Below are 57,671 nucleotides of genomic sequence, written 5' to 3'. Positions count from 1 at the left end.
AATCAACATTGCGGCACGCTGAGTCTGTATGGGTAGAGAGCTCAGATCCAGCGTTTCCTGAGCTGAGTGAGCCCCAACACCCAATGGGCCCAGCCCGGCCAGGGAGGCCGATACCATGGATGCCACATAAGAGACATCGCCAGCGCCCCTCAGGCCTGGTGTTAAAGGCTTGACCGGACCATAACCCAAACGGACACTGGCCCTGCTGTATTCATTCAGCAGATTTAAATTGGCTCGCGTTGGCGCCATGCCAGGGATGCCGTCCTGATACGTTATACTGGCGGTGGTTCCTGGCAGATTTTGTTTAACAATCGCATTAAAGCGCTTCTCGGCGCGCAGTTTCTGTTCGTTGCTCAGATAGCGTAAATCCCCTTTGGCCAGCGCCGTTTTGGCAATAATGTTTTCCTTGCCAAACACCGCACCTTTCGCTTTTGAAGGCTCAAAATTCACATTTGTGCCTCCCATGATGATACCAGGATTGAATGACAGATAGCGTTCACGCGCCAGTTCAACGCGCATGGTATCCAGAATACGTGCCAGCTCATATATCGCACCGTAGCCCGCAACTTTTTTGAAGACGAGAGAAGAATGCGATTCCTGCCCCTGTGTTTTGATGGTCCAGTCGGTGATGCCGCGACGCGCGATTGTCGCCGTGTCCATCGTGATGGCACATTCAAAATCAAGTGCAACATCGCTGTGAGCCGCCGCGTCAAACAGGGGTTTACGTGAAATACTGGCTGGTTTGCCTGAGTCTTCCTCATCACCCGTCAAGACAACGGTTATTGATGCACCATCAAGCGCATGAGCAGCCTGCAAGGCTTTCAATGCATAAAGAATAACGACATCGCCTCCTTTATCGTCAATAACGCCCGGACCTTTTGCCATGTTACCGGCTTTACGTTCAAAACGCTGGAAGGGGCTGGCTGCAGGAAATACCGTGTCGAGATGGCCTATCAACAACACCCGCTTACCGTGGTTACCCTTGCGCTCGGCCACCAGAGTACCCGCGCGATGAAACTGTGGCGGCTCCTCTACCCACCAGGTTTTGAAACCAAGCGATTCAAACTGAGGACGCAGGAGGTTACCGACCTGATGAATACCCGCTATATTTTCAGTGCCAGAATTTATGTTGACCAGTTTTTCAAGCAGAGCAATCTGTTCCTGCAGTGTTGACTGGGTGTAATGAACAAGCTGTTGTTCTATTGATGCTGCAGATACAGACTGATTCAACACGAGAAGCAGGAAAATAAAAGGGCAAACCCATTTTTTCATGTTTTTTCCGTTCAGGTTGCAGCCCGTATCAGCGATAGCACAATACGGACATTAAGTGAGGTGTAATATTTTTTGTGGTTTCTGTTATTTTCTACCCGGCAACATGCGACGAAGCACATCATCCTTGTCGATAAAGTGATGTTTCAATGCCCCGGCAAGGTGCAGCACCAGCAGACCAATAATGATAAACGCAATGATTTCATGCGACTCTGCAAGCGTCTTTGCCAGCCCTTTGTCTGGATGCAGCCCTGGAAACGGCACATCAAACAAGCCAAAATAGCTGGGAATCCACCCACCTGCAACGGACATGGTCCATCCGGACAGCGCCATTAAAATAACGAAAAGGTAAAGCGCATATTGAACCAGATGCGCCAGAGCCTTCTGCCAGACGGGAACCGTTGCAGGCAGCGCTGGTTTGCCTGTACGAACAATCCAGAACATGCGCAGGAGCATCAGAACAAGAATGGTCAGACCAGTTGATTTATGCATCAAAAAAGCGATTGAAGCATATTGTTCAGGAATAGAATCAAGGAAAAATCCAAAAATAAGCATTACAACGACCAGTAATGCGACAAGCCAATGAAAAAATTTAGACCCGCTTGAATAACGGGCAACCTCTTTAGTCCCTGACATCATGCCTCCTGTATGTGTCTGATTTATTAAAACATAATAGCCAAACTGCCTATAATAGACCAGATATTTTTAAGTAATCATCTTATCTTCCAGCCCCTTTCTGGCATCTCGCGACAATATGACTTTATTTTGTTACCATTGCCCCATCACGCCGCACCCAGGAGCTTAACCATGACACATCGCGCTCATCTATTTTCATTGCAGGTTGGTAATGCCCTGCGGGAAAGCTGTATTGATGAACCCTATACACCAGCCAGATTGTGGAAGGACTTACTGGCGGGGCTAACCGTCGGCATCATAGCCATACCGCTGGCCATGGCCCTTGCCATAGCCAGCGGCGTAGCGCCGCAATATGGTCTTTATACCGCCATTATCGCCGGCTTCGTTATTGCCCTGACCGGAGGCTCACGCTACAGCATTTCAGGCCCTACGGCGGCATTTGTGGTTATCCTGTACCCCATTGCCATGAAGTATGGCTTTGGAGGTCTGCTGGTTGCCAGTCTGCTATCGGGTTTCATATTGGTTTTGATGGCTTTACTGCGCCTGGGGCGATTAATTGAATATATTCCAGAATCCGTAACCCTGGGATTTACGGGCGGCATTGCCATCGTGATTGCAACGCTGCAGATAAAGGATTTTTTTGGTTTGTCGATCAGCCATATGCCTGAAAGCTACATTGCCAAAGTGAATGTACTGCTGCATACCCTGCCGCAGGCACACATGCCAAGCGTGCTGGTTGCGGTGATTAGTCTGGCGATCATGCTGTTGTGGCCTAAGCTGAAAACACCTGTGCCACCCCATTTGCCTGCTGTTATCATTGGAACGCTGGCTGCCTTCATGCTTAATCGAGCGGGGATGGGCGTCGAAACCATTGGCTCACGTTTTCATTACATGCTGGCCGACGGTTCAGCTGGTAATGGTATTCCCCCGTTTTTACCTCATTTTTTACTTCCCTGGACACAGGCTGGTGCGGATGGTGCTGCCATGGTCTGGAGCTGGGACAGTATTCAAAACATTCTGCCGGCCGCCTTTGCCATTGCCATGCTGGGAGCCATTGAATCCCTGTTGTGTGCGGTCGTTCTTGATGGGATGAGTGGCAAGCGTCACAGCGCCAACAGTGAGCTGCTTGGACAGGGCATTGGTAACATCATAACGCCTTTTTTTGGGGGCATCACCGCCACTGCCGCAATTGCACGCTCCGCAGCTAATTTTAAAGCTGGAGCTCAGTCACCGATTGCGGCAGCCATTCACGCTCTGGTTGTTCTGGCGGCTCTGGTCGGCTTATCGCCTCTGCTGGCCTACCTTCCCATGCCCAGCATGGCAGCCCTGCTGATAATGGTTGCATGGAACATGAGCGAGGCACACAAGGCCAGGCATATGCTGAGCCGCTCGCCCTATAGTGACATTCTGGTCTTTTTTACCTGTTTTTCCCTCACGATTTTGTTCGACATGGTCCTGGCCATTACAACAGGAATTGTACTGGCTGCCTTATTATTCATGAAAGAAATGGCCGAGATGACTCGACTGGTTGATATACGCACAAATAAACGGCTGGTCGCAAACAGGATTCCAGAGGATTGTCTTGTTTATAAAATTACAGGGCCTCTGTTTTTTGCCGCTGCGGATAAAATATTTGCGGAATTGACCCTGCTCGGCGGGAAAGCCAGGCAGGTGATCCTGTGCCTGGACTCAGTATCCATTCTGGATGCCGGTGGTTTATCCGCCCTGACGCGCTATGCTCATCACTGCGAGTCGCAGGGTACAGAGCTCATCCTGACGGATCTGAATTTTCAGCCTTTGAAAACCCTGGCCAAGGCCGGGATAAAACAGAAGAACGGTGTTTTAAGTTTCTTTCCTACCCTGCATGACGCCCTGCTTCAATTTGAAGAGACGGGGACGCGTTCCAACGTGCTCAATCCGGTTATCTGAGTATCAATAACCTGTCTGGCTTTCCCGGCTACCGGGGTCGGGGTAGCCACAGGCCCTTTTTCCAGTTCCAATGCCTTAGCCTGACTAATGAACTCCGGCATTTTACCGCCAAGCCAGTCAACCAGCGGATCAAATTTCGCGTACAAACGCGACTCTCTGGCGTATTCTTCATAGGGAAGCGAGGTTAATTTCACCGCCACCATGATAAGGCCTATGATAAAGACACCGCGCACGAGGCCAAAGCCCATGCCAAGCAGGCGATCCGTACCGCTCAGGCCTGTTTTTTTTAACAACAGGCCGAGCAAGGCATTCACCAGCCCACCGATAACGAGACACGACAACAGTATCAGGATAAAAGAAGCAACCATTCTTGCAGTCTTATCCTGTATCCAGTTTTGTAACCAGGGATCGAGCACGCTGGAATAATGCCAGGCAACCCAGATGGCGATAGCCCAGACACAGATAGCGACCAGTTCCTTGACAAAACCTCGAATCAATCCTGTCAGAACAGACAGCGCAATAACGCCCAGAATTAATAAATCAACCCAGTACCATTGCATAATTAACCCAGTCCATTTGTTGGTACAACAAATCCTTTAACCTGTTCAACCCGTGCCAGCTTTTGCTGTAAGACACTTGCCTCTTTACGCTCGTTGGCCTGCCCAACCAGCACTCGATACACGGTGCCTTTTGCAGTACTGGATTTAACCATAAAACTACGGTATCCCTTGCTCTTCAATCTGGCAACGAGGGTAACCGCGTTTTTCTGTTGAGAAAAGGTGCCTAACTGAACCGCATAGGATTTTTTGTTATTATTAACGGGGGCTTTTTTAACGGATGCCACAGCCCTGGCTGGTGCCTTTTTAGCAACAGCTGAAACAACCGCTGCTTTTTTGACTATAACCGGTGCGATTACAGCCCGCTTGGGCTCAAGCACTGGCTCTTCTTTTTTTTCTGCGACGCTCAGGCTTACTACAGCCGGCTCTTTCACGGTTTCAGCCAGCATTGGCTTCAATTCGTCATCCATCTGCGACAAGGGCTCCGCTCTTGCAAGACTTGTCGTTGGCTTCGGCTCATCCTTTACCGAAGGCAGCTCAACATGCGCAACCGTCATTCGCTTAAACAGAGCCGCTTCATTTTTGCTTACAACTTTGGGCGCCTCGGGGCGGGATGGCAGCTTGACTGAAAGCGCGCGTTTGTCGTCGAAGCGCTGATTGGACTGCTTCAGGATAGCCGGCGCAAATATTGCCCCAAGCGAAATAACCACAGCAAGACCAACAAGCCGGTGTTTGAGGCGCTCATCCATTACCAATTTCATAGTAACTCCTGGTTAGACAGGTCGTCAGACCGAAAATTTATTGACTCCAAAACCGCTGCAACCGTCAGAAATGACCCGTAAACCAGGACTAAATCCCCGGTTCGGGCCGTCTTGCATGCAGCCTGATAAGCCAAAACTGGGTCATTATAACACAAGGAAACATCAAGTTCATGAATGTTAAGTGCGTTAAGCAGGTCAGCAGATGACGCTGCACGCCGGGCCTGGAGCATGGCTGGATACCAGATGTCGACATGCGGTAGCAGTGGTGCAACAATTCCGGCTATATCCTTATCCGCCAGAGCCGAAAATACGGCATGAACCTTTCTACCTGAATGATGCCGTTTTAACCAGGCGGCAAGGTATTCAGCGGATTGCGGATTGTGGGCCACATCCACAACAGTGAGCACCTCTCCTTCGATTATCTGCGTACGCCCGGTAATATGAGCAGCCGCAACGCCCTCCTGTATCTGCGCGGGCGAAACGGGTAATTTGTCCTGCAGACAGAAGCAGGCTTTCACGGCAGCTGATATTGCATGCGCATGAAACGAAGATTCAGGAAGACTGATGGTATGCTGGCCATCATGGAAAACCATGCGTTGCGTGTTTTCATGCAGCTCAGAACGCAGCTCATAATCTCTCGCATTGATAAACAGGCTGCAGTTCAGTGCATCGGCCCGTTCAAGAATAGCCTGGGGTGGGTTGGTATCAGCATAAACAACAGTCTGGTTATGACGCAGAATACCCGCCTTTTCGCGGGCTATTTCTTCACGGGTATTGCCAAGCCATGCCTGATGATCCAGATCGATGGTGGTAATAATGGCCAAATCTGTATCGAGAATATTTGTAGCATCCAGCCTGCCGCCAAGCCCTGTTTCCAGAATAATGACGTCTGGCCTGCATTCTTTAAAATAGCTCAGGGCAGCCAGGGTGGTCATCTCAAAATAGGTAAGATGGGTCTCGCCTCTCGCCTTCTCAACCTGCTTAAAGGCAGTGACAAGATCCTTATCCGTAATGGCCTGTTTATTAAATCGAATACGTTCGTTGAAGGTCAGCAGATGTGGAGAGGTATAGGCAGCGACTGAATAAGACGCTGCATGATAAATGGATTCGAGCATGGCAACGGTTGAGCCCTTGCCATTGGTTCCGGCCAGGTGTATCAGCACTGCTCCGGGATTAAGCAGGTCCATGGTCTCAGCGACCCTGGCGACGCGCTCCAGGCCGAGCTGAATTTCCTCTTTGTGTCTGTTTTCCAGCAACGAAAGCCAGTCATCCAGATTATCCATTATCTAGGCAGTTCCCGGTGAGATAATTTAGCGATTAGCTCGGCAATGGCCGGTCTAAGCATCCTGCGCTCAAGGATCATATCGATATGACCATGCTCGAGAAGAAATTCGCTGCGCTGGAAGCCTTCTGGCAGAGTTTGACGCACGGTCTGCTCGATAACCCGGGGGCCGGCAAAACCAATCAGTGCATTGGGTTCGGCAATGATAATGTCGCCGAGGCTGGCAAAACTGGCCGATACACCACCCATGGTGGGATCCGTCAGCACAACCAGGAAGGGCAATCCGGTTTCAGCAAACCTGGCGAGGGCAGCCGATGTTTTAGCCATCTGCATGAGAGAAAAGAGGCCTTCCTGCATTCGTGCGCCACCACTGGCTGTAAAGCAGATGTAAGGACGCTTTTCCTGAGTTGCAAGCGTCACAGCACGAACAAACTTCTCACCGACCGTAGCGCCCATGGAGCCGCCCATGAAGTCAAACTCAAATGCGCTGACAACCACTGGCTGCGTCATTAATTTACCTTTCATCACAATGAGTGCTTCTTTTTCGCCACTCGCTTTCTGTGCCTGAAGGATTCGGTCTTTGTATTTTTTGGAGTCCTTGAATTTTAATCGGTCGACCGGCTCGAGATGTGCCGCAATCTCTTCCATGGATCCCTCATCGAGGAACTGATGAAGTCTGGTACGTGCGCCCACACGATGATGGTGATTGCAGTTGGAACATACCGACAGGTTTTTCTCCAGCTCGGTGCTGTAAATAACGGTTCCACATCCAGCACATTTTACCCACAGGCCTTCTGGAACGCGCTTTTGGGTCGCATCCGTTTTAATAATGGAGGGAAGTAATTTTTTTAACCAACTCATAAACAAAAAGTCCGTTGTCAACGTGATGGCCAAGTATATCGTGTCATACCTGGATACGCAATTAAGGGTCAGAAACTGAGAACGGATTACCTCTCTACCGGGCAAGTTTTTAAACTTTATATAATTTGCCCTTTTGCCTGTCTTTTGTCCGGGGATCCATGGTCAAATCAGGCTCGGAGCCAGCTCGAAGATAGTTTCCCGCCTGCGCGGCAATCACAGACCGGAGTTTTGTATGGATTATTTTAATTTACTGGCATAGCTGATACCGATTATCAACACGGGCCCATTCAAATCTGCGGCAAGCGTAAAGATCGGTCCGCCTCATTTCCGACAAGCGCCTGATTTGTCGCTTTTTTAGCAACAATCAGCTGCATTGCCTGGATGTCCATGCAGCGAAACACGACAGCCGAAGAACCGATTCGGCAGGAAAATGAAAGCGTTCTCAAGTCAGCCAGATGGTTCAGGGCGCTTGTAACCTGTTTGATCAGTTCTGGATTATTTTTGCTTACAGCCAGCTCAAAATTCAGCCCATAACTGTTTCTCGATTTTTTGCGCCAGTGAGCCGCACCTGTGTGCGCTGCCAATGCCTGAACGATTTTAACCTCCTCGTTCGCGAGGCGCTGGAAAAAAGGCGAGTGATCACCTGTTGGTATCACCTCAATCTGCGAAGACGATCCGGCAGAATAAGTGCGTTGTGGAGGATTAATACGGCCATCATATATGGCGCTATCCAGGGTACGAATAACTCCATCCGAATTTTTACTGTCTAAGCGGCTGAATACTTTATGAAGCCACCTGAGCTCGCTGTCTTCGGGAGGCACGCAGTTTTGAAACAGGGATTCGAGTATTTCATTAGCCGCCTCGGTGCGCCCCAGATACATCGCTCTCACCAGCCCCGGTAACAGCACGGCTTTTCGCTGTTCAAAACTCAAGCCTCTGATGGCATCTAAAATCTTTGGCAGATAATCGAGAAAATGACTGTCAACAACTTCGTTTTTCCTGTTGGTTAAAACCGGAATATCCAGCGCCCAGCTTTTAATATAATAGCGTTCTCCCATGGCATGAATCAGAGCGCACTGCAGCAGGCCAATTCTTTCTTCCGGATGAAGTTTCTGAATCTCTTCAAAAACCTTGTCAACGTGTTGTGGTTTATGCTCCATTGCCAGAGTCAGTATATTGATTTTATGATGGGTTTTTATCTCATCAGTGGGCCTGAGCGTGGTTCCGTGCAGCAAAAACAACTCCGGACTGCTGAGGACGCGCATCCAGATTCGTTCGATATACCTTGCCAGTGTACCACGCCTGTTGAATTGGGGTCTTAGTGACGTTCTATGTAATCGACCTAATAAATCGATGCTGTTTTCTATAGGATAGGTCCATGAAGAGCGCATATACTCATCGCTATCGGAGCGCTTCTCTGCGCCAGGCATTGTACTTAGAATCTGACCTACATCATAAAGATTTTTACGATTCCATTTGCCAGTAAAAAGACGACGCCACCAGGAGAGTTTTCCGGCGTAATTATTCAACAGAGTGCGCGCAAAATTGAGTACGCCAGTATCAGCATCATTCGATGTTAGTTTTCCTGACATAGGCCTCTCGATTCGGTTAAATTCATTCCTTACTATTATATAGAACGTATATTATGGCAATATTAACCGAATTTTTTGTTAGAAAATTGAAGATAAGACCCGTTAATTATCAGGCCTGCTGACAATTCAACCCTGCCACCAGGGAGCATTTATGAGTTTTTGTCCAGCACAGGGAAGGTAATCAGCTGTCACATAGAAAGTACATTTCCCTGATCCAAATCGATATCCTTTGCGGGTGCCTCCACATGAACCTCCTTCTCCAGTTTATCCAGCGCGCTGAGAGCCTGTTTAACAGAGCTTTTAGATTTACTGAAGAACATGGAAAAATGTCCATCGCTTTTCATGTCGGAGAGTTTAGATTGAATGTTACTTTTGGCCGCCTGAATATCTTCTTTACTGCTTGCATCAGTAATCAGATTCAATATGTCAAATACTGTTTTTAGTCGCTCACTTTTGTCGCGTAATAATTCATATTTTATGACGTTGCGAGTGCTCAGCATTTGCATGCCTACAGCTGACATACGCTTCCGGATAGACTCCTTCGCAACAGCGATATCGATGCCAGCCGAGGTTTGAACCAAAGGGGGTACGTTCAACATGTTTTTGAATTCTTCCAGTGTCGGAACTTTCGGACGCTGAGCAGCCGGAACATCAGCCAGCATCAGTCTCAGACTGTCCCATTGCTCATAGACGCGTTTGGAAACGAGTATGGCTCCAGGATCACCCTGCTCAGCATCCACCCAGATATCAGGCCTATTCCAGGCCGGTTTTTTCAGCAGCAGGTCATTAGTAATGATCATGCTCAGGTTTTCCCGGCGATGTTTCCTGCAATACGCTACAAACCACTTTTCAGCCAGTTGTGATCCATACTCGCCAAATTTAAATCCCTGCGCTCCATAGGCCTTAGACTCTGGAATTTCGGCGCCGTTCATCGTGAGAGGTGTAGCATTGAACTCCGTTGTTTTCCATGCTCGTCTTGACCCCATGAAAGCCACAACTTTTTGGAAAAGAGAAGGATTATCACCTTTGACGCGACAAAAAACAGCCTTTGTAGATTCCAGATTAAGCAGGCGCTTCAGCATCCTGCGTGAGGAATCCATCACACTCATGAAGCCTGAAAAGGTTTCAGGAATCACAATACCCAAAGCAGGCGTTGCAATAGCCGTCTCCAGTATCCGGTTTTTCACACCTTCAAGGATCTTGCTATTCTCGTGTAAATCCTTAATGCCGGTGTATCCTTTGCTCATGGCAAGAGAAGCGGCCAGGGCACGCATCTGAGAAACCTGACGCGCTACGCCACCATCAACTGAAACAACATCATTTCCCGAATTGTCGTCACCATCTACTTTGGGAAGAAACTCACAGGCTTTTTCAACAGCGCGCTGCGCTGCGAAAGACTTTCCACAGCCAGATGGACCCGATACTACGACTGCCGGCCTTTGCAGCCAGCGCTTGCCTTCAAAATGTTGTGTCGAGGAACGAAATACGGCGTTCATATATTCTTTGCTTTGCATTTCTTCTTCGAGTGCAAGCTTATACAAACGGACCCCCTCTGATCCCAGTAAATCTACCATCTTAATATTGCATCGTTCAGGATGCGTTTGTCTCAATCGCTCATTGCCAGAAAATCGTCCCTCATTTGAGCTCGCTTTTTCTGCGACAAGCCGGATAAATGCTTCTCTAAAAAACCTACGATTATTCAAATCAGAGTCATTAACAGGTATTTCGTTTTTATCGGCGTAGTTACGGGTGAGGCTTTCATAACTCATTTGATATGCTTCACTGCCTCTGTAGAGTTCGACAGCACCGGCATCGCTCAGGCGTTCAGCGACAAAAGAGGCGTCATATGCGACAGGATCTACTTCAGGGTTATTGTCAGAGCCTGAGTACACACCAAGTGTGTCCAGCAATGTAGATTCAATGATGTCAGCCCCGTTTGGTATCTTGGCAGGCTCTGGCATAATGGCATCTCCAAAATTACAAAATTAGACCTATATGAATAATTATCGATCATAAAGTCTTTTTTTACAATATCCAGTCTTCTACCTAAAGTTTATTACGATCGTGACGATATCTTAGTCATCACCACCACAATTGGGGTCATCATGAATCGATTGTTGCTAATAATTATAATGATTGTGGCGCAAATCCCGACCGTATGGTCAGAAACCCGCTTTGGCGAAACCTTGTGCCATCAAAGCGACTATTTTTGTATCAAAACCAAATCCGGTGACAGCTGGAACAGCCTTTTTCCTAATCCCGAGGCAGAAGATATCGTTCGAAGAATTAACCGGATGAACATTCCTCTTAAGCCGGGTATGACGATTGCCATACCCAAAAATCTTGACCGGGTAACGATCTATGATGTATCGCCTTTTCCACGCTATATCGAAGCAGAAGGTGAAAAAACAATCTATGTCAGTCAGAGCAAACTGGCCTGGGGCGCTTACGATGAAGCCGGTGAGTTAATCTGGTGGGGACCTATTTCGTCGGGCTCGTCGAGTTGTCGAGGTGTATATGGCGGATGCGCCACACCGTCCGGATCGTTTCGAATCATCCGCAAACAGGATGTAGATTGTATATCAACAGCCTTTCCACGCCGTGCCGATGGCAATAATGGTGGCGCGGAAATGCCCTATTGCATGCACTTTTTCCGTGGTTATGCATTACACGGCAGCGATGTTGTACCTGGTTATCGCGCAAGCCATGGCTGTGTTCGTATGTTCACTGAAGATGCGCGCTGGCTGAACGAGGATTTCGTTACCGTTCCCGGCGACGGTGATCGAGGAACACGCGTTATAATCGACGATCCCAGCTAGTGCCTTATCAATATTCAATCTTGAGGCAGGGTGGGCAAAGGAGCGACAGCGACGTGCCCACCCTACCCCTGTATTTAATCTTGACAAATCCACACTGAATCGCACGCCTGTTTACTGTAACAGGGTGAAAGCCCCGCGGATTCCTTGCCTGGACAATTGATTTTTATAGCGGTCACTCATCTGCCTGCTGGAAAATGGCCCCACTTTCACAATATAACGGTTTTGATGCGTTTCGACTGTGACACGGGCTGATCCCGCCTTTTTCAAACGGCTTTGCAGACTTTGAGCGAGCTGACGGGTACCAAAAGCACCAGCCTGAATATAGTACTGCGCTACATGAGGCCGCCCTCCCAGTCCCACATTAACTGCTTCAATTTCAACTGGCGCGGTTCCATTGGGTAAAACTCCCAGTTTGGTTGCCGCAGCATAAGACAGGTCAATAATCCGGTCGGAGTGAAATGGTCCTCTGTCATTAATTTTAACAATAGCTTCGCGTCCGTTTTTAAGATTTCTAACCCGGACATAAGATGGCAAAGGCAGTGTTTTATGTGCCGCCGTCATGGCATACATATCATATTTTTCGCCACTGGACGTGCGCTGACTGTGAAATTTAGTGCCGTACCAGGATGCCAGTCCACGTTTTTTGTAACCCTGAGTGGATCGCATGATACGGTAGGTACGGCCATCTACGGCATAAGACTCTGGATTGCCATAGCGACTGTAGGGTTCGTATTTCGGCTTAACCGGCTTAATCTGACTGGGCAGTGGGCCTTTTGGTGCGCTGTCCTTGCTTTGTGGGTATACACGTTGTCCATTATGGTACCTTACAGCCTGCCCGGAGGTGCTGCGTGACTTTCCATGCTTTGAGGTATTTTGAACTGGCGTTGTAGCGCATGCTGAGAGAAAAACAAATAAAATCAATGTAGTAAATCGTAAAAAGGGACAATGCATACTCTTACCTGTAATAAACCATTTCAGACGATTTTAGGCAAAAAAAAAAATCATACAAGTTATTTCCGATTAATCAGGACAGTTTGCCTGAACCGTGACCGTCAGTGAGCGGAAGTCAACAAAGCTATTTGGATGCATCAAACAGCTGTGTTACCATCCCATTATTTTGTAATTACGAGTGTAAAATCATGAGCTTTCTTAGAAACACGATAAAAACAGCGCTGATAGCAGGCATGATGATTAATTCATCATCTATTGGAGCAGAGTCTGCCCTGCCCGTCTCCCACGGGCCCAGAGCAGCTGTAATCAGCAAACCACTGGTTACCCCTTCTGCCCCTGCACTCAGCGCCAAAGCTTATATTCTGATTGACGTGGACAGTGGAAAAATTCTGGCAGAAAAGAACAGCGAGGAAAAACTGCCACCGGCCAGCCTGACCAAAATGATGACCCTCTATGTCATTTCCAATGCCTTACATAACGAGCAGTTAAGCCTGAACAGCATGGTCCGCATCAGTCGCGACGCATGGAAAATCGGTGGCTCCAGAATGTTTGTAAAGGAAGGTCAGGAGGTCAGTGTTGAAGATCTGCTGAAAGGCATTATCGTTGACTCAGGTAATGACGCCTGCGTCGCCATGGCCGAGCATTTGGGTGGCAGTGAACCCGGGTTTGCTGAAATCATGAATCAGCAGGCCAAAGAGCTGGGCATGGACGACAGCCACTTCACCGACAGCACCGGTCTGCCGGATGAAAAGCTGTATACTACCGCACGGGATCTGGCCATTCTGGGCCGCTCGCTGATTAACGATTTTCCCCAGTATTACCACTGGTATAAGCAAAAATGGTTTACCTTTAACGGTATTCGCCAACCTAACCGTAACCGTCTCCTGTGGCGCAACAGTCAGGTCGATGGCCTGAAAACCGGTCATACCAGCGAAGCCGGCTTTTGCCTTGTATCTTCGGCAAAACGCGAAAACATGCGCCTTCTCGCTGTCGTACTGGGCGAACCTAACGACTCCGTTCGCGCCGATGACAGTGAACGCCTGCTGAATTACGGATTCCGCTTTTTTGAAACGCATGAACTGTATAAGGCAGAAAAAGCCATCACACAGATTTCCCTGTACAAGGGGCAGGCAGACAAGTTAAACATCGGTTTGCTGCAGGATCAGTTCATTACGATTCCGACTGGCCAGTACCAGCGCCTGAGCATCAGTACCAAAGCACCAGACGACCTGGTTGCTCCAATAGCCAAAGGAGATAAGGTTGGTGAAGTGCAGGTACAGTTTGATGACAAAATCATTGAAACCTATCCGGTTTATGCCCTGGAAGACGTACCAGAAGGCGGTTTTTTCAAACGTTTCAAAGACAGTATCCGTTTAATGTTCAAACGATGGTTCAGCTGACATGAGTGATAAGACAAGCCTGCTCGCGTTTCCCTGTGATTTCCCGATAAAAATTATCGGGGATAACACCAGCGAATTTGTTAATGGTGTCAAAACGATCATCCGACACTATTATCCTGAAACAACAGACGACCGAATCAGTCAAAAAGACAGTGACAAAGGGAACTACGTGTCCATTACCGCAACGTTGCACTGCCATGATAAAGAAACGCTGGATGCTCTGTATACCGAGCTTACCCGATACCCGGGCATGAAAATGGTGCTATGATGATTATTACCCGCGAGCTGGGCCTGCAACCCTATACGACCATATGGGATAAAATGAAGGATTTTACCGTATCAAGGACTGACGATACTCCTGACGAGCTTTGGTTGCTTGAGCATCCCTCCGTCTATACTCAGGGGCAGGCAGGCAAAGCGGAGCATATCCTCAATCCAGGCGCCATTCCACTTGTAAACTCTGATCGTGGCGGCCAGGTTACTTATCATGGACCAGGCCAGCTGGTAGGCTATGTCTTAATGGATATACGCCGGCGTAATATCGGAATCAGAACGCTTGTCAGCAAGCTGGAGCAAAGTCTGATTGCCCTGCTGGCTGAATACGGTATCGCTGCCACCATCCTCTGCGGGGCCCCTGGCGTGTACGTCGACGAAATGAAAATCGCCTCCATTGGTCTGCGCGTTAAAAATGGTTGTACCTACCATGGCATTGCTCTTAATGTGGACATGGATTTAACGCCTTTTGACGGCATTAACCCCTGCGGGTTCGCAAAGCTTCAAATGACTCAAATCAGTCATTATAATGACAAGGTAAGCGTTTCCAGTGTGGCGCCTCAATTCCGTGCCATGATGCTAAAACATTTTGAAAGCTGACTATGCACTTATTCGCTGATTACATTCAACCCATTACGGTCTGGCTCGAAACCCATCCTCACTGGGCTTTGTTTTTCTGCTTTGTTATTTCTTTTTCTGAGTCCGTAGCCATCATTGGCAGTATTATTCCGGGCTCCATTACCATGACCGCTCTGGGGATACTGGCTGGTTCAGGCATTATGCGCATTGATCTCACCCTGATTGCCGCTACGCTGGGCGCCATTGCCGGGGATGGCCTGAGTTATTTTATTGGCTATGTCTACAGCGATCGTATGGGCTCCATCTGGCCCTTCAGCCGTTATCCTTTGTGGCTTGAATATGGCAAGGATTTCTTTTCTCGTCATGGCGGAAAAAGTGTCCTGATTGGGCGATTTGTTGGACCGCTACGCTCCATTATCCCGGTTATTGCCGGCATGATGCATATGAGCCATCTGCGTTTCTTTGTTGCAAATGTCATATCAGGCATCGGCTGGGCCTGTCTGTATGTGTTACCTGGTGTTGCCATTGGCGCAGCCAGTGCCGAACTTTCACCTGAAAGTGCCACTCGCCTCTTTTTATTTGTCATGGTATTTCTTGGTGGAATCTGGCTGCTGAGCACGGGCATTAAGCACCTTGCAATCATGATCAACCGACGTCTGCGCATGCAGCTTCACGATGCATGGGCGTGGTCCATCGCTCATCCCAGACTGACCAGACTCATTCGAAGTATGACACCTGCAGGAGAGGACAATTATTACCACACCGCCCTCGTCAGCATGGGTGCTGTGCTGTTGACCATACTCTTTATTGTCCTGACCTGCTTTGTTTTAAGCGCTTATGATTCTGCCGTTAATCAACCTGTCTGGCTTTTTTTACAAAGCCTGCGCACAACAGCCTTTGACGTGTTTTTTATTGTCATATCAGAATTGAGCGCGACGCCTTCTCTGCTCAGCGTAATGATTGGCATCAGCCTGTTGGCCATCCATAAAAAAGACTGGAGGGCTTTGACCGGATGGCTCTCTCTAAACCTGTCCTGCGTTCTTGTGCTTTTACTGGCTCACAGCTTTATTACAATTGCACCGCCAGAAGGATTGATTGAAATACAAACTGAAAACTCATACCCCGCTATTTCATTAGCGATAGCTACAGCTCAGTTTTCCGCTCTGCTGTTCTATCTGAATTACGTCATGATCTGCCCCTATAAACGTGTACTGAATCTCGTTTTTCCCGGGCTGATGCTGGTGGCTGGATTCGCCCCCCTGTATCTCGGTGACTCCTGGCTGACCGATGTGCTGGGTGCCTACCTTATCGGTTTTGCCATTACGCTTTTTCATTGGCTTTTTTATCGACGCAAAGCCATCCCGACTCACACAAGCTGCATTTTCTTATGGATATTGCCCCTTCTGGCTCTGGTCAGCATGATTTCTCTCTATTTCAGTTTTGAGCAAAGCACGCGTGCACACAGACCCTATCAGGCCCAATATCTGTTTACACAGCATTCCTGGTGGAACCAGACCAACGCCATTCTGCCTGTCTATCGTAAGAATCGGATTGGACGACGTGTCAGTCTGTTTAATATTCAGTATGCCGGAAGTCTGGAGCATCTGGAAAAAGCACTGTCAGCCTATGGATGGCGCAGACAAAAAGATTCAATGTTTAACTCCATACTGACGCGAATCAATGGCCAGCATAACGCTCTGGACACCCCGATCATGGCGCAGCTCTACCTCAACAGAAAACCTGTTCTTACCATGATTTATTACACTCAGCAGGATGAGCCTCTGCAGATTCTTCGCCTGTGGCGCTCTAATTATCATATTAAAAACATACAGCAGCCCATCTGGCTAGGCAGTGTCAACTCTTATTTGCTGGCTGCAGAAAAACCGACTCGACCAGGGAAAAACAGTCGTCCATCACTCTATTACATAACCGAGGCCCTGCAGGGTTTTTCCACACGAACAATCGAATTAAAGAACAAGACTCCGGCGAAAACAATGTATCACTATGAGCCGGTACTTTTGCTGATTAAGGAAGCACAGGTTTCTCCATGAAAACAGCTATCATCATTCCCGCCCGCTACGCATCAACCCGACTACCGGGCAAACCATTGCTTATGATTAACGGGCAGAGCATGTTGCAGCGTGTCGTGCGTCTGTCGCAGGCAGCGGCGGAAGGTATTAAAGACGTGAGCGTTCTGGTTGCAACGGACGATGATCGGATTGCAGCACATTGCGAGCAGATTGGCGCGCAATATGTCATGACAGCCGCTGAAACGGCCAGCGGTACTGATCGAGCTGCAGAAGCCGTTGAACAGCTTCGCGATAAACATGATTTCATCCTCAACATGCAGGGCGACGCGCCGTTGACGCCACCTGATTTTCTGAGTGCCATGATTAATGCCTTCGCAGCCTCTCCCTGCGATGCCGTAACACCTGTCACCCGCTTAAGCTGGGAGCAGCTGGATACCTTACGCAAAAACAAGGAAAAAACTCCCTTCAGCGGCACAACAGCCGTGTTTGATCACCGCACGGGAGATGCCTTCTGGTTCAGCAAGGCGATTATTCCCGCCATGAGAAAAGAAGAGGAACTACGCAGGCAGAGCAATCTCAGCCCGATATATCGCCATATTGGCTTATACGGTTACTCACGAGAAGCGCTGGAAAAGTATCGCAGACTGCCAGAAAGCCCGTACGAAAAACTGGAGGGTCTGGAACAGCTGCGCCTGCTGGAAAACGGTTTCAGACTTCGCTGTGTCCCGGTTGACTACCGGGATCGTGCCAGCATGTCCGGCATAGACAGCCCGGAGGATCTGTCCCGCGCTGAAGCTCTGATTAATCTGCATGGTGAACTTCTGGAGCATTCATGAATACACGCTTAATCATAGCCCGTCATGGAAATACCTTTGCTCCCGGTGATGTTGTCAGGCGCGTTGGCTGCACTGATTTGCCTCTGGTAGAAAGTGGTCTGCAACAGGGGTTTAAGCTGGGCTGCTGGCTTAAGGAAAACAGGCTGATACCCGACTACATTGTCACCTCCCGCCTGCAGCGAACCATCCAGACCGCGGAACAGGCACAACGTGCCATGGGCACCAGCCTGCCGATGCAACCATTAGCTGCATTTAACGAAATTGATTACGGTCCAGATGAAAATCAGCCAGAAGAAGACGTTATAAAACGCCTGGGGGCTGAAGCCCTCAAACGCTGGGAAGAAGAAGCCATTATTCCCGATGGCTGGCGAATCAGCCCTCAAACTATTATTCAAACCTGGTTCGACTTTGCTGAACAGCTAAAACAAAATCACGCCGGTCAGACTGTTCTCGTCGTTACCAGCAATGGCATCGCACGCTTTGCCCCTTACCTGACCGGAGATTTTAAGGCCTTTGCCACAACCCACCGAATAAAAATCGCGACTGGTGGCGTTTGTTTATTTGAGGGCAGGCAGGCCGATTCGTCCTGGGAATGCCTGGAATGGAATGTTAAAATAACATGAAAGGCATAACGGACCGATTTACCATCGTCTGCATAACAGACGTATTATTAAGCGGTGGGAAATCAGCTGCTGGACAATACGCCGGTCTGTTATTCCCGCGCAGGTGGGAAACTATGCTGGAGTTGGCCCCGAGCCTGATTTGACCACAGTTCCCCGCCTGCGCGGGGAGGACAAATGATGAGCTGAGAGGACAAATAATAATTTGTCCAGTACAAAGCACGATATTTCAACCCATTGCTGTTTTAATTCTGTCAACATGTTGCTCGAATAAAGACTTGAACTGTGGGTGCGTTTCAACAAATTTCTCCCTACTCGCTTCGTCCATGTCTGCAATTAAAGCACTGATGCTATCATCGTCAGCCAGAGCTGCATCTGATGTATCCAGCATCTCCGTACACAGTTGTAGAAGCATTTCCTGCTCTTGCTCAGGAATATCTTTCAGTATCTCGTCACTGAAAAACAACGGGCCTCGCTGGCTCGCCGGTAATGCTCGTAATTTACGCTTTTGATTGTCTAAATCTTTCCGAAAATCTTCGATTGTTAACGGTCTGGGGGTTCTAAACATGTTGTTTTAAGCCTTAATTGACTGAGTTTGGCTCATTGTAACTAGATATTGCCCATTAAGCAATCCTGGGTTCTGTTCAACCAACGACTGATTGCCCAATAAAATAACAAATAAATTTGCATTACCCTTGTTATTTGCCGTACATTTAACACTCACAGATATTGCTGGAATCAAATCATGGCTGCAACAGAAACAGCGGTAAAGAGTTTAAAGGGCACAGCATATAGCGTACTTCTAAACAACAAGGGGCTTTTTAGCAAGAATGATGTAGCCACATTACCGCCATTAAGGGAACATTTAACCGCCACCCTGATTGAACATGTGGCGCATGGACGTCAGGATGAAGCGAAAGACATTTTGGACCAATTTCCTGAACTGCTTTTGGAAACCGGAACCGTCACTGATATTGGCGGCAACCATTTTCAGGGCATCACCGCTTTTAAATATGCCCTATGGGCAATGGATACCCACATATACACTATGATGCTGGATTGTCTTCCTGAAGGCGACCAAGGGGGGGAAATAAGAGGAGACTTATTAGCACAAGCCACGACGCAAATAGAGCACTTTGATTTTAAGCCGCTCATTACGGCGCTTCAAACCTATGTTGATAATTTTGATGGCTGGGATTCGACGCAGCGAGAAGCGCACTGGCATAAGGTCGTAGGCTTGGCACAACAGAGTTTGCCGGCACATGTTCGCCACGAATATTGCAACCCGGGCCGCTCATTTTATCCTGCGCCAGGTTTTACTGAGAAGGTCTTAACACGTTCTTTATGGTTTTATCATTTGGCTTCGTCTACGTGGCTGAATTGGGATAGTAGGTTACTTGGCTTAGGTTCTGATTTTGCGATTGTTCGCGCGCGGGGCTTGCGGGCGGGCATGTGCTGTGCTTGCGTCGGGGCTGCACGCGCTGATTTGGCGGCAATAACCGCCTTATATGAAGTGAGAACCGCGGACTTGACTACGCTTATGCAGCGACTTCAGAGCCCAATTCAAAAACCTGAAGATGCTTCACAAGCTCCGACCCGCATGATTTCCTAGCCCGAGTGAGCAATCCCGCGGCATAGATTGCCGCGGGATTTGGCTCCCAACAAGCCGTTAAAAACCATTCTAGCAGTTCCTGATATCCCCAGGTTTCTGACGTTCTCACCCACCACGTGGTCCAATGATGCAAGTAAGCGCTGATTCTTCGGGAAGAGATTGCTCTCGTGCTTTTCCCAAGGTTCTCGGCTGCACAAGCATGCGGTTTGGTGCAGGCAATGCTGGCTCAGTTGTCTCCCCCAATTTGAGTAGGGCGTAATGGGTCAATTGTCAACAGCCCCTGGCACACACTTCTTATTGCAGGACAGAATCAAGGGCTCGGTGTACTGGCTTCATAGTCACACAGTCCTGGAGGAAATTCTTCATAATCGTCTCGCGGAACTTTCGCAAGCATTGGCAGAATTCATACCTGGAAAATCAACAATACGAGTAGAATTAGCGTGAGCGCCCACATTGCACCCAATAAATTTCGTTCCCTGGACAATAGGGGCAGTATACTTATAATGTAGAGCCAGCGAAAAGCCGCAGAGAAGAATAATGAATTCACCCCGATTTTTTTTATCAGTTGTTAATGAAGCGAAGGTAGTTGCAGTAGGTGCTGCCAGCGCCGCATGTTATGTTGCATGTTCCAATACTTTGATGAATATGCTTAAACACCCATACGCTTTTTTTTGGGGGCGAGAAGCGATTACATTTATGGTCTTATTTATGACCGCCCTGGTTTTTTATGGAATTTTGGGTTCTGTTGTGGGAGGGATTAAAGCCCTTATACTGCACTTGTGCCGCAATAATCAGTCGCAGGAAATACCAGCACAATTGTCTATCTAAACCTGCATGGCAGGCCAGCCTGCAAACAGCACCTGCCTGACCAGAAAAAATACCGGATGAAAAACAACAGCAAAAATATTATTATTAAATGCTGGAGCATGTTGACAATTCAGATCCCTACGCCCCGCGACTCGTTCGCGGGGTCCAGGTTTGCAATAAGATTCCGGGAATTGCTCAATATTGTCTGGATACCGCGCATAAAGCCTGAGAGATGGTCACAAAATGTGACCATAACGTTTTGAAAAGGATATAAATTTGTTTGATGTGCATGATGAGTTGTGATCAAATAGTGTTTCCAGACAATATTATGAGCACCATCATGCACGTAGTTGAATTATTACATAAAACCTTCAAAGAAAAACTACCCCAATTCATAAAAAGAGGATAAGAAGCCTAATGGTTTCCTGTGAAGCCGCAATTAGCAGCAATACTCTGTATTTGACAGGCTTGGGACGCTCAATATCTAATACAAACAAGGAAAGTAGTAATATTCAAAAGGTTGACAGGTTATTGGGGAATGGCCATCTTCAAGGAGAGCGAGAATCTTTTTATGAAGTAATGGCCTCTTATGTTATTCAGGAAAATCAGTCACCCTGGATTCATATTGATTGGGCATGCATTAATTCAACCACAAATCTTTATATGTTACGCGCAAGTATCTCAATGAATGGGCGATGTTTCGTAATTTATGAAGAATGCCACCCCGAAGAAAAATACAATAATCACGCCATACATAAATCATTTTTAAACCGGTTAAAAGGATTGTTACCACAACATGTCAAGCCGGTTATTGTCACCGATGCAGGATTCCGCGCCCCTTGGTTTTCTTACATTTTAAGTCTCGGCTGGAACTTTGTTGGTCGATTGCGGCATAAGAATCTGATATATAGGGAAAGTATATCAACATGGGTGTTAAGTTCAGATTATTATGAACAGGCGACTTCAAAACCGATTTATATGGGGTCTTGTTTGTTAACAAAGGAAGGGAAGGTTCCTGTAAATATTGTTTTATATCAAGGCAAAAGCAAAGGTCGACATCGACTAACCCGTGATAAAAAAAGAAGCCGTCATGGAATGAGTGAGCGCCATTCCAAAGCAGCCACAGAGCCTTGGCTTTTAGTAAGTTCTCTTAACGAGACAAAATATAATCCTGTATTAATTACTAATATCTATCGGCAACGCATGAGAATTGAGGAAAATATAAGAGACACAAAATGCCCGCATTATGGCCTGGGGCTTAAAAAAAGCCTGACGCAATCTTGCCAACGCATGAATATCCTGCTTCTTATTGCTGCCATCGCTACGTTTGCTGCCTGGATTGCTGGACTATTTGTTAAATCAATTGGTAAAGCCGCTGATTTTCAAGCACAGTCAGCTAAATTTACTTCTGCAATATCCTATGTTTTTCTGGGTAGACGCGCGTTGGTGAAAAGATTGAAAATAGTTCAAAGTGAATTTGAAAATATATTAATAATGCTTTATCAGTTTACTCTCCTTGCTCAGCAGGAGAATCCCCACTATGGTTGATTTTTGTGAGGATCTCTCAGGCATAAAGCGCAGTACGTAGGCGCAATGGGTCAATTGTCAACACGCCCTAGGGATTTCTAAATATTTGTACCTAAGATATCGAAACGTTGATATAGGTGCAAAAATATGACATTAACATGTTGCCCCATTTTCATTCTCAAATCACAACTCATTTTAACCGTAAAAAATACGGTACCGTCTGCCATTAAATAATTTTATTATTTTAGAGGATTTAAAACTCATGGTGTGTGAACTTTCCTCATCATTATCATGATGTAATTTATTCGTTCAAGAAAGAACTTTTCAAATTGCAACGATTAATGACAAAAAATCTTCAAATCATAATAATAAAAAATAACTGGAGATCATAAATAATGACCTTAACAATAGGTGCGATAAAAGAAAATGAGCATTTTGAATACAAAGGAGATGTTCATATTACAGGTAGTATAGGTGCCGGAGCAAGAGTCATTATTCAAGACGGTTCATTAATCATTGACGGTGACGTTGGAGAAAGATCAGATATTAGCTTAACACCAACACAATCTACTGTCGTAGTATCATCTGTCTCATTTTACAGCCACAGTAGTGGCAGTATAGTTTCAATGGGAGGCTCAGGCCGTGAACTCCGTATACACGGTAGCGTAGGCAAAAACGCGCATATTAAAACGACAAGTAACGAGATAAACATAGACGGTTATATTGGCTCAAATACGACATTAAAGACTATGAGCGGTGACATAAAAGCTAAATTTGTGCATGACAACGCATCTCTTAATACAATGAGTGGTGACATACATGTCGAAAATGTTGGCTCAGGTGCGAGATTAAATACCATGAGTGGTGATATTCATGCAATAGACGTTGGTTATAACTCATTATTAAAAACCATGAGCGGGGATGTGAAGGTTTGCAAAGCTCATCCTTCTGCTTCACTTGAGACAATAAGTGGTAGTATCTATGAAAATGGCGTAATACGAAGAAAAGAATTGCATGGAACAACCCCCGTCTCAGTTGTGGGTGGCGTCTCCAGTAGCGTATTTATTGGTGGCCTGAGTCTCTTCGGCAGTGTAGGTAGAGTAGTTGTTGGTGGACAAGATGTTACGCACTTACTGGGTGACACATCCAGAAGTTCAAGTTCAGTCCCCAGCAGTGAGCCTGTAAGATATCAATTCCGTTAAGATAGTCAAAATTCAGTGACTTTATTATAGTAATGGAGTCACTGAAAATAGAACCCCATTACGGGGGAAGTCAGGATACGTGTGCATATGGGTCACTTCACTTTTAAAACAGGCCTGCAGCCCTTGCCACATATGGGCTATAGCTTTTTTTCATAGAAATAAATCTGTGGTTCAAATATAGCCGATTATGCAACGGATTGAAGCTCCTCATTTCTGGCTTTAAACAAGAACTTATCTCTTGTCGCGAATAAATCGGCAGGGAGACGCGCTAAATCCAACACATATTCACCAAAACGCTTAATCTGCTCGGTTATGTAAGGACTCATATGACTCAGATCTTCTTCGGTAATCATATAACCCTCTTCGATTAAGGCGTGACATACATCAGTGATGTCAATCACATTTTGCAACATGATGCAATTGGCGATTAAATCATTATGCTTAACGGCTTTTTCCATCTCATCCGGATCATTTTACGCAACCAGGTATCTTGAGCCAAACCTTATCCAGTCTTCAAGTGTATGGTAAGACTCAATTTTATTTGTTGTTGCCGTAATGGTTTGTCTCAAATCTTTTCACCTTGCCCAGCTCCTGAAATGCTTTATACAGTCTGTTTTGGTTATTATATGAGTTAAGCCTGGACAGAATAAATGAGGAAGATACCTTCCCCAATTTTACCGAGATGATCACTTGCATTAAGTCTTGCCAATGTGTTTCCAAAAGTTCTCAGTCAATTTCAGCCTCACAAAACATCGAGTCGATATTCATGTACTTTGTTTTTTTATCCACACGATACAAATTCAAATCCTTCCAATTGCGAATCCTCGGCATTAACTCAATTCCAAGCAAATAAGCAAAGGCAAAAACTGGTAAAGATTGGCCTTGTGTATCTGAGTGGACGATATTGGGTTGCACCTCAGATGCGTTTTTTAATAAGCCATCGATAATATGTATGGCTTCCCATACCCCACATTGAATAAATGTTGAAAATAATGCTATGTAATTATCAGCTATATGCCGGTAGGCGATACCACCTTTTTTTCCATAGCGAATATGTTGTTCCGCAATTATTGCTGTTCAGCGTGAAGTAGCGAATGGTAAAATCTTGAATGATGAGCATCATCGGGATCTGTTAATAGAATTAAACCATGAATATAATCAAGTTAAAACCAATTTCTGGATGGCATTAATTTTAAATACAATAGCAACTGCTTTTATCATTACAACGAGTGCTATTTCTTGGCCTATTGCGCTTAGTATTACCATTTCTTATATGGTCTTTAGATTACATGATGCCTATGAAAAATCCTCAAAAGCAACCGATTGTAAACAGGGAGAGTATTATAATATATACCGTTTGTTTGGCACTGCTGAATCAGGCAGTGAATCTCGGCTCAGTTTAACCACGAATGCGACCATACGATAGTGAATGCTCCATTAGAAATGTTCAATATGTAATGTTTGTTCACTATTGTTTTGGCAAGTTAATTGCAAGTCACGGGCGATATTGTTATTGCCACAAAAGAACAAATGACCTTTAAACTGTTTTAATGACACGTTTGTTTGTGGGTTTAATCGGTTTGTTTCAATGACAACAGGAATGTTGAGGTTTTCCAAAGTTGATAAATCTTTTGAAGTTGCTGTAATGTTAAATTGAATTCTATTCACTTCAACCTTGGATTCCCTTATGAGCTGAAGAAGAAATCTTAACTCTTGAATTTCTCTGGTTGAGTGGTAGATTGCCAGATAAAGGCTCTGTATACTCATGCTATGAAAATAATTCAAAAAAGCGGCCGTCATGGCAAGCCCACTACCAGAAGTAATTAACATAAATTGCGTATTGGTGAATTTGGAAAGGGTAAGGTGAGATGGAAAGGAAGAGGTAAGTTGGATTTTGCTACCAATAGTCAAATTTTTGATTAACTGACGTGTCCAAACACCATTTTCACTAATAATGAATCGAATGTAGTTGTCATCATTGCCGCTGGCAATGGTAAAAGGATGCACGGCATTAAAAAAATAACTAAACCATGGCGCTGCCAACATGGCATAATCGCCGGGTTTGTTTTGATAATGTTGTGGTTTTTTCAGAGTCAAGACCATCATGCGTTGATGTATCGATTCAATAGAATGAACCGTTGTGGTACTACTTTTTGACCACTCTAAAAGTCTGTCAAGGGTAAACCCGCTTAATATAATGAGCGAAATTGGTAATAGTCTCAAATCGTTAGTATGAAAACCGAAGCCAAGTGTCAACCCCCACCAACCCAATTGATGTGGCAGTAAAAATTGCGAGTAGTAACTGAAACGCGTGCTTATTTTATTACGCAAAAAATACATACCACCCACAGGCAGCATTACTAATGCCACCATGCTAAAACCAGTCAGCCATTCTCGATCTGAAAAATCGATATTATCCCGCTGAGTAGTATTAAGTATATGTGCCGTAGCATGGATCCCGGTAAAAACCATCATGCCAGTTGCCAAAACTTTGTGACTGGAAAAACGATTGATACGTTGAGCGATGGGTTTTGTTGCAGATAACTGATGAAAAGTGTGGTTAAGTACTCGGAGAGTAGGTATAAAAACGAGTGGAAATACTACTTTCAAAACGGCGCCGGCTGCACGGGCATGAGCATAGTATATATCTTCTTCCTCTTGGTAGTGCTGTTGCAGGGTATGAGCATAAACGCCGGCACTGGCTGTGGCAAAAAGCCCGTTTTGGATGGTATTGAGATCAATATAGCGAGCGATAAGTTTGATAATAAACAGCAGGTAAGTCAGAAATAATGTTAAGGCTGCTTCTATTTTTTGCATCAAACTAATCTCGGGATGTCTGTGTTAATGGCGCTTTCGGGTTGAATTGAAGCGCTTGCTTTTATTTCAAGAGGAGGTCTTGAGTTGAAAAAAGTAGAACGATACAGTCTTCTTGCGGCTGGAACGGCGTGTTGCTGTGCCTCACTAAATCCAATTACAAACTCAACCAACGGCCCAAACCAGGCAGTATAATCTACTCTGGTCGCAATGGCTGCAAGCAGAGCTTGAGAGGCATGCGCAACGCCTGCCAAAGCTCCAATGCCTAATGATAAAATCATAGAAGATGAATCACCACGCCTAAGCATGTTGGCAATATTATTGGGTAATTGTTCCATTTGATTAAGATGAGGAACAGACTCAGCTATGGCAAAACCATATACAGCGAGACGCCTGGAAAACTCCTGGTTAATTGGGGCGGCGATTAATTGTCCTTCTGGTAAATGCAGATACACCATTACTGCCAACATCAACCACCATTTTAAAGGAGGCCATGAGCTTGGTGCCCTCCCAGTTATCTCACTATTCGTTACACTCAGGCTATAATGTTCACGTGTACCATTCAGGGTGTGGAAAAGGTGCGGTACCGAGATAGCACAAAACTTTATTAACGCAGGTGCAGCAAAAACCAACCCTAAAAATTCATTATTGTGTATTCCTAATGAGCTGGCCAACAAACTACCTTGTAAACGATGCGCCCATCCACACATGGCTAATGGCGGTACAAGTAACATCAAGCCCGTCGATACGACTATAATATCACTCGTTTTTGCAGTCTGAAGTAATGATTGTTGTTTATGACCTTCATTTGCATCATTAGATTCATCATATTGCGCCGGAAATAGATGATCGTATACCTCAATGGACTCACAACAACCAGCAAGAAATGCCAAGCCGAAAATATATAACCAATAAGCATCCCGAGCTGCGTCTGGTAGCTCATCTATTGTCGCTCGAGAATAAGTCATTGAAGATACAACGAATACCAGAAACGTGATAAATTGTCGTAACTCTTTTGGCATAACTTAAACCATACAAAAATGTCTTTGAGCAAGACGTGGAAGTGATTAGCGTTTTATTATATGGGATTATATCGGTAGAAAGCTACGACTTTGGGTGCGTTTTAATTCATAGTCAATTTTATAAAAAAATTCTGCATCCTATGTAGTCAGAGGGTTATAAGCGATTTTAAATGTTCAAAGTCCTTATTATATAAGTACCTTGATTTCCCCCCTTCTAATTTATTTCTATGAAAAAAGGCTGTAGCCCATATGTAGCAAGGGCTGCAGGCCTGTTTTAAAAGTGAAGTGACCCATTTGCACACGTATCCTGACTTCCCCCGTGTTATTTGCCGTACATTTAACACTCACAAATATTGCTGGAATCGTTTGGTGCAGGCAATGCTGGCTCAGTTGTCTATCTAAACCTGCATGGCAGGCCAGCCTGCAAACAGCACCTGCCTGACCAGAAAAAATACCGGATGAAAAACAACAGCAAAAATATTATTATTAAATGCTAGAGCATGTTGACAATTCAGATCCCTACGCCCCGCGACTCGTTCGCGGGGTCCAGGTTTGCAATAAGATTCCGGGAATTACTCAATATTGTCTGGATACCGCGCATAAAGCGCGGTACGTAGGCTGATGGAGAGCAATGGTCAACAACCCCTGGTTTACAGAAGGGATAAGTAGCGAAATAACGATAGGTGTGCGCGATATTTATTCAATTTTTGCCTGTGTGTCATAAGAAACATTTATATTTATAAGGAGTCAATTATGCCGGATTACTGGCTTGAACAGAAACAAAGAGAAATAATTGAATATCAACATAAAATTGTCACTCAACAAAAAAGAGAAGAGAGAGAAAGAGAGGAAAGGGAGTATAGGGCGCAGCAATTGGAACGAGCCAAACAGGAAGAAAGACGCTTACGATCGATCAGGGACGATGCGATCATGAGCATGTTATCCGCACAAGCATTTCAACCGGAAATTCCGCGTCAATTATCTCCGATTGAAGAATGTAATGAGCAGATAAGACATTGGCGAATGACGGTTGATATCGAAGGTTTGAAAAAATATTATAAATCACAAGCCGGATTTTTTAATGCCAGCCATGACATATTTGATAATAGTAAAAGAGGGATGGCTCCGATAGACTATCGCCGGAGGGTTTTCCGGATGTTAGATATTCGCGCGGCAAGAAATCCTGGTGGTGCTTCTGAAAAAACATTAGAGGAGTATGGGCTAAAGTTTAGAAAACCGTAGTAATCCCCATATATAACTGATATCAAAAGTAGAGGATTAACAGGCCACCTAAGCTAACTTTAATGACCATCCCGATACGCCCTCCTCTCAACTTCCTTGAGCGGGAGGGAAGACAGCTCGATGTAAACAGATAAATATGCGCTCTGATTCAATCTGGGATAATCATTAAAAAATTCAGGAATGCTTTCTGTTAACATGATGTATAGAAGCTCCCAGGCCATTCTGAGGCGGGAGCATAAAGAAGCGGCTGTTTCTAAAACCGTACACGAAAACCAGCTACCGGCCCGTAGATATTCATTTTCCAACGATACAGGTCTGTGCCTTCGCCGTGGCCGTAGTTCTGATGTAAAAACCGATAACCAAGAAAAAAGCGTGTGCGTTTAAAGTGATTGGGTGATTGATAACCGCCAAGCAGGCTGAGGTTGTAGCTGTTGGAGCGATCGCCCTGACCGTAATCGGCGCGCCCTTCCACATTAAAAGCGGGATTGAAACTGTAATTCACTCGCGAGCCAATAAGCGCGTCCGTCCAGTGTTCTTTCAAACCGACGCCAAAGAAACTAACGTCTACAGACGTATTCGTTGCGGTGTAGCGTGCGCCGATGAATGGCTCGATAGACAGGCCTACACCCAGCTCGCCATAAACTCGATACGTTACCCCTGCGCTATCGATCGTCATTTTGCTGACGGCGCTGACTGCCGTGCTGCGGACTTCTCCTGAATCAGACAGTTTGGTATAGAAACCATCAAAATAAAAACCAACGCGATCTTTGTGAGCGTCAAGCCACAACATGCCACCAAAATCGAGGTATTTAAGCAAATCAATAAAACTTTCAGACACATGAAGATTTTTATGCCCCCTTGAAACATCACCGTTCAGGCTGGTTGCCCAAAGATAAGGAGCGATATCAAAAACCCAGGGGGAAGAACAAGCATTTCCGGCACTCAATAAGCCAAGTATCAGCAGGTATTTTTTCATTGCAAACATCCCTTTAGTATTGATATACAAATATACCCTGTGTTTCACGCCAGAGATACACCTGCCCACATGATAAGTCCATACCAGCTGTTACTCGCAAAAGCCTGCCAGCAGCGTTCATCACTTGCTCGTGTCAGAAGACGCTGCTGATATATAAAAATCAGGGTTCCAATAAGCCAGAACGCATAAAACAAACCGGAAAAATGCCGGGACCAGGCCAGAATAAGCCAGAGTAACTGACATATTCCCTGTAATATGGCAATGATAAGCGTATCGTAACGACCAAACAGAATAGCGGTTGATTTGACCCCAATCAGCAGATCATCGGCTCTGTCAGCCATGGCATACTGCGTATCGTATGCGACTATCCAGCAATAGTTTATGCACAGCAGAGCCAGCATGGACAGGTCAAACTGAGCAAATGAAGCGGCGTAAGCCATAGGTATACCCATCGAAAAGGCAATTCCCAGCACCATTTGTGGCGCTGCAATAAAACGCTTACAAAATGGGTAAACAAAGGTCACCAGCAAGGACAAAACAGCGTACACGACACATTCCGATGGAAGCTGTAACAAAATAAGCAAGGCCAGCAGCAGATAAAAAGACAGCAAGACCAATGCCTGAGACAGGCTCAGTTCACCGCTTGCCAGGGGTCGATTTTTGGTCCGTTTGACGTGACCATCGATATGACGATCTGCAATATCGTTCATCACGCAGCCTGCTGCACGCATGATTACTGTGCCGGCCAGAAACAACAGCAGCAAAGTCCAGGAGGGCTGGCCTTGATTCGCAAGACACAGAGCCCATGCAGTTGGCGCCCAGAGCAGGAAGGTTCCAGCGGGTTTGTGAAAACGTGATAACCGCCAACAGGCCTTAAGACTCATGTCAGTGAGTCCACCCATTCAGGCAGAAAGAGCTCAGTCAGAAAAAATGGATAATGTCTGCGTATGGTAAAGGTGGACAGGCGTAGCCACATGACAGGTGCCTGGTTAACAAAACTGCGCTCGGGCCAGTAATATTCAATCGAGTCTGGAAATAATGGGTAGTAATCCAATGAGCTGCGTTCAACGTGATCGTGACTGAACACGATATCACCAAGGGCCTCATACTGTAAGCGGTCGAAGACATCACGATTGGCAGTGAAAACCGGCTCCGGTATCATACTGCGCGCAAACCAGCAGGGTGCCTGATGGCTGAACATCAGAATGTCACGCTGGAGAATTCGATGGTGTTGCAGACCCAGGACCTGTTGATCCCACCAGTTGGTTGACCGCCAGTGCTGCCTGATGACCTGTAAACGCGTCTGTCCTCTGAGCTTTTTAAGTCTGGCTGTCAGTGGACCCGTATGAACCAGCCACGGTAACAGGCTGGGTGGCGGAGAGACGGCTGTTTCCTGATAAGGTAAAAAAGGTACGCGCATAAAAAACCTGAACTGAGAGCTTAAGTGATTATATCACCGCCTGCTTTGTGTATGTAAAGATATTGTTATTGTCCTTATCTCAAAAATATTTTTATTCCGACTATCGTAAACCCGCCTTCAGGATCTGTGTCAGAGTATTTTTCTCAATAACAAAGCGTCCTCTGTTCCGTTTTCGTCTTTATAATAATTTCTTTTTATCTCATCATGCTGAAAACCGAAACCCTCATACAGCGCAATCGCCGCAAGATTTGTTGGCCGAACTTCTAATATAATGTTGTCTATATCCTTACGCTTCAGTGAGCCAAGAACTGTTTTCAGTAAAAATTTACCAAGGCCTTTTTTTTGCTGAGATACATCAATACAAAGGTTCAGAATATGACATACATTTTCGCTGTAGCGGCTGATAATATATCCAACAATCATCTTTCCACGAAAATCAATCTGCTCCAGAACGCGACAATCGTAGCCAACCAAAACACAGTCCTTGATAATTGTTCTGCTCCACGGAGCGCGATGCGCAGCCAGTTCAATTTTATGAACCCGATCAACATCTCCAAGTTGCATAGGTCTGATAATATGCATGATACTGGCCCTGGTTAGTTATATTACCTGGCGGCCTGTCTTTTTCGGACTCAAGCACACGGCCGTCAGGCTAAGGATAATCTGAGGTAACTCATACCGTATAAGACAAAATTACGTCGCCATCGCCTGCGCGGGGACGACGTATTGCGTTATTTTTTCTTTTTAGGTAAAAACAAATCTGTAATCGTACCATCAAACATTTCGGCAGCCTGCATAATGGTTTCTGACAGCGTGGGGTGCGGATGAATTGTGAGTGCAATGTCCTCAACGTCACAGGCCATTTCAATCGCAAGAGCCGTTTCAGAAATTAAATCACCCGCGTTCACACCGACAATACCGGCACCAATCAATCGTTTGCTGTCTTTACAAAACAACAGTTTGGTCATCCCTTCTTCACGTCCCATACTTAAGGCACGCCCACTGGCAACCCAGGGGAAAACCGCTTTTTCACAGGCAATACCTTTTTCTTTGGCTTCTTTTTCAGTAACACCAGCCCAGGCGAGTTCAGGGTCTGTGTACGCTACGCTGGCGATGCAGGCAGGATCAAACACATGTTTCATGCCAGCAATCACTTCTGCTGCCACTTTGCCTTCAGGAATGGCTTTATGCGCCAGCATGGGCTGCCCAACCACGTCACCAATTGCGAAAATGTGATCAACATTGGTACGTTGCTGCTTATCAACAGCAATAAACCCACGCTCATCGACCTTGACACCCGCTTTGTCGGCGTCAATCATGCCGCCATTGGGCTTGCGTCCCACAGCAACCAGAACCTGTTGAAATTTTAATGGCTTATCTGTTTTGTGTTCACCATCCATAGACACATAAATACCGTCTTTTTTCGCCTCAACTGCGGTTACCTTGGTTTTCAGAAGGAAGGTTATGCCTTTTTTCTGCATGCGTTTTTGCAGAACGCTGACCAGATCACTGTCAGCCGCAGGGATTAACTGATCCATGAACTCGACAACGGTCACTTTGACGCCCAGTGACGAATACACAGTTGCCATTTCCAGACCAATAATACCACCACCAAGAACGAGCAGATCGCCTTTGATATCAGCCAGCTCCAGCGCACCAGTCGAGCTGAAAATGCGTGGATCCTCAGGAATAAACGGCAGGTTAACAGACTCGCTGCCAACTGCGATAATCGCCTGCTGAAAATCAACCAGCGTCGTTGTCCCCTTGTTTTCAACACTGACCTGATGAGTGCCAGAAAAACGGGCAGTTCCTGTCACAACAGTAACCTTACGAGCTTTGGCCAGAGCCTTGATACCCACTGTTAATTTACCGACAACAGAGTTTTTCCAGGCAACCAGTTTTTTGTTGTCAAACTGAGGAGCGCCAAACGTCACACCCTGCTCTGCCATTTCATGAGCTTCGTCTACAACTCTGGCAATATGCAGAAGTGCCTTGGAGGGAATGCAGCCAACATTCAGACACACGCCGCCGAGGTTGTCATAACGCTCAACCAGAACAACGCTTTTACCCAGGTCAGCAGCACGAAATGCCGCCGTGTATCCACCAGGACCACTTCCAATCACTACAACATCTGCTTTTATTGTTTCACTCATCACTTGCCTCATTTATAAACACATAACATTTCAATATAGATGGCAGTCTATCGTCCGCTGGCAGCTACCGTCACTCTTTTCACACATACTGCCTATAGTATGATTCGGCGAATATCAGCCAGCAGATCCGCGATGTATCGCGTAAATCGTGCCGCTTCTGCACCATCAATAACACGGTGATCATAGGACAGGGATAAGGGCAGCATCAGACGTGGCTTAAATTCCTTTTGATCGTAAACCGGCTTGATGCTGGATCGGGAAAGCCCCAGTATCGCCACTTCGGGACTGTTGACAATAGGCGTAAACGCCGTGCCACCAATGCCTCCCAGACTGGATATGGTAAAACAACCACCACTCATATCGGCTGGTGTCATGGTTTTCTCACGCGCTTTTTTGCTGAGACGCGCCATTTCCATGGCAATTCCGCCGATCGACAGCTGATCAACCTGTTTGATGACAGGCACAACCAGACCATCGGGTGTTTCAACAGCGATACCAATGTTCACAAAGTTTTTATAAATTAAATTCTCGCCACTCGCATCAAGAGACGAGTTAAACTGAGGGAATTTCTTCAGGGCCAGAGCGACTACTTTGGTTACAAACGCAAGAACCGTTAATTTATAACCAGCCTGCGCGGCAGCTTCAGACTCCGATTTTCGGAAAGCTTCCAGCTCGGTAATATCGGCCTCGTCGAATTGCGTAACATGCGGAATTGTGATCCAGGAGCGATGCACATTAACACCGGTCAGGCGCTTGATTTTATTCAATGGCCTGATGTCGACAGGTCCAAATTTGCTGAAATCAATAACAGGAGCCTGAGGCATGGCAAAACCGCCAGCTGCGGCTGGTTTTTCAGATAAACGAGCCTTGACCCAGGCCTGAACGTCTTCTGTCGTGATACGTGATTTACGTCCCGTTCCCTTGACCTGGCTTAAATCCACACCAAACTCACGGGCCAGACGACGAACGGAAGGCCCTGCCTGTATCATGGCAGCATTAACATTTTCGGTAATATCGGCCACTATTCTTTCGACTGTTTCTGTTCTTGCCACTGGCGCATCAACGGGCCCGGCAGCCTTCACCGGTGCTTCTGGCTTCGTTTCTATTTCTGTAGACTGCTCTGTGTCCAGCACCAGAATCATGCTGCCCTGTGCAACCTTGTCACCTATATTAATAAGTACGCGCTGAACCTTTCCTGCCATGGGCGAGGGAATATCCATTGTTGCCTTGTCACCCTCGAGCGTAACAAGCGCCTGATCTTTTTCTACGCTGTCACCTGCTTTCACCATAATTTCAATCACATCAACATCGGTAGCACCACCAATATCTGGAATACAGACATCGACAGACTGCGATTGCGTTGCGGTTGGCGCAGGTATCGCCACAAGTGTCTCTTCTTTTTTATCAGCGACGGGCTGCTCTGGCGTTTTGCTCTCAACCGGCGCCTGACTGGCGGCTTCCTGTGCAAGGGTTAATATCAGATCACCTTCGGACACCTTGTCACCTGTTTTAACCGACAGCGCCACTACCGTTCCAGCAAAAGGGGACGGGATCTCCATGCTGGCCTTGTCTGACTCCAGCATAATCAAAGGGGTATCAACCTGCACGGTGTCGCCAGGTTTTACCAGTAACTCAATCACATCAACCTGGCTTGCTCCGCCAATATCAGGAACCGTAATTTTTATTTCATCTGCCATAATAAACCTCAATTAATTTCCGATGCCTGTTAATCAGATCGTCACCGGATTGGGTTTGTCGCCATCTATGCCATAACGACTCATGGCATCCACCAACACAGATTTCGGTAAGGTACCGTCCTGAACCAGCCCATCCAATGCGGCAAGGGCGACAAAACGGGCATCTACCTCAAAGAAATGGCGCAGGCGCTCTCGTGTATCGCTGCGGCCATAGCCATCGGTACCCAGGGCAATAAATCGCTTATCGAGATAAGAACGTATCTGATCGGCATGCAGACGCATATAGTCTGTTGCAGCAATGACAGGGCCTGTTGTATCTGACAACATCTGGCTGACATAGCTCTGCCGTGGTGTCGACTCTGGGTGCATTCGATTATAACGCTCTACGTCAATACCATCGCGGCGTAACTCACTGAAACTGGTCACACTCCAGATATCGGCTGTAACACCGTAGTCTTTTTCCAGAAGTGCTGCGGCTGCAATCACTTCTCGCAGAATGGTACCGCTGCCCAGCAACTGGACATGACCTTTGCTTTTACCTTTTTTACCGCCTCCGGTGGATTGCAGATGGTAAATACCCTTCAGAATCCCCTCTTCCACACCTTCCGGCATATCTGGATGCGTGTAGTTTTCATTCATAACCGTGATGTAATAAAACACGTTATCGTGATCAACAAACATACGTTTCAGACCGTTTTGAATAATCACGGCTAACTCGTAGGCGTAGGTGGGATCGTAGGCAACGCAGTTAGGAATCATGGACGCCATTAAATGGCTATGCCCATCCTGATGCTGTAATCCTTCCCCGGCCAGTGTGGTTCTGCCAGCCGTTCCGCCAAGTAAAAAGCCGCGTGCCTGCATGTCGCCGGCTGCCCAGGCCAGATCACCAATGCGCTGGAAGCCGAACATGGAGTAGTAAATGTAGAAAGGAACCATCGGCAGTCTGTTAGAACTGTAGGACGTAGCCGCAGCTATCCATGAGCAGAATGCGCCGGCTTCGTTAATCCCTTCTTCGAGAATCTGTCCATCGCGGGCTTCACGATAGTACATGACCTGCTCGCGATCAACGGGCGTATATAACTGCCCTACTGGTGAGTAAATTCCAATCTGGCGGAACAGACCTTCCATTCCAAAGGTACGGCACTCATCCGGTACGATAGGAACGATTCGAGGCCCAAGATCCTTTTCTTTCAGCAGCGTCGTCAGAATGCGGACAAAGGCCATGGTGGTGGAGATCTCACGATCACCGGTTCCTTTGGTTACAGCTGAAAAAGCGGATAAGTCAGGGATGGGTAATGATTCAAATTCCGTGTTTCGAGCTGGTAGATAACCACCTAGCGCTTCACGCTGCTTACGAAGATATTGAATTTCTGGGCTGTCATCTGCCGGGCGGTAAAATGGGATGTCTGTGATATGTTCATCACTGATTGGAATACTGAAACGGTCACGGAAGGCACGCAGTTGTTCAATACTCATTTTTTTCTGCTGATGAGTGATGTTCTGCCCTTCACCGGCAGCACCCATACCATATCCTTTGATGGTTTTGGCCAGAATAACCGTCGGTGTTCCTTTATTGGATACTGCCTTGGCATAGGCTGCGAATACTTTCTGTGAGTCATGACCACCACGGTTCAGACGCCAGATGTCATCGTCTGACATGTGCTCAACCATTTTTTTAAGCTCAGGGTACTGGCCAAAGAAGTGTTCGCGCACGTAGGCCCCATCGTTGGCTTTGTATGCCTGATAATCACCGTCCAGGCATTCTTCCATGCGTTTTTGCATAATGCCTGTTTTATCACGGGCAAACAGATTGTCCCAGCGGGTACCCCAGATGACCTTGATGACATTCCAGCCGGCACCACGGAACACACCTTCCAGTTCCTGAATGATTTTGCCATTTCCGCGAACAGGGCCATCAAGCCGCTGTAAATTACAGTTGACGACAAAAATCAGGTTATCCAGCTTTTCACGTGCCGCAATCGACAAAGCACCGACTGACTCGACCTCGTCCATTTCGCCATCACCCAGAAACGCCCAGACCTTACGGTTTTCAGTCTTGATCAGATTACGGTTTTCAAGGTATTTGAGAAAGCGCGCCTGATAAATCGCCTGCAAGGGCCCAAGGCCCATAGAAACGGTTGGGAACTGCCAGAAATCATGCATCAGCCAGGGATGTGGATATGAAGACAGACCATCGGTTTCGACCTCCTGACGGAAATTTGCCAGCTGCTGCTCGGACAGACGCCCTTCAAGGAATGCACGTGCGTAGATTCCTGGCGATGAATGTCCCTGTATATAAAGCAAATCACCACAATGTTCGCTGTTGCTGCCTTTGAAAAAATGATTAAACCCGGTTTCGTACAGGGTTGAGGAAGAGGCGTATGAGGCAATATGGCCACCCAGCTCAGGTGCATGCTTACCTGCCCTCAGCACCATCGCAACAGCATTCCAGCGAATCAAAGCACTGATGCGCTTGCTCATGCCTTCATCGGGTGGAATTAAATCTTCTTCGTGCGCACGAATGGTATTGCGATAGGGCGTGGTCAGTGAGTTTTGCAGCCCGACGCCTTCGGCATTCGCCATATTCAGCAATTCCTGAAGAATAAAGGAAGCACGTTCGCTGCCATCCGAAGCTATTATGGCATGTAAGGCGTCCAGCCATTCACGGGTTTCTACTGGATCGATATCGTTTGTTTGTGCCTTCACCATGAGTGTGTTCCTCGTTGTTCAATATTTATTGGCAATAGGGAGCTGCCTGCAGCTGTTTCTTAACCACACCACCGCAGGATTGCACGCAGATCTGGTAGTCAGCGCGGCAATTGCAGGTAACTTTGCGGCATTGTAATGGATCCCGATAGGAATTGAAATTGCGGGCGATAAAGCCGCCTTTCACTGATTGTTCATGTACATAGCGACTGTAATCCTTTGCGGTCATCTGTGCCACGTGCGCCTGACATTGCTGACAATTGTTACGACAGGTCTTGTTGCACTGTGCTGCGCGTTGCTCGCAGGAGGCCGTACAGCTCTGTATGGCTGAACGGGTCTGGATCGTATTCGTCTGTACCGTGCAGGCGGCCATCATAACAAGACAGACAGCCAGCGCCACTCGAATCAAATTGGTCATTTTTATTATACTCGCGAATTAATGATAAACATCACAGCCAGGCTACCAGCGTAAAAAAGGCCAGGAAGACCAGACACACAATCAGGGCATGTTCGACCAGATTCTGTGCGTAGGCCAGAGTCACCTGTTCCTCCCCTTCTGTGTGTGCAACCAGTAAACCACCTTCGCTCAACATGGTTTCATTGTTGGCGGGTGAACTAAAAAACATTTTTGAATAATAATTAAACCCACGCTGGAAATTTCCGACCAGCATATACAAAAGCAGGGTCAGACGACTGGTTATCCAGTCCAGCCAGGATGAAAGGATGATGGCAGCAGAGCGTGTTTTCTCCTGATCGCGACAAAGATATACAAGGCGATAACCCAGAACTGCCAGTGGTCCTGCCACAATAAACCAGAATATGACGGCAAACAGCTGATTGTTTACACTGGCAAGATAATGGCCAGCTGACATCTCTTCATTTCCCTCGTCCCCGGGTTTGTGAACGGGATAAAATGAGTTATCCGGTCCCAGGCAATAATAAAAAATCGCCAGATTCAGCAGCAGACCGATAAAACCAAACAGCGCGTCAGACAGAAAATATAAAATCAGGGCCACAAACAAAACAATCGGCAGCACCGCAAGGGCAAGTGCCGTCCAGGCACCTGACAGCATCCGGTCCTCGGTAAGGACACGGTTAACCATGCCCATGTAGTCGCCAAACCAGTAAAACCTGCGATGAGAAATCGCATGAACCAGATAGCGCTCACTCAGCAGACAAAGAATAATAACCAGCAGTTTCATGTTTAATCCTTACGCATGTTATCCGACAGGGCGATTGGCGTCGGGTATTTTAATACCACCAAATAAGATGAGGCAATAAAGGTCAAAATGGTTGTGGCCTGTATTAGATTAGACGCTACATCAGATATCAGTTTAGTACTATATGCAATACTTGCAACCAGAAGGGAGAATTCACTGGCCTGTCCGAGTCGAAAACCAACCTCTTTCGCAACGGCTCCCTTTTCTCCAGATTTTACAAGCAGATACTTAAACAGCAACGGTTTCAGTGTCAGCATAAGTGCGGCGAGAATACAGGCTGGGTAAACAACCTGAGCGACAAAGTCAAAATTAAATGTTGCGCCAATGGAGAAAAAGAACATCACCAGGAAAAAATCCCGCAATGGTTTCAGACTTTCGGCAATATAGAGGGAGATAGGACTGGATGCCAGCGCCACGCCTGCAACGAAGGCCCCGATGTCCTCAGACAGCCCCATTTTCTCACCGAGCATCGATAAACCAAGGCACCAGCCGATGGATAATAGAAATACATACTCCTGAGTACGGTCAAATCGAGCCAGCAGCTTAACCAGGACGTAGCGTTCAAAAGCAAAGGCGAAGAGGATTAGCAAAGGCAATGCGATACCGACCAGCAAGAAGTCATGTACACTCAAACCACCGTCTGATTGGGCTCCGTTAATCAGAATCAGAACGATAATCGCAATAATGTCCTGCAAAAGAAGTACACTTATCATCACCTCGCCAGTGTGCTGGTGATGCAAAATGGTGGTTGGCAATAATTTCAAACCAATAATGGTACTGGAAAACATCATGGAGGCGCCCAGTACGCAGGCCTCTGTTTTCGATAATCCAAACCATATTCCAATCGCATAGGCAATAATGGCGAACAGCAGCGAACTGATAACGGCTATCCAGGTGATTTTTCTCAGCATGTGCACCAGGTTTTGTGGTTGCAGATGCAAACCCAGTAAAAAGAGCAGAAACACAATACCTACATCACCTACCTGCTGCACAATGCTGATGTCGGAAACCAGCTTTAAACCCCATGGACCCAGAGCGGCACCCAGAAGAATATAAGCAACCAGCAGCGACTGCCTCGTATACAGTACAATCGTTGAAAAAACAGCAGCACCAGCAAAAATCAGGAAAATAGTATAAAAAACTGTTTCATTCTGCATAAACCTATTGCCCACCGTGTAATAAAATCATCATATAACATTGAACACCATGGCCTGGAAAGTATTTTCACTTTTCAGGCCATGTTCGTGATCAGGAAACAGCGTCTTTTTCCAGCATTTGCATCGTGGTCTGTGTCAGATCAAGCAGCTCTCTTATCGCCACAAAAAACATCGTGTAGTTTAATATGGGCGTTGAGCGCAGATCAGCCAGAATCTTATGCCATCGCTCGATCAGGGCCGCATGTGTTTTCGACCAGAGTTCAAAACAAAGCATATAATCCTGATTGTTTTTATCATCCAGACCGATAATTCCTGCAGTGAGCTGTCTTTGCTGCCAGTCAAGATCATCCCGTAAAGCTTCGCGCGACAAGGCTTCCCAGTTGTTTTCCGTGGGATGAATAATCACCTGCATGCGAATCCATGCCAGAGACAGGAAGTCACCGATATGGAAATAAATCTGCGCTACCTTAGGCACGCTGATACCCAGATTATGCGCCACGTCGATGATATCCATTGCAGAAAACAAGGCTCTGGGCAACGTCAGCTCATGCGCAAACTCAGGAGCAATGCCCATGGAGCAATACTGATTGAAAAATTCCTCATACAGCGCACGGTTTCCTTCGCCCAATACAGCCGGGATCGATTTTTTCAGCTCGATGACGCCTGGCACGAACAGCTTAACCGCCTTGCTGATATTCAAGCGTGTACGCTGTGTCCGCAGGAACCAGCGGGTTACTCGACGCAACAGACGAACATACTGCATAACCAGTTCGGTTTGCTTATCGGAACTGATAATGGATTCCATTTTTTCCATTCCAGCCCATACGGCGTCAATATCCAGCACGCGACGGGCGATCATGTAGGCACGGATAATTGCCGACACTGGAGCCCCTGTTTCTTCCCGCATACGGAATACGAAAGAGAATCCCATCTCGTTGATGATTACGTTACTCAGGCTTGTGGCAATGATTTCACGCTTAAGCGGATGATTTTCCATTTCCTTGCTGAATTTGCTCTGCAATGGTTGTGGGAAGTAACTGACCAGAAGCTTTTTCAAATAAGGATCTTCAGGGACATCGGATGACAGAATCTCCTCTTTAAGCAGGGTTTTGCTGTAACAAAGCAGAACCGCAATGGTAGGAGCGGTTAAGCCCTTACCAGACAGCTTGCCTTCGAGAATCAGCTTGTCATCGGGAATAAACTCGACCGCCCGGTCAATTTTGCCCGTACGCTCCATCTCGTTGATATAACGGCTGTGCAAATCAATTGAACGCAATCCCTGAGTGACGGTCAGACTGATTGCCCGCGTCTGCAGCACGTTTTCACGTAAAACCAGTGAAGCCACTTCATTGGTCATTTCGCTCAAGAGTGTGTTTCGCTGTTTAAAGGTCAGGTCACCACTGCTGACGATCGCATTTAACAGGATTTTGATGTTCACTTCTTTGTCAGAGCAGCTTACCCCACCGGAGTTGTCAATAAAATCGGTGTAAATCAATCCGCCGCGCATGGCATATTCAATACGTGCCAGCTGAGTCAGGCCAAGATTACCGCCCTCTCCTACTACCTTGCAGCGCAGTTGCCGCGCATTAACACGGGTAGCATCGTTGTTCCTGTCGCCGACATCGGTGTGACTTTCTGAAGACGCTTTCACAAAGGTACCTATCCCGGCACTCCATAACAAATCTACTTTCGCTCTCAGTGCCGCTCGGATCAGCTCATTGGGTTCAATGCTGTCAGCCTTGATGTCAAAAACCTTTTGCATTTCCTTGCTGACCGGAATGGATTTGGCGTTTCGGTTAAAGACACCGCCACCTTTTGAAATCAGTTTGCTGTTGTAGTCGGTCCAGTTTGAACGCGGCAAATCGAACAGACGTTTCCGCTCAATGAAACTGGTTTCAGCATCGGGGTTGGGATCGATAAAAATGTGCAGATGGTTAAAGGCGGCTACCAGCTTAATGTGTCGAGATAACAGCATGCCATTACCGAACACGTCGCCAGCCATATCACCAATGCCCACAACAGTAAAATCATTCTTGGAGATATCATAATTCAACTCATAAAAATGACGTTTTACCGACTCCCATGCACCGCGGGCGGTAATACCAATTTTTTTATGGTCGTAGCCGACTGAACCACCAGATGCAAAGGCATCGCCCATCCAGAAACCGTATTCCAGAGAAATAGCATTGGCGTAGTCTGAAAACGTAGCCGTTCCTTTGTCAGCAGCCACAACAAGGTAGGGATCATCCTCATCAAAGCAGACAACCTGCTCCGGCTTGATGACCTTGCCATCCTGATAATTGTCTGTGATATCGAGCAGGCTGCGAATGAACTCCTGATAGCAGGCTACCCCTTCGGCCAGGACTTGTTCGCGCGTGCTGTTAATCGGTGTCTGCTTGGAAACGAATCCACCTTTGGCTCCCGAGGGAACAATCACCGCATTTTTTACCTGCTGCGCTTTCATCAGTCCAAGAATCTCGGTGCGGAAGTCCTCACGTCGATCTGACCAGCGCAAACCACCGCGCGCAACCTTTCCACCGCGTAAATGCACACCTTCAAAACGTGGTGAATACACAAAAATCTCAAACATGGGATAAGGTTTTGGCAGCTTGGGAATTAATTTACTGTCCAGTTTGATGGAAATATAGGACTTATGCTGACCGTTCTTATCCACCTGGTAGTAGTTAGTACGCACGGTGGCATTAATAACCTGCACGTATTGACGGATGATTTTATCTTCATCGAGGTTCGATACGGTATCAAGGGCCTTGAATATCTGGTCAACCTGATTCGCACATTCAAGATCACGGGAACCCGTGTGTCCCGGATTAAAGCGCAGATCAAAGAGACTAACCAGCATTCTGGCTATGTTCGTATTATTATTTAACGCTTTCTCGATGTAGTGCTGACTGAAGGTAAAACCAATCTGTTTAAAATACTTGGCATAGGTTCGTAAAACAGCCACCTGACGCCAGGTCAGTCGCGCGCCAAGAACCAGTTGATTAAATCCGTCGTTTTCCGCCTGGCCTGCCCAGACGCTGGCAAAGGCATTCTGGAACAGCTCTTTGATTTCATCGAGTTCAAAAGACATGTCGCCGGTATACTGCAGGGTAAATTCGTTGATCCAGGTAATTTTTCCGTCTTCGAACTTTAGCAGATAGGGACGCTCACTGATTGCGCGCAGGCCAAGGTGCTCAACAATCGGCAACACATCAGACAAGGGGATGGTGACGTCATTTTGATAAATTTTTAAGCGGAAGCAGTCTGGCCGCTCATCCAGTGAATGGTAGAAATTAATGATCAGCGGGGTGGATTCCGACAAGGCTTCCACGTGTTTGATATCATATACGGCAACCCTTGGGGTGAAGCTGTCTGAATAGTTAACGGGAAACGCATTTTTATAACGTGCAAACAAGCGATTGGCCTGTTCCTCACCATAGGCTTCAGACAGATAATGCTGCAGATCATCAGTCCATGAGCGTCCCGCCTCAATCAGCTTTTTTTCAATTTCCTTGAAATCCCAGACGGTTGTGTCCTCTGGATTGGTGCGGATGATGAAGTGGATTCGCGCAAGAATCGATTCAGAAAACGACGTTGCCCAGGTAATTTCCTCCGCATGGAAACTGTCTTCGAGAATTTTCTGCATCACCTGCCGTAATTCCGTGTTATAGCGTTCCTTAGGCACGAAAACAAAGCAGGAAACAAAACGATGGTACAAATCCACGCGCGCGAACATACGAATACGTCTGCGCTCCTGCATGTGGTAGATACCCATTGAAATTTCAAGCAGTTCGTCTTCAGAACCCTGTATTAAATCATCGCGTGGCAGGGTTTCCAGAATATTCAGCAATATCTTTCCGACATGGCTTTTCAGATCAAGATTGGAATTGGCCATGATGGACGCCACTTTGTGACGAAGGAAGGGGATATGTCTCGGGTTAGTATTATAAGCGGCGGATGTGTACAGACCAATAATACGTCGCTCACCGATCACCTTGCCCTTATTATCAAAGCGTTTGATACCGATATAGTCGGTATAGGCTCGTCGATGTACGGTTGCTTCGGTGTTGGTTTTAAACATGACAAGCGCGCGGGACGACAGCGTCAGTTCACGTGCTTCTGGTGACATGGTAGATATATTACGTGAAGACGACTTACTTAGACTGGCGCGTAAAACACCCAGACCGGTTTCAGGAAGAGGCTCCAGAACCATATCCTTGCCTTTGGTGATGAGCTTGTAATCCCGGACACCCAGAAAAGTAAAATGATGATCCTCAATCCAGTTTAAAAAGGCCCGTGTCTCTTCTGCTTCAGCCGGATCAATCATCGGTGCAGTGACATCGAGCTCCTCAATGGCATCACGGACTTTCTTACGCATTTCAGGCCAGTCTTCCACCACAGCCTTGTTATCAGCAATGATGCGCTCCAGATTTTGATGCAGGTCATCCAGAACACCAGGATCAGTCTGGCGGTCAATCTCTATCAGAATGGGAGCTTCAAGAGACACTGTACTGTCTTTGTTATCTTTCGCACTTCCTGCAGGCAACACATCGGTGATGTGATGATCAACCGGATCACGACGAAGAACGAGGCCTTCCATGTGAACGATCAGATGCGATACATGCCCCAGGCGATTAATAATCATGCGCAGGGAGTCAACCAGGAAGGGCATGTCCTTCGTAATAATTTCAATTACGGTATGGGTTGTCTGCCAGCCGTGTCGTTCAAGCTCTGGGTTATAAATGCGTATTTTTGTTTCATCAGGTTGACGAACCAGCATCAGAGACCAGAAATTAACAAGGGCGCCGTATAGATCGTCCATTTCCCATTCGACAAGATCATCGTAGGAAACGGTTTCCAGAAACTGCCTCACAAATTGACTGCACAAAACGGATTGATCGACACTCATTTTCTGGCTGATTTTATTCACCACATTATCAATAATGGCATCTTTTCCATTTTCAAATTTGTAAGACATTCAAAAACCTCGCTGGGCTGAAAGTGAATTATGAATTCAGTCCATCATCTGGCAGAATCGGGACTGAGAACGGTTATGTAAATTTATCATATTACAGCTTAATCTGTAATTATATACCTGTTAATAGTAAGGGGTACACAGGCAGAGCGTGTTTCATGAGAGAATTTCCGCCTTATTTGTACCAAAAAAGACCAATTTGGAATGGCAGGACGACTAAGACGGCCTAATCAATATGCACGCGCGTACCATCAAGAACCCATTTAGCAAACTCAATCACATCCTTATTACGCATACGGATACAGCCATGCGAACCCGGTATGCTCATGTCCGTGCTGTCCGGAGTACCGTGTATATAAATGTAGCGTTGCAGGCTGTCAACGTCGCCACCCTTATTAAAGCCGGGCTCAAGACCATCGAGCTGAAGAATGCGCGTCAGGATCCAGTCTCTGTCAGGATGTGCCGCTGCCAGTTCGTCCGAATACAGTTCACCTGTCCATTGGCGGGAGACAAACACGCTGTTTGTTTCAGCATTCATGCCAATATGAGAATAGACGGCATGCCAGCCTCGCGGCGTGCACTGGCTTCCCATCTTTTCACCAAGCCCGTTTTTTGCAGTAGATACCGGATAGACCCTGTAAAGTTCGCCGTCCTCAAAGCATCGCATCTCCTGAGCGTCTGCTGAAATATATACTATCTGATTTTGCGACATATCGACTCACTTAACACAGATGGTTTTCGTATTAACAAACTCAAGTATCCCTTCACGCGACAGCTCGCGGCCAAAGCCGGACTGCTTAATGCCGCCAAAGGGAACACGAGGATCGGAAGATACGCTCTCATTCACAAAACAGGTTCCTGCATTGATCTGTAATGCGATTGATTCGCCTTTTATCTCATCCCGTGTAAAAACAGCTGCAGCCAGCCCATAAGGGCTCTGATTAGCCAGTTGCAGTGCGTCTTTCTCATCAGCGGCCTTGATGACGGAAAGAACAGGGCCAAACAGCTCTTCATCAAAAGCAGGCATGCCCGGTCTGACATTCGTTAACAGGGTCGGAGGATAATAGAATCCTGGACCCTCAGGAATTTTGCCGCCCAGAACAAGCTGTGCGCCTCTGGCAATGCTGGCTTCAACCTGGGAATGCAAAAGCGAGCGCAAATCGCCTCGCGCCATTGGCCCAAGGCTGGTGCTCATATTTTCTGGATCACCCATCACATAGCCTGACATCAACTGGATTATTTTATCAACCAACTGATCATAAATCGATACATTTGCAATAATTCGCTTGGCTGAAATACAGACCTGTCCACAATTGCTCAAACGCGACGAAACCACGCGCTCTGCCGCCAGATCAATATCCGCATCATCGAGAATCAGATAGGGATCGCTGCCCCCCAGCTCCAGCAGCGATTTTTTTAAATGCGCTGATGCCAGTGATGACAGTAATCGCCCGGTTTTACCACTGCCGGTAAAGCTGAGTCCAACAATGTCTGGATGAGCAAGGACGGAAGCGGCTGTTTCGTTACTTAAAGCAGTGTGCTGAAAAAGATGCACGGGAAAACCGGCCTCTGACAGAAGACTGGCGATAGCTTGACCCGTGCCATAACAGTTTGGTGCATGTTTTAATATCGCGGCATTACCCGCCATCAGGGTCGGCGCCAAAAATCGAAAGACCTGCCAGGCTGGAAAATTCCACGGCATAATGGCAAAAACAACCCCTAAAGGCTGATAGCAGACCATGGCTTTACTCATCTCAGTAGTAATCATTCGTGGCTCTAGATAGGCTTCGGCCTCAGCAGCGTAATGCCGACACACCCATGCACACTTTTCAATTTCCTTCTGCCCCTGGCTGACTGGCTTGCCCATTTCACGGGCAATCAGCAGGCGCAGTTCTTTCGAGCGCTCAAGCAACAGCTCCGATACACGAAGCATCAGGCGGCTGCGTTCAGCAAAGGAGGTCGATTTCCACGCGAGAAAGGCGCGATGTCCCTGCTCTACGGCAAGTCTGGCATCCGCTTCACTTAATTCCGGGTATTTGTGCAGTACCGCTCCCGTAGCAGGATTCGTTGTATGGATCATGATTGCTCCACTTGATTGGATAAATTTCAATTGTGATTCAATAATCTGTCAAAATAATTTAATACTAGCACAAGCCTTGCTTATGGGTTTTAAATATTGTTACTATTTTAAGATTAAGATAACCATGCCGTATGGCAGATAAACCTCTTTCAGGAAATACATATGACGCCAAAAAAACCAGGCTACCACCCTGCCCACTACCTGGTTGCCTGGGCCGTGCATGCGTTTACCGCCAGCGCGGCATGCATTGGTCTGTTGACGCTTGCCAGAATTTATCAGCACGAATATCAACAGGCTCTCTGGTTAATGGCCATCACCATTGTTATCGATGCACTTGATGGCACCCTCGCTCGTTTTGTGGGCGTTAAGTCGGTACTGCCCAATCTTGACGGGGCCTTGCTGGACAACATTGTTGACTACGTTAACTATGTCATAACACCCTGTTTTTTCCTGTATGTAAAATCTGATATGCTGCCGCCTTCGTGGTCGATGATCATTATCATTGCAATCATCATCACCTCCTCGTATCAGTTTTGTCAGGCCGACGCCAAAACGCCCGATCACTTTTTCAAGGGCTTTCCCTGCTATTGGAACATAGCTGTGTTTTACATGTTCATCTTTTCAACATCAAGCCTGACAAATGCCATTATTCTCGCGGTATTCTGTGTATTAATTTTTGTGCCGATCAAATACGTTTATCCTTCACGACTGGATTATCTGACTGAAAACAGGCACCTGAAGCTTCTGATGCATGGCTTCTCCCTTGTTTACGCCATCTGCTCAGCCTTGTTGCTGTGGACGTGGCCAACCATGAATCCGATATGTCTGGTACTTTCCATGGGCTATATCGTTCTTTATCTGTCCCTGAGCTTTTATCGAACCTATTCGCCTTTGCTGCTTTCTAAAATTGCGGCTTACAAAGATCATTAATCGATTTGATGTTCGAGCATGCATTATCGATGATTGTCACATGACCGAAACAGGATTAAAATATCGACACTAAATTAAACTGAAGGGTTCACATGTCTGTAAAAAAAATAATTATCGCTTCTCTGGCCACCACAGCGCTGTACGTAACTGCTGTTGAAGCAGGCAGCTTTCCACGTGGCTGCGAAGTGACCGGATTTGGTTATAATGGCACCAACCTCGTAGTAAACGATACAGGTAATCAAACGTACTACCTCGTTCAGAATCGCAGTGATAAAAATATTGAAATGCAGCGCTACGAATCCCGTGAAGTATTCATGAGCCCTTCTCTCACGGCAAAACTGGATCCAAAAAACTGGGCCGCTCTGGCTTCTGATGTAGCAAGCCTCAGCTTTCAATGTTTTTCTGTAGATGATACCAACAGCGAAAAAGTCGATTGCCGGGAGGTGCTCGATGTATGCCAGTATCCGCGCGTTCGTTTTGCTCTGAGCAATATGGGCAATTACTGGGTATCCATTAACAAAAGCCAACAGCAAATTATCTCTGATTCAGTTGCCAAAGGTATTTACCTGAAATGGTGATATATTGAATAAAGCATACAAGGACTATTTGTTTCTGGCCTCTGGGGTGCTTGGCTCAATCATACTCATTATCGGCGTTCTGCAACCGTCAGCACAACTATGGTATATAGCAGGTTCAACCCTGCTATTGGGCACAGCAATACACTTCCAGCTGATCTATTTTATTGCGCTGGAATTGATTCTTATAGCCGGCCACAGTGCCATTTACCTTGGCATCGGCCCTGTGCTGCAGATTGCTCTGCCGGCCTTACTTTGCCTGCAATTATTGTTTTACTATATTGTCAGCGGTCAATTTAACAACGTATATCTGTTTACTGGTATTCTCGGAATTGCTGCGATGTCGATAGGGTTTTCGTACAATAATAACTGGATATTTATGTCTGGCAGTCTGTCAATCGCAATTTACGCCTACTACCAGTATAAAACAGTTCGCGTATCGCTCATTTGGGCCATTTTAAACACGCTGTTTGCAGCGGTTATGATGTGCCGAATCGCAGCGCCCTATCTTTAAATCAGTTTAAGGAAGCTACATGGCTAAAACACCTTCGATCATGGCAGCATTAGGCACGAAAGCGCCTGAGTTTACTCTTGAGGACGTCATCAGTGGTCTTCCCGTTACGCGGCCGAGGCCAGGCGAATATGCCGCCTGCGTTATTATGTTTATCTGTAATCATTGCCCATATGTCAAACACGTTAATACTGAATTAACACGACTTGCCAGTGATTATCAGTCTCGCGGGGTTCGCTTCATTGCCATCAGCTCCAATGACGTTGAACATTACCCTGACGACTCTCCTGTCAATATGAGGGCAACGGCAGAGAAAGAGGCCTATCCATTTCCCTACCTCTTTGATTCCAGTCAGGCCGTTGCAAAAGCCTATCAGGCCGCCTGTACACCTGATTTTTTTGTTTATTCAGGGGATTTGAGCCTGGTATATCGTGGCCAGCTGGATAACTCCCGTCCCGGCAACAATGTCCCGGTGACAGGCTCATCAATACGTCATGCGCTTGATTGTGTGCTGGCAGGAGAGCCGGTCTCTGGTGACCAGATTCCCAGTCTGGGATGTAACATCAAATGGAAGCCCCTGATGTCTGAGCAAAGTTAGAAGAACCCGCATAAAAAAAATCCCAGACTGCTAAACCACCGCATCTGGGATTTGATATATCAATCGATCAATCCTCAATTATTTTGAAGAAACGATCTGTACCTGTAAATTAGCAATAACATCGCTGTGAACATGAATTTCAACAACGTAATCACCAACAGAGTGCAATGGGCCTTCAGGCATAACGATTTCACGTTTGCTGATTTCCACAGACTTGGCAACCAGGGCGTCTTTGATCTCATTAGGACCAACTGAACCGTACAGCTTGCCTTCATCACTGGCCATGGCCGCAATAACAACAGTGATATCATTCAATTTGGAGGCGCGTTGTTCTGCCTGAGCCAGACTTTGTTTAGCCTTTGCTTCAAGCTCCGAACGACGTTGCTCGAAATGCTCAATATTTTTTGCTGTTGCAAAAACTGCCTTATTTTGTGGGATCAGGTAGTTACGGCCGTAACCAGCCTTAACATCAACCCTGTCACCCAAATTGCCGAGATTTCTTACCTTTTCCAATAAGATAACTTGCATGATTAACCCCTTATTTTTCAGTATCGTCTGATATTGATGACAGACGCGATCTAAAATTAAACAAACTATCCAGTGAGCCCAACATGATATACAGCGGCAACATAACGTAAGGCAGTATAATCAGTGGAACAAACAAGAGCAGCAATATAAGCAGGCTGTTCCGTTTGGACATCACATAAAATAACAAACTCATTCCTGCGGCCGTTAGCCAGGCCACCAATATGGGTAAACAGCTGATAGCCAGAGTATTTTCTTTCCAGGCACCTGCTGCAACCAGAATCAGGATAGCTACGGCCGGCCAACTGGCGCGGAACGTCAAAAGTTCCTTGCGCAGCCCACCGGGGTAAAACAGCAATGACTGAACGTAACGTGCCAACATCAGAGACGTCAACACCGAACAAATCAAACTGAACGCCCGGATACCCAGCGTATAGTTAGCCCAGATCTCTCGATTACTTCCCATTTGGTCGCCAAGAAACTGTACGACCGGACTGTCCTGATTTATTTTTTTCAGGACAGCCAGCAAAACATCGTATTGCTCCAGTATATAAGATGGTGCAAACCAGTGGATCGCTGTCAGAATCAGCATCACAGCCAGCGCCAGCAAAAAAACAACCGTATTCCAGCTTGCTGTTGCTCGAAGCGTCAGTGCCGCTACATAACATATAACGAAAGTAAAAAGCAGGCCTGAAGAGGCATAGGGCGCTGTTGCAAACAACAGCGAAGCCACACCTGTTGCCAACAGACCCGCTATAAGCAGCCTCAAACCATCAAAGCTGCTCTTTCGCAGTGTAACCAGTCCCACAACAGCCACAGATAACCAGGCTGCAAAGGGAACAAACACCAACAGCGCTGTCAGGAAGAACGCATAACGTTCTTTTTGCAGTAAATACTGTCCTTGCCTGCGCAAAAAGCTATCCACGTGACTGGCTCTTATCTATGACTGTCACAAAACGGGAGCAATCCTAAAAAGCGTGCATGCTTGATTGCCTTAGCCAACTGACGTTGAAAACGGGTTTGCGTACCAGTTATACGGCTGGGTACGATTTTTCCGGTTTCAGAAATATAGTTTTTTAACAGGTTGATATCTTTGTAATCGATTTCGTTAGAGCCATCGGCACTGAATCGACACATTTTTTTTCTGCGAAAATAAGCTGACATGTTGTGTTCTCCTTAGGCTGCACGTGTATCTTTTTCTTTTTTCATCAACATCGATTCGGTAGTAATCGCGTGTGACTTGTTAAGAATAAGATTTCGTATAATGGCATCGTTAAACTTGAAGAGATTTTTCAGCTCGTCCAAGGCTTCCTGATTGCATTCGATGTTCAAAAGAATGTAATGCGCTTTATGAACGTCATTGATTGGGTAAGCCAGTGGACGTCGTCCCCAGTCTTCCTTTCGATGAATCAGGCCGTTATGTTTGGTGATGACGCCTTCATAACGCTCAACCATAGCGGGTACTTGTTCACTTTGATCTGGGTGAACAAGAAACACTATTTCGTAATGTCTCATGGTTTCTCCTTGTGGATTAAAGCCTTCTTAATATAAAACACATCAAGTAAGGCAAGGTTTTTTTACAACGCGCAATTCTAACTGAGTTTTAACCTGGAAGCAAATTGACAGGCAGAGCAAACGAGTCTGGCCAGGAACATGCCATATGTAATAAAAAATGCCTGCCTTATGCTCACTTGCTCAAGAACTCTGTAAAATTTATTGCAATGATAAAGATGGTGCGATATAAGTCTTTCTAAAAAAGAGAATTTCATGGATATCGTTACCGCATCGTTCGAAGAATCGCTTGTTTTTAATATTAACGGCGAAATAATCCGGCTTGTGGCTTTCAAAACGCCTGAGCATGGCAACATCAAATTTGGCGTGGATGCTCCCCGTAGTGTCAAGGTACACCGGGAGGAAATATATCAGGCCATTAAGCTTAAAGAACAGCAAACCGTATAAATCAGGTTTTTGTCATGGATGACATACAAAATTCCCAGCGCTGTTTCCGTTATGCTGCTCTCGTGGTTATACTGCTTAGTATCGTGTCTTTCGCTGTAAATCATTATGTTTATCAATTTCCAGGAAATAACTACTTCCCTACCAAGGCATGGATTCCTGGCATTTATCTGATCTGTGCCTGGCTTGGCATTGGAATGACTTGTGATTTTGATCATTACGCGACACGGGTTCTACATAATATCCTTCTGCTGTACATTACCCTGTCGCTCATAGCCATTCTTACAAATGCCGCACAATTTACCCCCTTTCCTGCGATAGACCAGAGCCTGATTGATTTTGAGTCAAAAGTCGGTATTAATCTGGCAGATATCATGTACTGGGCTTCTCAGCATCCGAATTTCCATTATCTGCTTGTCAAGGCCTATGCGAGCATAGCTCTGCAATTAAGTGTACTGCCTTTTGTATTATGTTTTTTTTCTGTTTCAGATAAATTACGGGAGTTTTACTGCCTGATGCTGCTCACGGCTATCATTGGCTTTGTATTTTATTATTTTTTTCCGACAACAGCTCCCGCCAGCAATATTTCCAGTCCCTTGTTTTCCAGATCACAACTGGATACCGGTTTAAAGTTTCAGCAGATACACCATTACATTCCGCCTGCCACCATCGACGGCGGCATGATTGCCATGCCCTCTTTCCATGTTATCTGGGCCTGGTTATGCCTGTATCTTGCGCGCACCTGGAAACCGCTGCTGATCGTTTTTTTACCTCTAAATACCCTGCTGCTGCTTTCCTGCGTATTACTTGGCTGGCATTATCCCAGCGATCTGGCTGGTTCACTGTTTGTGATTTTACTGGCACACTCGATACATCACTTCATGAAACTTTCGCTGGAACCCCGTCCGGATAGGTCGACTGGCTGGCTATCAGGTCAGAACGGGTAACTCCGTACTCGGATAGCTGTTTCGTAATTAAGGTATTCAGCGACAGATTTCTGGACTGTTCAAGCAATGGGTGAACCTCCATGTATAACTTTCCTTTGTCATAACCGGTTTTAACGGATTGATTGATCACTCTTACCGGCGTGCCAACAGGAACCTGATCAAACAGAGATTCAATGTCCTCGGGCGTCATACGTATGCAGCCCGCACTGACACGTGAACCTACGCCATCACGACGGTTTGTGCCATGTATCAGGTAAGTTGGCCAGCCCAGCCGCAGCACGTGTCTCCCAAGAGGATTTCCAGCCCCCGGTGGAAAGGAATTGGGGATGGGTGTACCGTGTCTGGCTGCTTCCGCGCGAACATTATCAGTAGGCCGCCATATGGGATCTCGTTCTTTAGCTGTAACTCTTGTTTCACCTATTGGCGTATTCCAGCCTTCGCGACCAATGCCTACCGGTGCCGTTACAACTACATTATCACCCGGTGGATAATAATATAAACGGTACTCAGCCAGATTGATAACCAGCCCCTGTCGCTTTCCTGGTGGCAGTATGTACAATGATGGTATCAACAGCCGGGTTCCGGGAGCCAGGGTTCTCAATGGGTCAACGCGTGGATTGGCGTTGCGCATTTCGTAGTAGCCTATGTCAAAGCGCACCCCAGCCTCGGCCAGTGTCTCTCCGGGCAGCGAGGTGGCGTACTGAACTTCACCCACCAGATCCCCTTTATCCGGCAACACCCAGGTGCTTGCGAAAGAAGAGGACGAGATGCATACGGCGACTGCTAAAAGCAGACGCTTGAATCGAGGAATAGCCATCATCCCCTTGAAGAGATATTTGTTCATGCCATTATTTCTCTAACAGGCAGCGGCAGTACAAAGACTGCCGCCTCAAATGTCAACTCAGCTGTGCATCCATTTTAAAACGCTGACCGTACTGTGTTTCCAGAGTGGTAAACAGCTCATTCAGCTTATCGTGACCAAAGTCGTGAGCGTAGTTCATTGGGCCTCCGCGGAATGGAGCAAAGCCAGTGGCAAAAATCATGGCACCATCGAGCAGATCGCTGTCGGCTACCACACCTTCACGCAGACAGGCGGCCGCTTCGTTTATCATGCGCAGCACCAGGCGGTTGGCAATATCCGTGTTGGCTTTGTTTTCCCTGACTTTATTCTTAATCGCCTTGCCATTTTTATAGCGATAAAAGCCTTCGCCGGTTTTGCGCCCCAGCTTGCCTTCTTTCACCATGGCAATGAGTTTTTCCGGAACGGTTCCACCAAAGTGCTGACTCAGATTTTGTGCAACAGCAAGGCATACGTCCATGCCCACGGTATCTGCCAGTTCAACCGGGCCCATGAACATGCCAAAATCCTTCGCAGCCTGGTCAATGGTCTCAGCCGGCACACCTTCGTCAAGTAACTGAACACACTCCATTAAGTACGGCATCAGGGTGCGATTGACCAGAAATCCCGGACTGGATTTAACAGGTAATGGTAAGCGACCGATCTGATTAACGAATGAGCAGGCACGTTCGCGCACAGATTTCAGCGTTTTGCTGCTGCTCACTATCTCAACCAGCTCCATTTTAGCCACGGGATTGAAGTAATGAATACCAACCAGACGTTCAGGGCTTTGCATAACCTGGCTGATTTCATCCAGAGGAATACTGGATGTGTTGGTCGCGATGATAGCGTCTTTTTTAGCCTTGGCTTCGACTTCTTTCATGATCGACTGCTTTACTTCGAGATTCTCAAAAACAGCCTCAATAATCACATCAGCTTTAGCTACACCAAAGCCCTCAGGATCAGCAACCAGGCGATCCATGGCAGCCGTGATCAGACGCGGCTTACGTAATTTCTTTTTGAACAGGGTGTGAGCCCGTCCCAGTGCCGGTGCAATCTGCGCATGGCTTTTATCCTGCAGCGTCACGTGCAGACCACGCAGAGCACACCAGGCCGCAATGTCACCACCCATGACACCAGCACCAATAACATGCACGTGTCTGGCCTCGAAACTGCTGTCTTTGGCAAAGGCCTTCATACGCTCGCGAAGCAAAAAGGCACGAATCAGATTTTTAGCTGTTGCTCCCTTGCTCACCAGTTGCTCAACAGAATCCACCTCTTTCAGATAGGCCCGGTCACCGGTTCCACTTTCATTTTCCCACAAATCAATTACGGCGTAAGGCGCCGGATAATGTTGTTTTTTGACACGTTTGGCTACGTTTGCCCGCAGCAAAGGCGCCAGCATGGAACGAACCCAGGAGTTATTGGTAAGGGATTGCAGGAAGCCGGGCTTATGCTGGGCTGGTTTATTTTTCACAAAATACACAGCGGCACGTTTCAGCTGACGCTCCGGCACCACGTCATCAACCAGCCCCAGTGCCTTAGCACGTGCAGAGCTGATAGCGGCTCCAGTCAGGATAAGCTGCGACATAGCGTTAAAACCACCTATAAGCTTAGGCAAACGCACGGTACCACCCCAGCCGGGATGTATGCCGAGCATGATTTCCGGCAGACCAAGGCGCGTGCTGTGGTCTTCGCTGGCGACACGATAGTGGCAGGCCAGTGCCAGCTCCAGTCCACCGCCCATGCAAAAGCCGTCAATCATGGCTACCGTTGGAATATCCAGAGCTTCCAGGCGATTAAATACCGTCTGTCCTTTTCTCAGGAAGTCTACGGCTTCTTCGGGTGTCTTGAAGCGGGAAAATGCGTTAACGTCAGCTCCAGCGATAAAGCCCTTTTCCTTGGCAGAATAGATAATGAGCCCGGCGACGTCTTTTTCCTTGCTGAGCTCGCTCAGGAATCCGTTTAATTCATCGAGCACTTCATCGTTTATTGTATTGACGCTGCCATCCTGCCGATTAATACCGAGCCAGACAATGTGATCGGCGTCTGTGTGTGTTTCCCAGTGTTTGTAGCTATCCATTATTCGCTTACCTCCGTAACGTGTTCCAGATACATGGCACCGCCCTGCCCACCTCCGATACAAATGGCTGCCATGCCATGCCTGCCTTTGGTCTGCTCCAGTGACTTCAGCGTATGCAGCACGATTCGTGCGCCGCTGGCACCAATTGGATGACCGGCTGCAATCGCACCACCGTCTTTATTCAACTGCTCAAGCGATGGAGCGCCAGGAGCTTTTTTCAGTCCCAGCTGCGTTTTACAATAGTCCTCATCGTTCCAGGCAGCCAGACAGCCAAGAACCTGGGCAGCGAAGGCTTCATTGATTTCCCAGCAATCCAGATCTGCCGGTTTCAAGTTATGACGCTGCATAATCGGCGTTGCCGCATGCACAGGTCCCAGCCCCATTTGTGTGGGATCGAGTGCGGCCCATTCTGAATCCACAATTCGACCGATAACCTTCAGGCCATATTTTTTCACCGCATCGGCACTGGCCAAAATCAGCAGGCAGGCGCCGTCGGTAATTTGCGAGCTGTTACCCGGCGTAACCATGCCATATTTCTTATCAAAGAAAGGTTTCAGTTTAGCCAGCTTCTCGACGGTCGAATCGGCTCGAATGCCATTGTCTTCGGTGTACACACGACCTTTGGTATCTACTATAGGTGTCACTTCAGACATACGGTTTTCTGTATAGGCACTGCCGAGGCGTCTGTGACTTTCGCAGGCATACTCATCCAGCTGCTCACGCGTTAAGTTGAAACGCCAGGCCACCTTTTCGGCCGTCTGCCCCATGTTCATGCCCACTACGGGATCCGTCAGCCCACGAAGCAAGGCGATAACAGGAGCAAGATACGAGGGCCTGAACTGTGTCATCAAACCAAGACGCTGCCCTACTCCTTTAGCAGCAAACCAGCGGCCAAGCCAGGAAGCCATTTTCTGATTAAACATTAAAGGTGCATGGCTCATGGCGTCTGTACCACCGGCCAGAATCAGGTCACTTCGACCTGTAGCAATCTGTAAGGCTGCATTATCCAGTGCCTGCATACCGGAGGCGCAGTTACGCATAACGGTAAATGCCGGAACCTTATCGCCGCAGCCCAGTCTGAGCGCGATGACCCGCGCGATATTGGCTTCGTCAGGACTGGGTAAGGCTGAACCGATAATGACCTCATCCAGATCTTCTGGTGAAAACGGCTGGCGGTTCAACAAAGGCAGTCCGGCAGCAACAGCCAGATCCGATGCGGAAAACGGGCCGACGTCCTTAGCTTTAAGAAAGGGCGTACGGTTACCATCTACAACATAGACATGACGACCACTCAAATGCGACTTTTGCTTCATTACTCCTCCTGGACCTCTGGCGATTTATACAATAACAATGAAGATAGCAGCTAACCGGGCGTTCTGTAAATTACGCAAGGATAAATAATGCTTTTTTTATTTGAAAGGGTGTTGACGACGGCCCAAATCCTGCTATACTTCGCCCCAGATTGACTGGAGAGATGGCCGAGTGGTCGAAGGCGCTCCCCTGCTAAGGGAGTATGGGAGAAATCCCATCGAGGGTTCGAATCCCTCTCTCTCCGCCAGTTATGCGCCCGTAGCTCAGTTGGATAGAGTATTTGGCTACGAACCAAAGGGTCGGAGGTTCGAATCCTTCCGGGCGCACCACCCTTCTTAAAATACACAAAATCAGAATCACTTCAGAAAAAATAACAATACACAAATTTATTT

At 46.9% G+C, this 57,671-nt stretch carries 52 protein-coding genes, 2 tRNA genes and 1 pseudogene (1 of these 55 running past the window's edge); 22 read left to right on the top strand and 33 right to left on the bottom strand.

Going from position 1 to position 57,671, the window contains the following annotated elements; all coding sequences use genetic code 11:
- Both ACQUTA_RS03965 and ACQUTA_RS03960 read right to left on the bottom strand, forming a co-directional pair.
- On the bottom strand, window positions 1-1,272 hold the 5' portion of the coding sequence (locus ACQUTA_RS03965) for a M20/M25/M40 family metallo-hydrolase (RefSeq protein WP_444986907.1). It extends 24 nt beyond the left edge of the window; 1,272 of the gene's 1,296 nt are visible here — the first part of the coding sequence; its start codon is at window positions 1,270-1,272; its stop codon lies off the left edge, out of view.
- 84 nt (window positions 1,273-1,356) lie between these two features.
- Window positions 1,357-1,905 carry a cytochrome b gene (locus tag ACQUTA_RS03960; protein ID WP_444986906.1) on the bottom strand — a complete coding sequence of 183 codons (549 nt, stop codon included), beginning with the start codon at window positions 1,903-1,905 and terminating at the stop codon, window positions 1,357-1,359.
- 171 nt (window positions 1,906-2,076) lie between these two features.
- Between ACQUTA_RS03960 and dauA the strand changes: the two genes are divergently transcribed.
- A complete protein-coding gene (gene dauA / locus ACQUTA_RS03955; RefSeq protein ID WP_444986905.1) occupies window positions 2,077-3,834 on the top strand; it encodes a C4-dicarboxylic acid transporter DauA in 1,758 nt (585 codons plus the stop codon).
- On the opposite strand, the gene ACQUTA_RS03950 is transcribed toward dauA, so the two are convergent.
- The 6 genes from ACQUTA_RS03950 to ACQUTA_RS03925 form a co-directional block, all read right to left on the bottom strand.
- The gene (locus ACQUTA_RS03950) at window positions 3,783-4,394 is read right to left on the bottom strand and encodes a CvpA family protein (protein WP_444986904.1); all 612 of its coding nucleotides are present in this window, start codon (window positions 4,392-4,394) and stop codon (window positions 3,783-3,785) included. The two genes, dauA and ACQUTA_RS03950, sit on opposite strands and share 52 nt — an antisense overlap.
- A gap of 2 nt (window positions 4,395-4,396) precedes the next feature.
- Entirely contained in the window at window positions 4,397-5,152 is a 756-nt protein-coding gene (locus tag ACQUTA_RS03945; protein WP_444986903.1) for an SPOR domain-containing protein, read from the bottom strand.
- On the bottom strand, window positions 5,149-6,435 hold the full coding sequence (folC, locus tag ACQUTA_RS03940; RefSeq protein WP_444986902.1) for a bifunctional tetrahydrofolate synthase/dihydrofolate synthase: 1,287 nt from the start codon (window positions 6,433-6,435) through the stop codon (window positions 5,149-5,151). Before folC ends, ACQUTA_RS03945 begins: the two co-directional genes overlap by 4 nt.
- Window positions 6,435-7,295: an acetyl-CoA carboxylase, carboxyltransferase subunit beta gene (gene accD / locus ACQUTA_RS03935; protein ID WP_444986901.1), complete on the bottom strand. Its 861-nt coding sequence runs from the start codon at window positions 7,293-7,295 to the stop codon at window positions 6,435-6,437. Before accD ends, folC begins: the two co-directional genes overlap by 1 nt.
- Window positions 7,296-7,582: 287 nt before the next feature.
- On the bottom strand, window positions 7,583-8,887 hold the full coding sequence (locus ACQUTA_RS03930) for a DUF5617 domain-containing protein (protein ID WP_444986900.1): 1,305 nt from the start codon (window positions 8,885-8,887) through the stop codon (window positions 7,583-7,585).
- A gap of 188 nt (window positions 8,888-9,075) precedes the next feature.
- On the bottom strand, window positions 9,076-10,848 hold the full coding sequence (locus tag ACQUTA_RS03925; protein ID WP_444986899.1) for a hypothetical protein: 1,773 nt from the start codon (window positions 10,846-10,848) through the stop codon (window positions 9,076-9,078).
- A gap of 171 nt (window positions 10,849-11,019) precedes the next feature.
- Here ACQUTA_RS03925 and ACQUTA_RS03920 point away from each other — a divergent pair, with 171 nt between their 5' ends.
- Window positions 11,020-11,706, top strand: coding sequence for a L,D-transpeptidase (locus ACQUTA_RS03920; RefSeq protein ID WP_444987001.1), 687 nt, complete (start codon window positions 11,020-11,022; stop codon window positions 11,704-11,706).
- A gap of 111 nt (window positions 11,707-11,817) precedes the next feature.
- Here ACQUTA_RS03920 and ACQUTA_RS03915 read toward each other — a convergent pair whose 3' ends face one another.
- Window positions 11,818-12,657, bottom strand: coding sequence for a septal ring lytic transglycosylase RlpA family protein (locus ACQUTA_RS03915; RefSeq protein ID WP_444986898.1), 840 nt, complete (start codon window positions 12,655-12,657; stop codon window positions 11,818-11,820).
- Window positions 12,658-12,845: 188 nt separating this feature from the next.
- On the opposite strand from ACQUTA_RS03915, the gene ACQUTA_RS03910 reads away from it, so the two are divergent.
- From ACQUTA_RS03910 to ACQUTA_RS03885, 6 genes are read left to right on the top strand one after another with little or no spacing between them, the layout of a single operon-like run.
- The gene (locus ACQUTA_RS03910; protein WP_444986897.1) at window positions 12,846-14,057 is read left to right on the top strand and encodes a D-alanyl-D-alanine carboxypeptidase family protein; all 1,212 of its coding nucleotides are present in this window, start codon (window positions 12,846-12,848) and stop codon (window positions 14,055-14,057) included.
- Between the two features lies 1 nt (window position 14,058).
- Entirely contained in the window at window positions 14,059-14,325 is a 267-nt protein-coding gene (locus ACQUTA_RS03905; RefSeq protein WP_444986896.1) for an HP0495 family protein, read from the top strand.
- Window positions 14,326-14,327: 2 nt separating this feature from the next.
- Window positions 14,328-14,930, top strand: a complete 603-nt coding sequence (lipB, locus tag ACQUTA_RS03900; protein WP_444987000.1) for a lipoyl(octanoyl) transferase LipB — start codon at window positions 14,328-14,330, stop codon at window positions 14,928-14,930.
- A gap of 2 nt (window positions 14,931-14,932) precedes the next feature.
- Window positions 14,933-16,960, top strand: coding sequence for a VTT domain-containing protein (locus ACQUTA_RS03895; RefSeq protein WP_444986895.1), 2,028 nt, complete (start codon window positions 14,933-14,935; stop codon window positions 16,958-16,960).
- Complete coding sequence (locus tag ACQUTA_RS03890) at window positions 16,957-17,775, top strand: 3-deoxy-manno-octulosonate cytidylyltransferase (RefSeq protein WP_444986894.1); 819 nt, start codon at window positions 16,957-16,959, stop codon at window positions 17,773-17,775. Before ACQUTA_RS03895 ends, ACQUTA_RS03890 begins: the two co-directional genes overlap by 4 nt.
- The gene (locus tag ACQUTA_RS03885) at window positions 17,772-18,398 is read left to right on the top strand and encodes a histidine phosphatase family protein (RefSeq protein WP_444986893.1); all 627 of its coding nucleotides are present in this window, start codon (window positions 17,772-17,774) and stop codon (window positions 18,396-18,398) included. The genes ACQUTA_RS03890 and ACQUTA_RS03885 overlap by 4 nt, the downstream gene beginning before the upstream one ends.
- Window positions 18,399-18,624: 226 nt before the next feature.
- Here the strand turns inward: ACQUTA_RS03885 and ACQUTA_RS03880 are convergent, their stop codons facing one another.
- A complete protein-coding gene (locus ACQUTA_RS03880) occupies window positions 18,625-18,963 on the bottom strand; it encodes a hypothetical protein (RefSeq protein WP_444986892.1) in 339 nt (112 codons plus the stop codon).
- Between the two features lie 177 nt (window positions 18,964-19,140).
- Here ACQUTA_RS03880 and ACQUTA_RS03875 point away from each other — a divergent pair, with 177 nt between their 5' ends.
- From ACQUTA_RS03875 to ACQUTA_RS03860, 4 genes are all read left to right on the top strand, one after another.
- Complete coding sequence (locus ACQUTA_RS03875) at window positions 19,141-20,007, top strand: Dot/Icm T4SS effector CpeA-related protein (RefSeq protein ID WP_444986891.1); 867 nt, start codon at window positions 19,141-19,143, stop codon at window positions 20,005-20,007.
- Window positions 20,008-20,544: 537 nt separating this feature from the next.
- Window positions 20,545-20,835: a hypothetical protein gene (locus tag ACQUTA_RS03870; RefSeq protein ID WP_444986890.1), complete on the top strand. Its 291-nt coding sequence runs from the start codon at window positions 20,545-20,547 to the stop codon at window positions 20,833-20,835.
- Window positions 20,836-21,231: 396 nt separating this feature from the next.
- Complete coding sequence (locus tag ACQUTA_RS03865) at window positions 21,232-22,362, top strand: IS4 family transposase (protein ID WP_444986889.1); 1,131 nt, start codon at window positions 21,232-21,234, stop codon at window positions 22,360-22,362.
- A 374-nt stretch (window positions 22,363-22,736) separates the two neighbouring features.
- Window positions 22,737-23,543, top strand: coding sequence for a DUF4097 family beta strand repeat-containing protein (locus ACQUTA_RS03860; protein ID WP_444986888.1), 807 nt, complete (start codon window positions 22,737-22,739; stop codon window positions 23,541-23,543).
- Between the two features lie 185 nt (window positions 23,544-23,728).
- On the opposite strand, the pseudogene ACQUTA_RS03855 reads toward ACQUTA_RS03860, so the two are convergent.
- A pseudogene (locus tag ACQUTA_RS03855) lies at window positions 23,729-24,557 on the bottom strand (Tn3 family transposase).
- Between the two features lie 91 nt (window positions 24,558-24,648).
- On the opposite strand from ACQUTA_RS03855, the gene ACQUTA_RS03850 reads away from it, so the two are divergent.
- A complete protein-coding gene (locus ACQUTA_RS03850; RefSeq protein WP_444986887.1) occupies window positions 24,649-24,969 on the top strand; it encodes a hypothetical protein in 321 nt (106 codons plus the stop codon).
- A gap of 11 nt (window positions 24,970-24,980) precedes the next feature.
- Here ACQUTA_RS03850 and ACQUTA_RS03845 read toward each other — a convergent pair whose 3' ends face one another.
- Window positions 24,981-26,360 carry a hypothetical protein gene (locus tag ACQUTA_RS03845; RefSeq protein WP_444986886.1) on the bottom strand — a complete coding sequence of 460 codons (1,380 nt, stop codon included), beginning with the start codon at window positions 26,358-26,360 and terminating at the stop codon, window positions 24,981-24,983.
- Window positions 26,360-27,379, bottom strand: coding sequence for a hypothetical protein (locus ACQUTA_RS03840; protein ID WP_444986885.1), 1,020 nt, complete (start codon window positions 27,377-27,379; stop codon window positions 26,360-26,362). The genes ACQUTA_RS03845 and ACQUTA_RS03840 overlap by 1 nt, the downstream gene beginning before the upstream one ends.
- 753 nt (window positions 27,380-28,132) lie before the next feature.
- Here ACQUTA_RS03840 and ACQUTA_RS03835 point away from each other — a divergent pair.
- Entirely contained in the window at window positions 28,133-28,621 is a 489-nt protein-coding gene (locus tag ACQUTA_RS03835) for a hypothetical protein (protein ID WP_444986884.1), read from the top strand.
- Window positions 28,622-28,874: 253 nt separating this feature from the next.
- Here the strand turns inward: ACQUTA_RS03835 and ACQUTA_RS03830 are convergent, their stop codons facing one another.
- The 13 genes from ACQUTA_RS03830 to ACQUTA_RS03770 all read right to left on the bottom strand — a co-directional run bounded on the left by ACQUTA_RS03830 (window position 28,875) and on the right by ACQUTA_RS03770 (window position 47,008).
- Window positions 28,875-29,597, bottom strand: a complete 723-nt coding sequence (locus tag ACQUTA_RS03830) for a hypothetical protein (protein WP_444986883.1) — start codon at window positions 29,595-29,597, stop codon at window positions 28,875-28,877.
- A 44-nt stretch (window positions 29,598-29,641) separates the two neighbouring features.
- The gene (ubiA, locus tag ACQUTA_RS03825) at window positions 29,642-30,481 is read right to left on the bottom strand and encodes a 4-hydroxybenzoate octaprenyltransferase (RefSeq protein ID WP_444986882.1); all 840 of its coding nucleotides are present in this window, start codon (window positions 30,479-30,481) and stop codon (window positions 29,642-29,644) included.
- A complete protein-coding gene (locus ACQUTA_RS03820; protein WP_444986881.1) occupies window positions 30,478-31,017 on the bottom strand; it encodes a chorismate--pyruvate lyase family protein in 540 nt (179 codons plus the stop codon). Before ACQUTA_RS03820 ends, ubiA begins: the two co-directional genes overlap by 4 nt.
- 129 nt (window positions 31,018-31,146) lie before the next feature.
- On the bottom strand, window positions 31,147-31,599 hold the full coding sequence (gene rimI, locus ACQUTA_RS03815; protein WP_444986880.1) for a ribosomal protein S18-alanine N-acetyltransferase: 453 nt from the start codon (window positions 31,597-31,599) through the stop codon (window positions 31,147-31,149).
- A 149-nt stretch (window positions 31,600-31,748) separates the two neighbouring features.
- Entirely contained in the window at window positions 31,749-33,170 is a 1,422-nt protein-coding gene (gene lpdA / locus ACQUTA_RS03810; protein ID WP_444986879.1) for a dihydrolipoyl dehydrogenase, read from the bottom strand.
- Between the two features lie 92 nt (window positions 33,171-33,262).
- Window positions 33,263-34,867 carry a dihydrolipoyllysine-residue acetyltransferase gene (gene aceF / locus ACQUTA_RS03805; protein ID WP_444986878.1) on the bottom strand — a complete coding sequence of 535 codons (1,605 nt, stop codon included), beginning with the start codon at window positions 34,865-34,867 and terminating at the stop codon, window positions 33,263-33,265.
- A gap of 33 nt (window positions 34,868-34,900) precedes the next feature.
- Window positions 34,901-37,576 (bottom strand): pyruvate dehydrogenase (acetyl-transferring), homodimeric type, encoded by a 2,676-nt coding sequence (aceE, locus tag ACQUTA_RS03800; protein WP_444986877.1) that lies wholly within the window; start codon window positions 37,574-37,576, stop codon window positions 34,901-34,903.
- Window positions 37,577-37,601: 25 nt separating this feature from the next.
- Entirely contained in the window at window positions 37,602-37,991 is a 390-nt protein-coding gene (locus ACQUTA_RS03795) for an Aq_678 family protein (RefSeq protein ID WP_444986876.1), read from the bottom strand.
- A 31-nt stretch (window positions 37,992-38,022) separates the two neighbouring features.
- Window positions 38,023-38,775 (bottom strand): regulatory signaling modulator protein AmpE, encoded by a 753-nt coding sequence (gene ampE / locus ACQUTA_RS03790; protein WP_444986875.1) that lies wholly within the window; start codon window positions 38,773-38,775, stop codon window positions 38,023-38,025.
- A gap of 2 nt (window positions 38,776-38,777) precedes the next feature.
- Window positions 38,778-39,950, bottom strand: a complete 1,173-nt coding sequence (locus ACQUTA_RS03785; RefSeq protein WP_444986874.1) for a cation:proton antiporter — start codon at window positions 39,948-39,950, stop codon at window positions 38,778-38,780.
- Window positions 39,951-40,041: 91 nt separating this feature from the next.
- A complete protein-coding gene (locus ACQUTA_RS03780; protein WP_444986873.1) occupies window positions 40,042-44,928 on the bottom strand; it encodes an NAD-glutamate dehydrogenase in 4,887 nt (1,628 codons plus the stop codon).
- 223 nt (window positions 44,929-45,151) lie between these two features.
- Window positions 45,152-45,637, bottom strand: coding sequence for a L,D-transpeptidase family protein (locus ACQUTA_RS03775; protein ID WP_444986872.1), 486 nt, complete (start codon window positions 45,635-45,637; stop codon window positions 45,152-45,154).
- 6 nt (window positions 45,638-45,643) lie between these two features.
- Entirely contained in the window at window positions 45,644-47,008 is a 1,365-nt protein-coding gene (locus ACQUTA_RS03770) for an NAD-dependent succinate-semialdehyde dehydrogenase (RefSeq protein WP_444986999.1), read from the bottom strand.
- 159 nt (window positions 47,009-47,167) lie between these two features.
- Here ACQUTA_RS03770 and pcsA point away from each other — a divergent pair, with 159 nt between their 5' ends.
- The 4 genes from pcsA (at window position 47,168) to ACQUTA_RS03750 (ending at window position 49,619) form a co-directional block, all read left to right on the top strand.
- Complete coding sequence (gene pcsA / locus ACQUTA_RS03765) at window positions 47,168-47,935, top strand: phosphatidylcholine synthase (protein ID WP_444986871.1); 768 nt, start codon at window positions 47,168-47,170, stop codon at window positions 47,933-47,935.
- 92 nt (window positions 47,936-48,027) lie between these two features.
- Window positions 48,028-48,513: an enhanced entry protein EnhB gene (locus tag ACQUTA_RS03760; protein ID WP_444986870.1), complete on the top strand. Its 486-nt coding sequence runs from the start codon at window positions 48,028-48,030 to the stop codon at window positions 48,511-48,513.
- A 4-nt stretch (window positions 48,514-48,517) separates the two neighbouring features.
- On the top strand, window positions 48,518-49,024 hold the full coding sequence (locus tag ACQUTA_RS03755) for a hypothetical protein (protein WP_444986869.1): 507 nt from the start codon (window positions 48,518-48,520) through the stop codon (window positions 49,022-49,024).
- 19 nt (window positions 49,025-49,043) lie between these two features.
- Window positions 49,044-49,619 (top strand): thioredoxin family protein, encoded by a 576-nt coding sequence (locus tag ACQUTA_RS03750; RefSeq protein ID WP_444986868.1) that lies wholly within the window; start codon window positions 49,044-49,046, stop codon window positions 49,617-49,619.
- A 78-nt stretch (window positions 49,620-49,697) separates the two neighbouring features.
- Here ACQUTA_RS03750 and rplI read toward each other — a convergent pair whose 3' ends face one another.
- The 4 genes from rplI to rpsF are packed head-to-tail and all read right to left on the bottom strand — an operon-like array spanning window position 49,698 to window position 51,659.
- Window positions 49,698-50,147 (bottom strand): 50S ribosomal protein L9, encoded by a 450-nt coding sequence (rplI, locus tag ACQUTA_RS03745; protein ID WP_444986867.1) that lies wholly within the window; start codon window positions 50,145-50,147, stop codon window positions 49,698-49,700.
- A gap of 10 nt (window positions 50,148-50,157) precedes the next feature.
- Entirely contained in the window at window positions 50,158-51,069 is a 912-nt protein-coding gene (locus ACQUTA_RS03740; RefSeq protein ID WP_444986866.1) for a hypothetical protein, read from the bottom strand.
- 11 nt (window positions 51,070-51,080) lie between these two features.
- The gene (rpsR, locus tag ACQUTA_RS03735) at window positions 51,081-51,308 is read right to left on the bottom strand and encodes a 30S ribosomal protein S18 (protein ID WP_444986865.1); all 228 of its coding nucleotides are present in this window, start codon (window positions 51,306-51,308) and stop codon (window positions 51,081-51,083) included.
- Window positions 51,309-51,320: 12 nt separating this feature from the next.
- Window positions 51,321-51,659 carry a 30S ribosomal protein S6 gene (rpsF, locus tag ACQUTA_RS03730; protein WP_444986864.1) on the bottom strand — a complete coding sequence of 113 codons (339 nt, stop codon included), beginning with the start codon at window positions 51,657-51,659 and terminating at the stop codon, window positions 51,321-51,323.
- 252 nt (window positions 51,660-51,911) lie between these two features.
- Between rpsF and ACQUTA_RS03725 the strand changes: the two genes are divergently transcribed.
- The gene (locus ACQUTA_RS03725; protein ID WP_444986863.1) at window positions 51,912-52,103 is read left to right on the top strand and encodes a carbon storage regulator; all 192 of its coding nucleotides are present in this window, start codon (window positions 51,912-51,914) and stop codon (window positions 52,101-52,103) included.
- 14 nt (window positions 52,104-52,117) lie between these two features.
- Entirely contained in the window at window positions 52,118-53,047 is a 930-nt protein-coding gene (locus ACQUTA_RS03720; RefSeq protein ID WP_444986862.1) for a phosphatase PAP2 family protein, read from the top strand.
- Here ACQUTA_RS03720 and ACQUTA_RS03715 read toward each other — a convergent pair.
- Genes ACQUTA_RS03715 through ACQUTA_RS03705 form a run of 3 tightly spaced genes read right to left on the bottom strand, consistent with a single transcriptional unit; the run spans window position 52,980 to window position 57,281 of the window.
- Window positions 52,980-53,891, bottom strand: a complete 912-nt coding sequence (locus ACQUTA_RS03715) for a L,D-transpeptidase family protein (protein WP_444986861.1) — start codon at window positions 53,889-53,891, stop codon at window positions 52,980-52,982. The two genes, ACQUTA_RS03720 and ACQUTA_RS03715, sit on opposite strands and share 68 nt — an antisense overlap.
- Window positions 53,892-53,943: 52 nt before the next feature.
- Window positions 53,944-55,968, bottom strand: coding sequence for a 3-hydroxyacyl-CoA dehydrogenase NAD-binding domain-containing protein (locus ACQUTA_RS03710; protein ID WP_444986860.1), 2,025 nt, complete (start codon window positions 55,966-55,968; stop codon window positions 53,944-53,946).
- Window positions 55,968-57,281 carry an acetyl-CoA C-acetyltransferase gene (locus ACQUTA_RS03705; protein WP_444986859.1) on the bottom strand — a complete coding sequence of 438 codons (1,314 nt, stop codon included), beginning with the start codon at window positions 57,279-57,281 and terminating at the stop codon, window positions 55,968-55,970. The genes ACQUTA_RS03710 and ACQUTA_RS03705 overlap by 1 nt, the downstream gene beginning before the upstream one ends.
- Window positions 57,282-57,436: 155 nt before the next feature.
- Here ACQUTA_RS03705 and ACQUTA_RS03700 point away from each other — a divergent pair.
- Window positions 57,437-57,526, top strand: a tRNA-Ser gene (locus tag ACQUTA_RS03700).
- A gap of 5 nt (window positions 57,527-57,531) precedes the next feature.
- Window positions 57,532-57,608, top strand: a tRNA-Arg gene (locus ACQUTA_RS03695).
- The last annotated feature ends 63 nt before the right edge of the window (window positions 57,609-57,671 follow it).

The organism is Legionella navarrensis (genome assembly GCF_052527415.1).
The sequence above is the reverse complement of the archived record's forward strand: the minus strand, read 5'-3'. Positions and strand labels throughout refer to the sequence as shown.

What these genes read in the sequence shown, in the direction of transcription:
- ACQUTA_RS03870 (WP_444986890.1), top strand. Translation starts at nt 20,545, where the DNA reads ATGAATTCACCCCGATTTTTTTTATCAGTTGTTAATGAAGCGAAGGTA.
- folC (WP_444986902.1), bottom strand. Translation starts at nt 6,435, where the DNA reads ATGGATAATCTGGATGACTGGCTTTCGTTGCTGGAAAACAGACACAAA.
- ampE (WP_444986875.1), bottom strand. Translation starts at nt 38,775, where the DNA reads ATGAAACTGCTGGTTATTATTCTTTGTCTGCTGAGTGAGCGCTATCTG.
- ACQUTA_RS03830 (WP_444986883.1), bottom strand. Translation starts at nt 29,597, where the DNA reads ATGAAAAAATACCTGCTGATACTTGGCTTATTGAGTGCCGGAAATGCT.
- rpsR (WP_444986865.1), bottom strand. Translation starts at nt 51,308, where the DNA reads ATGTCAGCTTATTTTCGCAGAAAAAAAATGTGTCGATTCAGTGCCGAT.
- ACQUTA_RS03890 (WP_444986894.1), top strand. Translation starts at nt 16,957, where the DNA reads ATGAAAACAGCTATCATCATTCCCGCCCGCTACGCATCAACCCGACTA.
- accD (WP_444986901.1), bottom strand. Translation starts at nt 7,295, where the DNA reads ATGAGTTGGTTAAAAAAATTACTTCCCTCCATTATTAAAACGGATGCG.
- rimI (WP_444986880.1), bottom strand. Translation starts at nt 31,599, where the DNA reads ATGCATATTATCAGACCTATGCAACTTGGAGATGTTGATCGGGTTCAT.
- ACQUTA_RS03865 (WP_444986889.1), top strand. Translation starts at nt 21,232, where the DNA reads ATGGTTTCCTGTGAAGCCGCAATTAGCAGCAATACTCTGTATTTGACA.
- dauA (WP_444986905.1), top strand. Translation starts at nt 2,077, where the DNA reads ATGACACATCGCGCTCATCTATTTTCATTGCAGGTTGGTAATGCCCTG.
- ACQUTA_RS03910 (WP_444986897.1), top strand. Translation starts at nt 12,846, where the DNA reads ATGAGCTTTCTTAGAAACACGATAAAAACAGCGCTGATAGCAGGCATG.
- ACQUTA_RS03885 (WP_444986893.1), top strand. Translation starts at nt 17,772, where the DNA reads ATGAATACACGCTTAATCATAGCCCGTCATGGAAATACCTTTGCTCCC.
- rplI (WP_444986867.1), bottom strand. Translation starts at nt 50,147, where the DNA reads ATGCAAGTTATCTTATTGGAAAAGGTAAGAAATCTCGGCAATTTGGGT.
- ACQUTA_RS03905 (WP_444986896.1), top strand. Translation starts at nt 14,059, where the DNA reads ATGAGTGATAAGACAAGCCTGCTCGCGTTTCCCTGTGATTTCCCGATA.
- ACQUTA_RS03930 (WP_444986900.1), bottom strand. Translation starts at nt 8,887, where the DNA reads ATGTCAGGAAAACTAACATCGAATGATGCTGATACTGGCGTACTCAAT.
- ACQUTA_RS03875 (WP_444986891.1), top strand. Translation starts at nt 19,141, where the DNA reads ATGGCTGCAACAGAAACAGCGGTAAAGAGTTTAAAGGGCACAGCATAT.
- aceF (WP_444986878.1), bottom strand. Translation starts at nt 34,867, where the DNA reads ATGGCAGATGAAATAAAAATTACGGTTCCTGATATTGGCGGAGCAAGC.
- ACQUTA_RS03840 (WP_444986885.1), bottom strand. Translation starts at nt 27,379, where the DNA reads ATGCCAAAAGAGTTACGACAATTTATCACGTTTCTGGTATTCGTTGTA.
- ACQUTA_RS03720 (WP_444986862.1), top strand. Translation starts at nt 52,118, where the DNA reads ATGGATGACATACAAAATTCCCAGCGCTGTTTCCGTTATGCTGCTCTC.
- ACQUTA_RS03750 (WP_444986868.1), top strand. Translation starts at nt 49,044, where the DNA reads ATGGCTAAAACACCTTCGATCATGGCAGCATTAGGCACGAAAGCGCCT.
- aceE (WP_444986877.1), bottom strand. Translation starts at nt 37,576, where the DNA reads ATGGTGAAGGCACAAACAAACGATATCGATCCAGTAGAAACCCGTGAA.
- ACQUTA_RS03925 (WP_444986899.1), bottom strand. Translation starts at nt 10,848, where the DNA reads ATGCCAGAGCCTGCCAAGATACCAAACGGGGCTGACATCATTGAATCT.
- ACQUTA_RS03950 (WP_444986904.1), bottom strand. Translation starts at nt 4,394, where the DNA reads ATGCAATGGTACTGGGTTGATTTATTAATTCTGGGCGTTATTGCGCTG.
- ACQUTA_RS03895 (WP_444986895.1), top strand. Translation starts at nt 14,933, where the DNA reads ATGCACTTATTCGCTGATTACATTCAACCCATTACGGTCTGGCTCGAA.
- ACQUTA_RS03710 (WP_444986860.1), bottom strand. Translation starts at nt 55,968, where the DNA reads ATGGATAGCTACAAACACTGGGAAACACACACAGACGCCGATCACATT.
- ACQUTA_RS03785 (WP_444986874.1), bottom strand. Translation starts at nt 39,950, where the DNA reads ATGCAGAATGAAACAGTTTTTTATACTATTTTCCTGATTTTTGCTGGT.
- ACQUTA_RS03795 (WP_444986876.1), bottom strand. Translation starts at nt 37,991, where the DNA reads ATGACCAATTTGATTCGAGTGGCGCTGGCTGTCTGTCTTGTTATGATG.
- ubiA (WP_444986882.1), bottom strand. Translation starts at nt 30,481, where the DNA reads ATGAGTCTTAAGGCCTGTTGGCGGTTATCACGTTTTCACAAACCCGCT.
- lpdA (WP_444986879.1), bottom strand. Translation starts at nt 33,170, where the DNA reads ATGAGTGAAACAATAAAAGCAGATGTTGTAGTGATTGGAAGTGGTCCT.
- ACQUTA_RS03715 (WP_444986861.1), bottom strand. Translation starts at nt 53,891, where the DNA reads ATGAACAAATATCTCTTCAAGGGGATGATGGCTATTCCTCGATTCAAG.
- ACQUTA_RS03820 (WP_444986881.1), bottom strand. Translation starts at nt 31,017, where the DNA reads ATGCGCGTACCTTTTTTACCTTATCAGGAAACAGCCGTCTCTCCGCCA.
- ACQUTA_RS03835 (WP_444986884.1), top strand. Translation starts at nt 28,133, where the DNA reads ATGCCGGATTACTGGCTTGAACAGAAACAAAGAGAAATAATTGAATAT.
- ACQUTA_RS03760 (WP_444986870.1), top strand. Translation starts at nt 48,028, where the DNA reads ATGTCTGTAAAAAAAATAATTATCGCTTCTCTGGCCACCACAGCGCTG.
- ACQUTA_RS03780 (WP_444986873.1), bottom strand. Translation starts at nt 44,928, where the DNA reads ATGTCTTACAAATTTGAAAATGGAAAAGATGCCATTATTGATAATGTG.
- ACQUTA_RS03775 (WP_444986872.1), bottom strand. Translation starts at nt 45,637, where the DNA reads ATGTCGCAAAATCAGATAGTATATATTTCAGCAGACGCTCAGGAGATG.
- ACQUTA_RS03920 (WP_444987001.1), top strand. Translation starts at nt 11,020, where the DNA reads ATGATTGTGGCGCAAATCCCGACCGTATGGTCAGAAACCCGCTTTGGC.
- ACQUTA_RS03705 (WP_444986859.1), bottom strand. Translation starts at nt 57,281, where the DNA reads ATGAAGCAAAAGTCGCATTTGAGTGGTCGTCATGTCTATGTTGTAGAT.
- ACQUTA_RS03915 (WP_444986898.1), bottom strand. Translation starts at nt 12,657, where the DNA reads ATGCATTGTCCCTTTTTACGATTTACTACATTGATTTTATTTGTTTTT.
- ACQUTA_RS03725 (WP_444986863.1), top strand. Translation starts at nt 51,912, where the DNA reads ATGGATATCGTTACCGCATCGTTCGAAGAATCGCTTGTTTTTAATATT.
- ACQUTA_RS03860 (WP_444986888.1), top strand. Translation starts at nt 22,737, where the DNA reads ATGACCTTAACAATAGGTGCGATAAAAGAAAATGAGCATTTTGAATAC.
- ACQUTA_RS03880 (WP_444986892.1), bottom strand. Translation starts at nt 18,963, where the DNA reads ATGTTTAGAACCCCCAGACCGTTAACAATCGAAGATTTTCGGAAAGAT.
- ACQUTA_RS03945 (WP_444986903.1), bottom strand. Translation starts at nt 5,152, where the DNA reads ATGAAATTGGTAATGGATGAGCGCCTCAAACACCGGCTTGTTGGTCTT.
- ACQUTA_RS03960 (WP_444986906.1), bottom strand. Translation starts at nt 1,905, where the DNA reads ATGTCAGGGACTAAAGAGGTTGCCCGTTATTCAAGCGGGTCTAAATTT.
- ACQUTA_RS03845 (WP_444986886.1), bottom strand. Translation starts at nt 26,360, where the DNA reads ATGCAAAAAATAGAAGCAGCCTTAACATTATTTCTGACTTACCTGCTG.
- pcsA (WP_444986871.1), top strand. Translation starts at nt 47,168, where the DNA reads ATGACGCCAAAAAAACCAGGCTACCACCCTGCCCACTACCTGGTTGCC.
- rpsF (WP_444986864.1), bottom strand. Translation starts at nt 51,659, where the DNA reads ATGAGACATTACGAAATAGTGTTTCTTGTTCACCCAGATCAAAGTGAA.